Annotated in this window: 38 protein-coding genes and 4 pseudogenes; 26 read left to right on the plus strand and 16 right to left on the minus strand. The window is 67.8% G+C overall.

Annotation, left to right across the window (positions count from 1 at the left end; genetic code table 11):
* Window positions 1–223 (minus strand): annotated as a pseudogene (locus A5659_RS12630) (acyltransferase domain-containing protein); the annotation flags it as partial.
* Between A5659_RS12630 and A5659_RS12635 the strand changes: the two are divergent.
* Together A5659_RS12635 and A5659_RS12640 are read left to right on the plus strand one after the other, a co-directional pair.
* Window positions 202–10938: pseudogene (locus A5659_RS12635) on the plus strand (SDR family NAD(P)-dependent oxidoreductase); the annotation flags it as partial. The pseudogenes A5659_RS12630 and A5659_RS12635 sit on opposite strands and share 22 nt — an antisense overlap.
* A 7-nt stretch (window positions 10939–10945) precedes the next feature.
* Window positions 10946–13543, plus strand: coding sequence for a sugar epimerase family protein (locus tag A5659_RS12640; protein ID WP_067181483.1), 2598 nt, complete (start codon window positions 10946–10948; stop codon window positions 13541–13543).
* On the opposite strand, the gene A5659_RS12645 is transcribed toward A5659_RS12640, so the two are convergent.
* The 9 genes from A5659_RS12645 to A5659_RS12680 all read right to left on the minus strand — a co-directional run bounded on the left by A5659_RS12645 (window position 13540) and on the right by A5659_RS12680 (window position 20846).
* A complete protein-coding gene (locus A5659_RS12645) occupies window positions 13540–14775 on the minus strand; it encodes a cytochrome P450 (RefSeq protein ID WP_067181486.1) in 1236 nt (411 codons plus the stop codon). The two genes, A5659_RS12640 and A5659_RS12645, sit on opposite strands and share 4 nt — an antisense overlap.
* An 85-nt stretch (window positions 14776–14860) precedes the next feature.
* Window positions 14861–15277 carry a hypothetical protein gene (locus A5659_RS12650; RefSeq protein WP_067181489.1) on the minus strand — a complete coding sequence of 139 codons (417 nt, stop codon included), beginning with the start codon at window positions 15275–15277 and terminating at the stop codon, window positions 14861–14863.
* A 9-nt stretch (window positions 15278–15286) separates the two neighbouring features.
* Window positions 15287–16345 carry a dihydrodipicolinate reductase gene (locus A5659_RS12655; protein ID WP_067181492.1) on the minus strand — a complete coding sequence of 353 codons (1059 nt, stop codon included), beginning with the start codon at window positions 16343–16345 and terminating at the stop codon, window positions 15287–15289.
* Between the two features lie 13 nt (window positions 16346–16358).
* A complete protein-coding gene (locus A5659_RS12660; RefSeq protein ID WP_066869672.1) occupies window positions 16359–16781 on the minus strand; it encodes a hypothetical protein in 423 nt (140 codons plus the stop codon).
* A 12-nt stretch (window positions 16782–16793) separates the two neighbouring features.
* Window positions 16794–17489, minus strand: a complete 696-nt coding sequence (locus tag A5659_RS12665; protein ID WP_066869669.1) for a hypothetical protein — start codon at window positions 17487–17489, stop codon at window positions 16794–16796.
* Window positions 17486–17614 carry a hypothetical protein gene (locus A5659_RS28825; RefSeq protein WP_255364641.1) on the minus strand — a complete coding sequence of 43 codons (129 nt, stop codon included), beginning with the start codon at window positions 17612–17614 and terminating at the stop codon, window positions 17486–17488. The genes A5659_RS12665 and A5659_RS28825 overlap by 4 nt, the downstream gene beginning before the upstream one ends.
* A 14-nt stretch (window positions 17615–17628) precedes the next feature.
* The gene (locus tag A5659_RS12670) at window positions 17629–18429 is read right to left on the minus strand and encodes a CbbQ/NirQ/NorQ/GpvN family protein (RefSeq protein WP_066880796.1); all 801 of its coding nucleotides are present in this window, start codon (window positions 18427–18429) and stop codon (window positions 17629–17631) included.
* Between the two features lie 21 nt (window positions 18430–18450).
* Window positions 18451–19992 (minus strand): nitric oxide reductase activation protein NorD, encoded by a 1542-nt coding sequence (locus tag A5659_RS12675; protein WP_067181494.1) that lies wholly within the window; start codon window positions 19990–19992, stop codon window positions 18451–18453.
* A gap of 188 nt (window positions 19993–20180) precedes the next feature.
* Entirely contained in the window at window positions 20181–20846 is a 666-nt protein-coding gene (locus tag A5659_RS12680; RefSeq protein ID WP_197508051.1) for a hypothetical protein, read from the minus strand.
* 425 nt (window positions 20847–21271) lie between these two features.
* Here A5659_RS12680 and A5659_RS12685 point away from each other — a divergent pair, with 425 nt between their 5' ends.
* Complete coding sequence (locus tag A5659_RS12685; RefSeq protein WP_067181497.1) at window positions 21272–22375, plus strand: dihydrodipicolinate reductase; 1104 nt, start codon at window positions 21272–21274, stop codon at window positions 22373–22375.
* 9 nt (window positions 22376–22384) lie between these two features.
* On the opposite strand, the gene A5659_RS12690 is transcribed toward A5659_RS12685, so the two are convergent.
* Complete coding sequence (locus tag A5659_RS12690; RefSeq protein WP_067181500.1) at window positions 22385–22984, minus strand: TetR/AcrR family transcriptional regulator; 600 nt, start codon at window positions 22982–22984, stop codon at window positions 22385–22387.
* 207 nt (window positions 22985–23191) lie between these two features.
* On the opposite strand from A5659_RS12690, the gene A5659_RS12695 reads away from it, so the two are divergent.
* The 4 genes from A5659_RS12695 (at window position 23192) to A5659_RS12710 (ending at window position 26743) form a co-directional block, all read left to right on the plus strand.
* Window positions 23192–23980 (plus strand): SDR family NAD(P)-dependent oxidoreductase, encoded by a 789-nt coding sequence (locus tag A5659_RS12695; RefSeq protein ID WP_067181503.1) that lies wholly within the window; start codon window positions 23192–23194, stop codon window positions 23978–23980.
* 64 nt (window positions 23981–24044) lie between these two features.
* Window positions 24045–25127, plus strand: a complete 1083-nt coding sequence (locus A5659_RS12700) for a dihydrodipicolinate reductase (protein ID WP_067181506.1) — start codon at window positions 24045–24047, stop codon at window positions 25125–25127.
* 1 nt (window position 25128) lies between these two features.
* Window positions 25129–25947: a mycofactocin-coupled SDR family oxidoreductase gene (locus A5659_RS12705; protein WP_066867004.1), complete on the plus strand. Its 819-nt coding sequence runs from the start codon at window positions 25129–25131 to the stop codon at window positions 25945–25947.
* A gap of 160 nt (window positions 25948–26107) precedes the next feature.
* Window positions 26108–26743, plus strand: coding sequence for a hypothetical protein (locus A5659_RS12710; RefSeq protein WP_066867006.1), 636 nt, complete (start codon window positions 26108–26110; stop codon window positions 26741–26743).
* A 12-nt stretch (window positions 26744–26755) separates the two neighbouring features.
* Here the strand turns inward: A5659_RS12710 and A5659_RS12715 are convergent, their stop codons facing one another.
* Window positions 26756–27385 carry a TetR/AcrR family transcriptional regulator gene (locus A5659_RS12715; RefSeq protein WP_067181509.1) on the minus strand — a complete coding sequence of 210 codons (630 nt, stop codon included), beginning with the start codon at window positions 27383–27385 and terminating at the stop codon, window positions 26756–26758.
* A gap of 91 nt (window positions 27386–27476) precedes the next feature.
* Here A5659_RS12715 and A5659_RS12720 point away from each other — a divergent pair, with 91 nt between their 5' ends.
* Together A5659_RS12720 and A5659_RS12725 are read left to right on the plus strand one after the other, a co-directional pair.
* Complete coding sequence (locus tag A5659_RS12720; protein ID WP_067181512.1) at window positions 27477–28700, plus strand: cytochrome P450; 1224 nt, start codon at window positions 27477–27479, stop codon at window positions 28698–28700.
* A complete protein-coding gene (locus A5659_RS12725; RefSeq protein ID WP_231997819.1) occupies window positions 28697–29686 on the plus strand; it encodes an SDR family NAD(P)-dependent oxidoreductase in 990 nt (329 codons plus the stop codon). Before A5659_RS12720 ends, A5659_RS12725 begins: the two co-directional genes overlap by 4 nt.
* On the opposite strand, the gene A5659_RS12730 is transcribed toward A5659_RS12725, so the two are convergent.
* Window positions 29676–30350: a hypothetical protein gene (locus tag A5659_RS12730; RefSeq protein ID WP_197497992.1), complete on the minus strand. Its 675-nt coding sequence runs from the start codon at window positions 30348–30350 to the stop codon at window positions 29676–29678. The genes A5659_RS12725 and A5659_RS12730 overlap by 11 nt on opposite strands.
* A gap of 79 nt (window positions 30351–30429) precedes the next feature.
* On the opposite strand from A5659_RS12730, the gene A5659_RS12735 reads away from it, so the two are divergent.
* The 5 genes from A5659_RS12735 (at window position 30430) to A5659_RS12755 (ending at window position 35537) form a co-directional block, all read left to right on the plus strand.
* Window positions 30430–31947 (plus strand): carboxylesterase/lipase family protein, encoded by a 1518-nt coding sequence (locus A5659_RS12735; RefSeq protein WP_067181515.1) that lies wholly within the window; start codon window positions 30430–30432, stop codon window positions 31945–31947.
* Between the two features lie 18 nt (window positions 31948–31965).
* Entirely contained in the window at window positions 31966–33975 is a 2010-nt protein-coding gene (locus A5659_RS12740) for a phosphotransferase (RefSeq protein WP_067181517.1), read from the plus strand.
* Window positions 33976–34470: a gluconokinase gene (locus tag A5659_RS12745; protein ID WP_066867017.1), complete on the plus strand. Its 495-nt coding sequence runs from the start codon at window positions 33976–33978 to the stop codon at window positions 34468–34470.
* Window positions 34471–34538: 68 nt separating this feature from the next.
* Complete coding sequence (locus A5659_RS12750) at window positions 34539–34916, plus strand: hypothetical protein (RefSeq protein WP_067181520.1); 378 nt, start codon at window positions 34539–34541, stop codon at window positions 34914–34916.
* A gap of 42 nt (window positions 34917–34958) precedes the next feature.
* Complete coding sequence (locus tag A5659_RS12755; RefSeq protein WP_067139528.1) at window positions 34959–35537, plus strand: AAA family ATPase; 579 nt, start codon at window positions 34959–34961, stop codon at window positions 35535–35537.
* 33 nt (window positions 35538–35570) lie between these two features.
* Here the strand turns inward: A5659_RS12755 and A5659_RS12760 are convergent, their stop codons facing one another.
* A complete protein-coding gene (locus A5659_RS12760; RefSeq protein WP_067181522.1) occupies window positions 35571–36638 on the minus strand; it encodes a DoxX family protein in 1068 nt (355 codons plus the stop codon).
* A gap of 95 nt (window positions 36639–36733) precedes the next feature.
* Between A5659_RS12760 and pncA the strand changes: the two genes are divergently transcribed.
* Complete coding sequence (pncA, locus tag A5659_RS12765; RefSeq protein ID WP_082976045.1) at window positions 36734–37288, plus strand: pyrazinamidase PncA; 555 nt, start codon at window positions 36734–36736, stop codon at window positions 37286–37288.
* On the plus strand, window positions 37288–38088 hold the full coding sequence (locus A5659_RS12770) for a ketosteroid isomerase family protein (protein WP_067181525.1): 801 nt from the start codon (window positions 37288–37290) through the stop codon (window positions 38086–38088). Before pncA ends, A5659_RS12770 begins: the two co-directional genes overlap by 1 nt.
* Before the next feature lie 18 nt (window positions 38089–38106).
* Here A5659_RS12770 and A5659_RS12775 read toward each other — a convergent pair whose 3' ends face one another.
* Window positions 38107–38457 (minus strand): DoxX family protein, encoded by a 351-nt coding sequence (locus A5659_RS12775; protein ID WP_066879007.1) that lies wholly within the window; start codon window positions 38455–38457, stop codon window positions 38107–38109.
* Between the two features lie 169 nt (window positions 38458–38626).
* Between A5659_RS12775 and A5659_RS12780 the strand changes: the two genes are divergently transcribed.
* From A5659_RS12780 to A5659_RS12805, 6 genes and pseudogenes are all read left to right on the plus strand, one after another.
* Window positions 38627–39622: a sigma-70 family RNA polymerase sigma factor gene (locus tag A5659_RS12780; protein WP_067021546.1), complete on the plus strand. Its 996-nt coding sequence runs from the start codon at window positions 38627–38629 to the stop codon at window positions 39620–39622.
* On the plus strand, window positions 39612–40937 hold the full coding sequence (locus tag A5659_RS12785) for a sugar ABC transporter substrate-binding protein (RefSeq protein ID WP_067181528.1): 1326 nt from the start codon (window positions 39612–39614) through the stop codon (window positions 40935–40937). The genes A5659_RS12780 and A5659_RS12785 overlap by 11 nt, the downstream gene beginning before the upstream one ends.
* Window positions 40938–40997: 60 nt before the next feature.
* Window positions 40998–41902, plus strand: a pseudogene (locus A5659_RS12790) (carbohydrate ABC transporter permease); the annotation flags it as partial.
* A gap of 22 nt (window positions 41903–41924) precedes the next feature.
* Window positions 41925–42731 (plus strand): carbohydrate ABC transporter permease, encoded by an 807-nt coding sequence (locus tag A5659_RS12795; RefSeq protein WP_369829240.1) that lies wholly within the window; start codon window positions 41925–41927, stop codon window positions 42729–42731.
* Window positions 42732–42733: 2 nt separating this feature from the next.
* Window positions 42734–43804, plus strand: coding sequence for an ABC transporter ATP-binding protein (locus A5659_RS12800; protein WP_066867035.1), 1071 nt, complete (start codon window positions 42734–42736; stop codon window positions 43802–43804).
* On the plus strand, window positions 43785–44792 hold the full coding sequence (locus A5659_RS12805; protein ID WP_082976043.1) for a patatin-like phospholipase family protein: 1008 nt from the start codon (window positions 43785–43787) through the stop codon (window positions 44790–44792). Before A5659_RS12800 ends, A5659_RS12805 begins: the two co-directional genes overlap by 20 nt.
* Window positions 44793–44814: 22 nt before the next feature.
* Here A5659_RS12805 and A5659_RS12810 read toward each other — a convergent pair whose 3' ends face one another.
* Window positions 44815–45102, minus strand: coding sequence for a DUF3349 domain-containing protein (locus A5659_RS12810; protein ID WP_067181531.1), 288 nt, complete (start codon window positions 45100–45102; stop codon window positions 44815–44817).
* 218 nt (window positions 45103–45320) lie between these two features.
* On the opposite strand from A5659_RS12810, the gene A5659_RS12815 reads away from it, so the two are divergent.
* From A5659_RS12815 to A5659_RS12830, 4 genes and pseudogenes are all read left to right on the plus strand, one after another.
* Entirely contained in the window at window positions 45321–46154 is an 834-nt protein-coding gene (locus A5659_RS12815) for a DUF3097 domain-containing protein (protein ID WP_067181534.1), read from the plus strand.
* A 91-nt stretch (window positions 46155–46245) separates the two neighbouring features.
* Window positions 46246–47856, plus strand: a complete 1611-nt coding sequence (gene efeU / locus A5659_RS12820; RefSeq protein WP_067181537.1) for an iron uptake transporter permease EfeU — start codon at window positions 46246–46248, stop codon at window positions 47854–47856.
* The gene (gene efeO, locus A5659_RS12825) at window positions 47816–49069 is read left to right on the plus strand and encodes an iron uptake system protein EfeO (RefSeq protein WP_304441594.1); all 1254 of its coding nucleotides are present in this window, start codon (window positions 47816–47818) and stop codon (window positions 49067–49069) included. The genes efeU and efeO overlap by 41 nt, the downstream gene beginning before the upstream one ends.
* A gap of 2 nt (window positions 49070–49071) precedes the next feature.
* Window positions 49072–49470: pseudogene (locus A5659_RS12830) on the plus strand (deferrochelatase/peroxidase EfeB); the annotation flags it as partial.
* Window positions 49471–49612 lie beyond the last annotated feature (142 nt).

Below are 49612 nucleotides of genomic sequence, written 5' to 3' on the forward strand. Positions count from 1 at the left end.
ACTTCCACAGCTCGGCCAGCGACACCATCACCGCGAAGAGCACCGGCTGCACAACGTCGACGCGGTCCAGGCTCGCAGCGCCGGGCGCGGCGCGAAGCACGTCGGTCAGCGACCAGTCGACGAATTCGGCGAAGGCCTCTTCACACTCCCGGATCTGCTGTGCGAATACCGGTGCGGTGTCCAGCAATTCGATTGCCATGCCCAGCCATTGCGAGCCTGGACCGCGTCGACGTTGTGCAGCCGGTGCTCTTCGCGGTGATGGTGTCGCTGGCCGAGCTGTGGAAGTCGGTCGGGGTGAACCCCGACGCGGTGATCGGCCATTCGCAAGGCGAGATCGCGGCCGCCTACGTCGCCGGCGCGCTGTCGCTGCGCGACGCCGCCCGGGTGGTCACGTTGCGCAGCAAGCTGCTGACGTCGCTGGCCGGCCCCGGCGGCATGCTGTCCATCGCCTGCAGCACCGAACGGGCGCGGGAGCTGTTGGCGCCGTACGGGAACCGAGTCAGCATCGCCGCCGTCAACGGCCGCTCGGCCGTCGTGGTGTCGGGCGAGGTGGCCGCGCTCGACGAGCTCGTCGGCTTCTGCGCCGACCTCGAGCTGCGGACCCGGCGCATCGACGTGGACTACGCCTCGCATTCGGTTGAGGTCGAGGCGATCCGCACCGACCTCGCCGAGGTGCTGTCCGGCATCGAACCGCGCTCCACGCGCATCGCGTTCTTCTCCACCGTGACCGGAAACCGCTTGGACACAGCCGGATTGGACGCCGAGTACTGGTACCGCAACATCCGGCAGACCGTGCAGTTCGACCAGGCGGTCCGCAGCGCCTGCGAACACGGATACCGCACATTCATCGAATCCAGTCCACACCCCGCCTTGGTCGCCGGCATCGAAGACACCGCCAACGACAGCCTGCCGGGTGACACCGAGGCCATCGTCGTCCCCACCCTGGGCCGCGAGGACGGGGGACTCGAGCGATTCCTGACTTCGGCCGCCACCGCATTCGTCGCGGGGGTCAGCGTGCAGTGGCGCGGCGCGCTGGGCGGCGCGGGCTTCGTCGAGCTACCGACGTATGCCTTTGATCGGCGGCGTTTTTGGCTCTCCGGGGAGGGCATCTCGGCGGACGCGTCGGGCTTGGGGCTCGGCACCAGCGGGCACCCCCTGTTGACCGCCGTCGTCGAGCTGCCGGCCTCGGGCGGGGTCGTCCTGACGGGTCGTTTGTCGCCGGGTCTGCAGGGCTGGCTGACCGATCACGCCGTGTCCGGCACGGTCGTGTTCCCCGGATCCGGCTTCGTGGAGCTGGCGATTCGCGCCGGCGACGAAGTCGGCTGCTCGACGGTCGACGAACTCACGCTGCAGGCGCCGTTGATGTTGCCCGCCGAGGATTCCGGGTCGGGCTCGGTCGCCGTGCAGGTGGTGGTGGGTCCCGCCGAAGAGTTCGGTCAGCGCGCGGTGTCGATCTTCTCGCGCCCCGACACCGGCTCGGGCTGGGTGTGCCACGCCGAAGGAACGCTGAGCCCCGGCTCGGTCGAGCCGGGTGCGGACCTGTCGGCCTGGCCGCCGGCGGGAGCCGTCAAGGTCGACGCGGCCGACGGCTACGAGCAGTTGGCGGCGCGCGGCTATGGCTACGGCCCGGCCTTCCAGGGCCTGACGGCGACGTGGGTCCGCGACGACGAGGTGTTCGCCGAGGTGCGTCTGCCCGACGCCGCCGGCGGCGTCAACGGGTTCGGCGTCCACCCGGCCTTGCTGGATGCGGCCATGCACGCACTGGTGGTCAGTCACCCGATAGCCGGCCAGACCGACGAAGTGGTGTTGCCGTTCTCCTGGCAGGGCGTGTCGTTGCATGCGGCGGGGGCGTCCGCGGTGCGCGTGCGCATCGCCCCGGCATCGGCGCCCGAGTCCGCTTCGACCCTGTCCAGGGCGGTCTCGATCGAGCTGGCCGACGGATTGGGCTTGCCGGTGCTGTCGGTGCGCGCGATGGTCGCGCGTCCGGTGAGCGAGCGGCAGCTGCGCGCGGCCGTGTCGGCTTCGGGCCCGGACCGGTTGTTCGAGGCGGTGTGGTCGCCCGCTACGACCACGGCCGCCGGTGACGCCGAGCCGCCGGTGCACGAGGTCTTCGAATCGGTTGCGGCCGGCGAAGATCCGGTTACCGGAACGTATGAGCGCACCCATCGGGCACTGGCGGCCGTGCAGTCGTGGCTCACCGAGCATGACTCCGGGGTGCTGATCGTCGCGACCCATGGCGCGATGGGCTTGGCCGGGGAGGACGTCCCCGATCTGGCCGGCGCGGCCGTGTGGGGGCTGGTGCGTTCGGCGCAGACAGAGCATCCCGGCCGCATCGTGCTGGTGGATTCCGATGCGGCGCTTGACGATAGCGCGATAGCGACCGTTCTGGCCGTCGGCGAGCCGGCGGTGTTGCTGCGTGACGGCAAGGCGTACACCGCTCGGGTGCGCGGCAGCCGCGCGGTCGACGGCGTCATGACGCCCCCGGCTGACGGGCCGTGGCGGCTGGGCATCAGCAGCGCGGGAACCTTCGAAAACCTGCAGCTGGAGCCCGTTCCCAACGCCGGTGCCGCGCTGGAACCGGGCCAGGTTCGGGTGGCGCTGCGTGCCATCGCCACCAACTTCCGCGACGTCATGATCACCCTGGGCATGTTCACCCACGACGCCCTGCTCGGTGGCGAGGGCGCCGGCGTGGTGGTCGAGGTCGGGCCGGGAGTCACCGAGTTCGCGGTCGGCGATTCGGTCTACGGCTTCTTCCCCGACGGCAGCGGCACGTTGGTGCCCGGCGACGTCCGCCTGCTGCAGCACAAGCCCGCCGACTGGTCTTATGCCGAAGCGGCCGGCATCTCAGCGGTTTTCACCACCGCCTACATGGCCTTCATCCACCTGGCCGACGTCAAGCCCGGGCAGCGGGTGTTGGTGCACGCCGCCGCCGGCGGCGTGGGCATGGCCGCGGTTCAGCTGGGCCGGCACTTGGGCCTGGAGGTGTTCGCGACCGCGAGCCGCGGCAAGTGGGACACGTTGCGGGCCATGGGCTTCGACGACGACCACATCGCGGATTCGCGCAGCCTCGAGTTCGAGGAGAAGTTCCGGGCGGTGACCGGCAGGACCGGCATGGCCGGGATGGATGTGGTGCTGGACTCGCTGGCCGGCGAATTCGTCGACGCCTCGCTGCGGCTCGTCGCTCCCGGCGGCGTGTTCCTGGAGATGGGCAAGACCGACATCCGCGACCCGGGTGTGGTGGCCCAGGACTACCCGGGTGTCCGCTACCGCGCCTTCGACCTGTTCGAGCCCGGCCGTCCGCGGATGCATCAGTGGATGGACGAGCTCGCCGGGCTGTTCGACGCTGGGGTGCTGAAACCGTTGCCCGTCACGACCTTTGATGTGCGGCGCGCCCGCACCGCGCTGCGCTACCTGAGCCAGGCCCGGCACATCGGCAAGGTTGTCATGACTCTGCCTTCTGGGCTCGCATCCGGCACCGTGCTCATCACCGGCGGCACCGGCATGGCGGGTTCGACGCTGGCCCGTCACCTGGTGGCCAACCACGGCGTCGAAGACCTGGTGCTGCTGAGCCGGCGCGGTCCGGACGCCCCCGGGTCCGCCGAGTTGATCGCCGAGCTGCAAGCCGCCGGAGCCCGCGCGCGCGTGGTCGCGTGCGACGCCGCCGATCGGGCGGCACTGGCGCGGGTGATCGCCGACATTTCGGCGCAGCGGCCGCTATCTGGCGTGATTCACGCGACCGGCGTGCTGGACGACGCGACGATCACCTCGCTGACACCGGAGCGTGTCGACGCGGTATTGCGGGCCAAGGTCGACGCGGCGTGGAACTTGCACGAGTTGACCCGCGACCTGAATCTGGCCGCCTTCGTGATGTTTTCGTCGATGGCCGGCCTGGTGGGCTCTTCGGGCCAGGGCAACTACGGAGCGGCGAACGCGTTCCTGGACGGGTTGGCCGCACACCGGCGGGCGCACGGGTTGCCCGCGATCTCGCTGGCCTGGGGGCTGTGGGATCAGGCCAGCGCCATGACCGGCGGACTGGACGCCGCCGACCTCGCCCGGCTCGGCCGCGACGGGATCTTGGCGCTGTCCTCGGACGAGGCGATGGAACTGTTCGACACGGCATTGATCGTCGACGAGCCGTTCCTGGCGCCGGCCCGCATCGACCTCGCCGCGCTGCGGGCCCATGCGGTCGCGGTGCCGCCGATGTTCACCGATCTGGTCAACGCCCCGACGCGCCGCCGGGTCGACGACTCGCTGGCCGCCGCTAAATCGAAGTCGGCGCTGGCGCATCGCCTGGACGGGCTGTCCGACGCCGAGCAGCACGCCGTGCTGCTGGACCTGGTGCGATCGCACATCGCCACCGTGCTCGGGAACACCACCGCCGAGGCGATCGATCCCGACAAGGCCTTCCAAGAGTTGGGATTCGACTCCCTGACCGCGGTCGAAATGCGCAACCGACTCAAAACCGCCACCGGCCTTGCGCTTTCGCCCACCTTGATCTTCGACTACCCGACGCCCAACGGACTGGCCGGCTACATCCGCACCCAGCTCGCGGGGCTGCCGCAAGAGGTCAAGCACGCGCCGGTCGCGCGTGCCACCGACGACGACCCGATCGTTATCGTCGGCATGGCCTGCCGCTATCCGGGTGGGGTAACTTCGCCGGACGACTTGTGGGACATGCTGATCGAGGGCCGTGACGTGCTCTCGGACTTCCCGACCGATCGCGGCTGGGACCTGGCCGGCGTGTACAACCCGGATCCCGACGTGCCGGGCACCTGCTACACCCGCACCGGCGGCTTCGTCGATGGCGTCGCGGACTTCGATCCGGGCTTCTTCGGCATTCCGCCCAGTGAGGCGCTGTCGATGGACCCGCAGCAGCGCATGTTCCTGGAGTTGTCCTGGGAAGCGTTGGAGCGAGCCGGAATCGACCCCGGCAAGCTCCGCGGCAGTGCCACCGGAATGTTCGCCGGCGTATACACGCAGGGCTATGGCATGGGCGCCGCACCGACCGCCGAGGGTTTCCGGCTGACCGGGCAGTCGTCGAGCGTGGCGTCCGGCCGGGTGTCCTATGTGCTGGGGCTGGAGGGCCCGGCGGTGTCGGTGGACACGGCGTGTTCTTCGTCGTTGGTGGCGCTGCACATGGCCGTGCAGTCGCTGCGCTCGGGGGAGTGCGACCTGGCCCTGGCCGGCGGCGTCACCGTCAACGCCACCCCCGATATCTTCGTGGAGTTCAGCCGCATGCGCGGGCTGTCCGAGGACGGCCGGTGCAAGGCCTACGCGGGTGCGGCCGACGGCACCGGATTCTCCGAGGGCGGCGGCATGCTGGTGGTGGAGCGCCTGTCGGACGCGCAGCGCCTCGGGCATCCGGTGCTGGCCATGGTGCGGGGCTCCGCCATCAATCAGGACGGTGCCTCCAATGGGCTGACCGCGCCGAACGGTCCCTCGCAGCAGCGGGTGGTGCGCGCGGCGCTGGCCAGTGCGGGCTTGACGGCGGCCGACGTGGACGTCGTCGAGGGCCACGGGACGGGAACCACTTTGGGTGACCCGATCGAGGCCCAGGCGCTGCTGGCGACCTATGGGCAAGAGAGGGCCGAGCCCGGGAAACAGCCACTGTGGCTGGGGTCCATCAAGTCGAACATGGGCCACACGCAGGCCGCCGCCGGGGTGGCCGGCGTCATCAAGATGGTCCTGGCGATGCGCCACGAAATGTTGCCCGCCACACTGCATGTCGATGAGCCGAGTCCGCACGTGGACTGGTCGGCGGGCGCGGTGTCGTTGTTGACGGAGGCGCAACCGTGGCCGGGCGACCGGCCGCGCCGGGCGGGCGTGTCGTCGTTCGGCATCAGCGGCACCAACGCGCATGTCATCGTCGAGGCCGTGCCGATCGAGCCGCCGCGCGCCGCGGACGGACCCAAGGCGCCGGTGGTGGCCTGGCCGGTGTCGGCAAAATCGCTGTCCGCGTTGCACTCTCAGGCCGCCCGGTTGGCGACCCACCTGCGCGCCCACCCGGAGGCGGACATCGCCGATGTGGGGTGGTCGCTGGCCGGCAGGTCGGCCTTCGAACACCGCGCCGTCGTCGTCGGTAGCGATCGCGACCCGTTGCTGGCGGGCCTGGACGAGCTTGCCGCCGACGACCTGGCCGGTTCGGTCATCCGTGGCACCGTGACCGCAGGCAAGACGGTCTTCGTGTTCCCGGGCCAGGGTTCCCAAACGCTGGGCATGGGAATGGGACTGCACGCCGGCTATCCGGTCTTCGCCGAGGCGTTCAACACCGTCGTGGCCGAACTGGACCGGCACCTGCTTCGCCCGCTGCGCGAGGTGATGTGGGGGCACGACGAAAACCTGCTCAACAGCACGGAATTCGCGCAACCCGCGCTGTTCGCGGTCGAAGTCGCGCTGTTCCGGCTGCTCGAATCCTGGGGCGTGCGCCCCGACTTCGTGATGGGCCACTCGATCGGGGAGCTGGCGGCCGCCCACGTCGCCGGCGTGCTCTCGTTGGAGAACGCCGCGGTGCTGGTCGCGGCCCGTGGTCGATTCATGCAGGCGCTGCCCGAAGGCGGCGCGATGGTCGCGGTGCAGGCTACCGAAGACGAAGTGCGGCCGCTGCTGGCGTCCGCCGAAGAAGCCGACGTCGGCATCGCCGCGGTCAACGGGCCGACCTCGGTGGTCATTTCGGGCGCCGAAGGCGCGGTGATCGCGATCGCGGACCGGCTCCGCGTCGACGGCCACCGTGTGCATCGGCTCTCGGTCTCGCACGCGTTCCACTCCCCGTTGATGGATCCCATGATCGACGAATTCGGCACCGTCGCGGCCGGATTGGCCGTCGGTAAGCCGACCATCCCGATCGTGTCCAACGTGACCGGTCAGCTGGCCGGTGACGACTTCGCATCGCCGGCGTACTGGAAGCGGCACGTGCGCGAGGCGGTGCGGTTCGCCGACAGCGTGCGGTTCGTGCGCTCGGCCGGGGCGACCCGTTTCCTCGAGGTCGGACCGAGCAGCGGCCTGACGGCATCCATCGAAGAATCGCTGGCCCTGGACCCTTCGGCGGCCCAGGTGACCACGATGTCCGCGCTGCGCAAGGATCGACCGGAGCCGGTCGCCCTGGTCAACGCCGTTGCGCAGGGATTCGTCGCCGGGATGGACGTGGACTGGCGCGGTGCGCTGGGCGGGCCCGGTTTCGAAGCCAACCTGGTCGAGCTGCCCACGTATACCTTTGACCGGCGCCGCTTTTGGCTTTCCGCCGACGGCGCCCCGGCCGACGCCGCGGGCCTGGGCCTGGCGGCCAGCGAACACGCCCTGCTGGGCGCGGTGGTGGAACTGCCGGCCACCGGCGGAGTGGTGCTGACCGGCCGGTTGGCGCCCGGCACCCAGGGCTGGTTGACCGATCACGCCGTTGGCGGTGTGGTGCTGTTCCCCGGTGCGGGATTCGTCGAGTTGGCGATCCGCGCCGGCGACGAGGTGGGCTGCGGCGTCGTCGATGAGCTCAATCTGGCCGCGCCGCTGGTGCTGCCCGCCGGCGGATCGGTCGCGGTCCAGGTCGTCGTCGGCGGCCCGGACGAATCGGGCGCCCGTGCGGCGTCGGTCTTTTCGCGCGCCGAAGCGGGCTCGGGCTGGTTCTTACATGCCGAGGGCGTGCTGCGGGCGGGTTCGGTGCAGCCGGGCGCGGACCTGTCGGCGTGGCCGCCGGTGGGTGCGGTCGCGGTGGATGTCGGCGACGGATACGAGCAATTGGCCGAGCGGGGTTACGACTACGGGCCGGCGTTCCGCGGCCTGACATCGATGTGGCGCCGCGGTGACGAGGTCTTCGCCGAGGTGGCGCTGCCCGCCGACGCCGGGGTGTCGCCGGCCGGGTTCGGCGTCCATCCGGCGATGCTCGACGCGGCGCTGCACGCGGTGATGCTGGCGTCCGACAGCGACGAACTGCCCGAGGGCTCGATGTTGGTCCCGTTCTCCTGGCAACAGGTGTCGTTGCACGCCGCGGGCGCGGGGGCGGTCCGCGCGCGGATCGTACCGGTGAGTTCGTCGGCGGTGTCGATCGAATTGGCCGACGGGCTGGGGCTTCCGGTGCTCTCGGTGGCGTCGATGGTGGCCCGCCCGGTCACCGACAAGCAGTTGCTGGCCGCCGTGTCGAATTCGGGACCGGACCGGCTCTTCGAGGTCATCTGGTCGGCTCAACCGCATTCGGCGACGCAGCCGGTGTCGGTGTCCGCTTGGGGCGCAGAGGAATTGGGTGACCCTTCGGCCGAGCGCTCGGCGGTGCTGTTCGAATCGGCACCGGTGTCCGGCGACGTGATCACCGAGGTGTACGCGGCGACGCGCGCGGTGCTGCCCGTGCTGCAGTCGTGGTTGTCCCGCGAGGGCGCGGGCACCCTGGTGGTGGCGACCCGGGGCGCGATGACGCTGCCGGGGGAGGACGTCACCGATCTGGCCGGCGCGGCGGTCTGGGGGCTGGTGCGGTCGGCGCAGACCGAGCACCCTGGACGAATCGTGCTCGTCGACACGGACGCCCCGCTGGACTCCGACGCGATAGCAGCGGTGCTGGCGCTCGGCGAGCCGCAGGCGATACTGCGCAACGGCGCGGTCTACACCGCCCGAGTGCTCGGCAGCCGCGCCGTCGGCGGCCTGCTGCTGCCCCCGGACGAGGGACCGTGGCGACTCGGCATGAGCAGCTACGGCACCATCGAAAATCTGCGGATAGAGCGCATTCCCGACGCCGACGCGCCGTTGGGTCCTGGTCAGGTGCGCGTCGCGCTGTCGGCCATCGCGGCCAACTTCCGTGACGTCATGATCGCGCTGGGCCTCTATCCCGACCCCGAGGCCATCATGGGCATCGAGGCGTCCGGTGTGGTGATCGAAACCGCCGCGCCCGACGGGCGTTTCGCCGTCGGCGACCGCGTCATGGGGCTGTTCCCCGACGGAACCGGGACCATCGCCAAGACCGACCAGCGCCTGCTCGTCAAGGTGCCGCCCGGCTGGTCACACACCGCCGCCGCGACGGCGTCGGTGGTGTTCGCCACGGCGAACTACGCGCTGGTGGACCTGGCCGGCGCCAAGCCCGGTCAGCGGGTGTTGGTGCACGCCGCCGCCGGTGGGGTCGGCATGGCCGCGGTGCAACTGGCCCGGCACATCGGCCTGGAAGTGTTCGCGACCGCCAGCCGCGGCAAGTGGGACACGTTGCGCGACATGGGCTTTGACGACGATCACATCGCCGACTCGCGCAGCCTGGAATTCGAGGAGAAGTTCCGCGCGGTCACCTGCATGGCCGGCATGGATATCGTCCTGGACTCGCTGTCCGGTGATTTCGTCGACGCGTCCCTGCGCTTGATGAAGCCCGGCGGGGTCTTCTTGGAGATGGGCAAGACCGACATCCGTGACCCCGAGGTCGTCGCCCGAGACCACCCGGGGGTGCGCTACCGCGCCTTCGACCTGTTCGAGGCGGGGCCGGATCGCATCGCCCAGATGCTCGACGAGCTGGCGGCCATGTTCGGCGAGGATGTGCTACGGCCGTTGCCGGTCACCAGGTTTGACGTGCGACGCGCGCCCGCCGCGCTGCGCTACCTGAGTCAGGCCCGCCATGTCGGCAAGGTCGTGATGACGATGCCGGACGCGTGGACGGCCGGCACGGTGCTGATCACCGGCGCCACCGGCATGGCCGGTTCGGCGGTCGCGCGACACGTGGTGACCCGTCACGGTGCGCGGAATCTGGTGCTGGTCAGCCGCCGCGGCCTGGACGCACCGGGCGCCGCGGAGCTGGTCGCCGAGTTGAGCGCGGCCGGTGCGCACGTGGAGACGGTGGCCTGCGATGCCGCCGATCGCGAGGCCCTGGCCAAGGTGATCGCCGAAATCCCGATGCAGCACCCGCTGACCGGGGTGATCCATGCCGCCGGCGTCCTGCACGACGCGGTCGTGACGTCGCTGACCCCCGACCGGATCGAGTCGGTGTTGCGGTCCAAGGTCGACGCGGCCTGGAACTTGCACGAGTTGACCCGCGACCTGGACGTCGCTGCCTTCGTGATGTTTTCGTCGATCGCGGGGCTCGCGGGCGCGTCGGGGCAGGCCAACTACGCGGCCGGCAACTCGTTCCTGGACGGGTTGGCCGCCCACCGGCGGGCGCACGGGCTGCCGGCGATCTCGCTGGGCTGGGGTCTGTGGGATCAGGCCAGCGCCATGACCGGTGGCCTGGGTGCGGCCGACCGCGCGCGGTTCGGGCGTGACGGGATCGTCGCCATGTCGTCGGACCAGGCGCTGGAGCTGATGGACACCGCGCTCATCGTCGACGAGCCGTTCATGCTGCCCGCCCACATCGACCTCGCGGCGTTGCGGGTGAAGTTCGATGGCGGCACCTTGCCACCGATGTTCGTCGATCTGATCAACGCCCCGACGCGGCGTCAGGTCGATGACTCGTTGGCCGCCGCCAAGTCGAAATCTGCTCTGCTGCAACGCCTTGAAGGTCTTCCCGAGGACGAGCAGCAGGCGATCCTGCTGGATCTGGTGCGGGCCAACATCGCCACCGTGCTGGGCAGCTCCAGCCCGGAGGCAATCCATCCGGACCGGGCGTTCCAGGAACTCGGTTTCGACTCGTTGACCGCCGTGGAGATGCGCAACCGGCTCAAAGCCGCGACCGGGCTGGCGCTTTCACCGACGCTGATCTTCGACTACCCGAACTCCGCCGCGCTGGCCGGCTACATGTACCGCGAATTACTCGGATCGTCGGACCAACCCGCGGCGGCGGCCGCGCCGGGCGAAGCCGAGATTCAACGCGTCGTGGGGTCCATTCCGGTCAAGCGCCTTCGGCAGGCCGGTGTGCTGGAGCTGCTGCTGGCGTTGGCGAGCGAGGCCGAGGGCGCCGCGCAGGCCGCCACGGTGACCACCGAAAAGGACATCGCGGACATGGACCTCGACGCTCTGGTCAACGCGGCATTGCGCGACGACGACGAGTAGGCATGACGTGAGAATCGCGGTCACGGGGGCCAGCGGCGTGCTCGGCCGCGGCCTCGCCACTCGGCTGCTCAGCCAGGGCCACGACGTCGCAGGGATCGCCCGTCACCGCCCCGAAAGCTGGCCGAGCGCAGCGGATTTCGTGGCGGCCGACATCCGCGATGCCGACGCGGTCCGACGCGCCCTGGCCGGCGCGGACGTCGTCGCCCACTTCGCGTGGGCGAGAGGTTCCGGACACGACGACCAGGTCAACATCGGTGGCACCCGCAACGTGCTCGACGCGATGGCCGAGACCGGTTCCAGGCGGATCGTTTTCGCGTCGTCGGCCCATGTGTACGGCGGGGGAGAAGGACCGAAGGCCGAAGACGACGCCACGGCCCCGGTCAGCGCCGAGGGCCGACTCAAGGCCGAAGTGGAACAACTGCTCGCGGAATCGGGCGCGGAATGGGTCGCGATCCGTTCCGCGCTGATCCTGGGGCGAAGCGTCGACAACTGGGTGCGCCGCCTGCTGGCATTACCGGCGTTCCCGCACCGGTCGGCCGATCGCGGTATGCAGGTGGTCCACCTCGACGACGCGCTCCGGCTGTTCAACCGTGCGATCGTCGATGCCGAAACCCCGGGCGGGCCGGTGAATCTCGCCGCATCGGGCGACCTGACCTTCCGGCAACTCGCCGCCGCGCTGCACCGGCCGGTCGTGCGCCTGGGCCTCGAGCCCGCTGAGCTGCGACTGGTGCGGGGGACCCCGCTCATGGACACCTCGCGGCTGACAAGCGAATGGTCATTCCGGCCGGCGTGGAAATCGGGCGAATGCGTCCAGGACTTCGCGCTGGCGGTGCGCGGCCGGGTGACCGTGGGCGCCCGGGTGATTGCGCTGCCGTGGCGGCTGGCCAACATCCAGGACCTCCCGTCGGTGGACGCGCCGAGCGGCGACGGCGTCAAGCCCATTTGGGCGGGCGCAGCGGGGGATAACGGGGAATTCGACACGCCGATCGACCCCCGTTTTCCCACCTTCTTGGCCACGAATTTGTCTGAGGCGCTGCCCGGCCCGTTTTCGCCGGCGTCGGCGTCGGCGACGGTTCGCGGACTGCGGGCCAGCGCCGTGTGCGTCGCCGAGCGGTTGCGGCCCGGCGGGACGATCCAGCGCGAAATCGCGATGCGCATGGTCGCGGTGTTCGCCCACCGGCTCTACGGCGCCATCACGACCGCGCACTTCATGGCCGAGACGGTGCCTTTCGTCAAGCCCACGACGGTGGTCAGCAACAGCGGGTTCTTCGGCCCCAGCATGGCCGCCCTGCCGATCTTCAGTGAGGAGCATCCGCACTCCGACACCGGCCGAATTCGCAGGCAACTCCGGACCATCCGCAACATCGGGGTGTTCGGCGTCAACCTGATCGGCCTGTCCGCCGGCGCGCCGCTGGACACCCGTGAGTTCGTCGCCGACGTCGATCGCCTGGAACGCCTGGCCGGCGGCGACCTCGCCGGGCTCGATGATCGTCGGCTGCTGAGCCTGATTTCACTGGCGCGTGACCAGGTGGTGCACGGCTGGGTGCTGGCGGCAGGCTCGTTCCTGCTGTGCGCGGCGTTCAACGTGCTGCTGCGTGGTTTGTGCGGGCGCGAGATCGCGGCGCCCGGCGGACCGGAATTGGTCAGCGCGCGTTCGGTCGAGGCGATGCAGCGGTTGGTGGTCGCCGCGCAGCGCGATCCGAAAGTCACGGCGCTGCTGGCCGAACCGGGCGACCGGCTGGACAAGCTTGCCGTCGAGGCGCCGGAATTCCATGCCGCCCTGCGCGACGAGCTGGCGCTCATCGGCCACCGTGGTCCGGCCGAGCTCGAGATGCTGTCCACCAGCTACGCCGACGATCCCGAGTTGCTCGTGCGGATGGTGACCAGGGCGATGAGCGCGCCGTCCGCGCCGCAGCCGCAGCGGTCCCGAATCCCGTTGCACGCCAAGCCCGTTGCGGCTCTGGCCACCCAGCAACTGCGCGACCGTGAGGTCCGCCGCGACAAGGTGGTGCGGGCCAACTGGGTGCTACGCACGCTGCTTCGCGAATATGGACGTCGGGCGGTCGAGGCCGGGGTGTTCACCGCCGCCGACGACGTCTTCTATCTGCTCGTCGACGAACTCGACGCGCTCCCCGCGGATGTCGGCGCGCTGGTGGCCCGGCGCCGGGCCGAACAACGTCGGCTGGTCGCGGTGGCGCCGCCGACCGTCTTCAGCGGAAGCTGGCAGCCGACCGCGACCTCATCGGACGCGCTGGCCAGCGGGGACACGTTGCGTGGCGTCGGCGTTTGCGGGGGACGGGTGCGCGGCCGGGTGCGGATCGTGCGGCCCGAGACCATCGACGACCTGCAACCCGGTGAGATCCTTGTCGCAGAGGTCACCGACGTCGGGTACACCGCGGCGTTCTGCTACGCCGCCGCCGTCGTGACCGAACTCGGCGGTCCGATGTCGCACGCCGCGGTGGTGGCCCGCGAATTCGGGTTTCCGTGTGTCGTCGACGTCCAGGGCGCCACCAAGGCACTGCCGCAGGGAGCCATGGTGGAGGTCGACGGAGCCACCGGCGAGATCCGCGTGCTCGAGCTGGCCGCGGACGACGCGCTGAGCTAGTCGAACTCCATCTCCAGCTCCACCGGCCCGCTCAATCCCAGCATCGGTTTCCAGCGTGCCGTTGCCACGCGGCGCGGATTGGTCATGCGCCGGGCGATGACTTTGAGGGCCCCGGCGAGTTCGGTTCGGGCGAGATTGGCGCCCAGGCAATAGTGGGCGCCGCCGCCGAACGTCAAAATGGGCGGCGGCTCCTCGCGGGTGATGTCGAACCGGTCCGGGTGCGGATAGACCTCTGGATCGCAGTTGGCCGCAAAGGTATTCACCGAAATGAAGGTGCCCGCCGGAAACGTGTATTCCGCGAACGTGACGTCGTCCAGGACGGTGCGCAGGGTGGTGCAGACCGCCGGCGAGTGGCGCATGCATTCCTCGACGGCTCGCATCGCGAGGCCGGAATCGTCGCGCAACATCGCCAGTTGATCGGGATGGTCACACAGCGCGTGCATGCACGCGGCCAGCTGATTGCGGGTGGTGTCGGTGCCGGCGCTGAGAATGCTGAACGCCAGCATGCGCATCTCCGCGTTGCTCAGCCGGTCGCCGTCATCCTGGGCGCGGATCAGTTCGGAGATCAAGTCGTCGGTCAACCGGCCCCGCCGCTCGGTGATCATGTCGTCGATGTAGGCGTCGAACTCGTCCCAGGCCCGCATCACGATGTGCTGCTCGTTCGCCAGGTCGGAGTCGAACCTGACGATTTTGAAGATGTCCTCGGCCCACAGCGAGAACTGCTCCCAATCCTCGGGGGGCGCGCCCAACAGCGCGCAGATGATCGGGATCGGGTACGGCCGGGCGATGTCGGTGACGAAGTCGCATCGGCCCGTTCGGCCATCTGAGGCGACCTGGTCGATCAACTCGTTGATCACGGTGTCGATGGTGTCTTCCAGGCGCGCCGACGCCCGCGGCGTGAAGGCCTTGGACACCAGACCGCGCAGCCGTCGGTGTTCCTCGCCTTCCATGCCCAGGATGGTGCCGAGGACCCGTTCATAGAGCGGGCCCGACGTTATCCCGCGAGCGGTCATGTGCATGCCGGGCGGGAAAACGAACCGGGGATCGCGAAGTATCCCGCGGGCGAGTTCGTAGCCGAGCACCTCGGGTCCCAGCGGCCCGATGGCTATCGGCGACCGCGTGCGCACCTCGCGGATGCGCGGGGCGACCTCGTGCACGGTGTCCGTGATGTCGTAGTGCAGCGTCGGGAGGTCGGCGTCGAAGACGCTCGGTGCTGCGGTGTCGACGGTCATCGTGACTCCTTAGGCCGGATCAGCTCGGCCGGTAGCGCTTTGGCAGTACTTCGGTCGGCGCCGAAACCAGCCATGACGTCTCCAATCACGGGATGTTGGTCGCCAGGAACGTCAGTGGCAGTCCCAGGATCGACACGTCGTTTTCGTCGAGGTAGGTGCCCTCGCCCTCCATGTGTTGTCGGAATCGCCTTGTCGCGCCGTAGCGTTCGGCGACGGCGTCGGCGCCAGCGGCTTCCGGAACCCCGATCACCACGGTGAACACGCCGTCGCCGTGGCGCTCCAAGAACTCCGTCACCGAAACGGCAACCTCGTCGGTCGATCCCGGGATCGGGCTGATCAACTCGATGCCCCGACTCCAGTCGAGGTGAATATCGAGGCCGAGCTCGGTTAGCTGCAGGGGCTCGAAGACGAATCCCAGATCGCTGAACATTTGTGCCGCGGCGGCATGTCGTTCCGGTGCCACGGCGAACACGACGTGATGGAGCGAGGGTTCTTCAGGCATCGGCGTTTCCTATCGAGAATCGGCGCGCAGCACCCCACGCGGCAGCAGCAGCGGCAGGTCGTTGTAGGTGACGATCCCGGGAGGGGCGGCGACGACGGCGGGTATCGCGGTGAGCGCTGGCATCGCGGTGATGGTCAGCCCCAACATGATGTAGTCGTCCAGGGTCTGGCCCGCAAAGTCCGGTGGGGGAAGGAAACTCAGCGTGGTCTTGATGGTCGGTTGGCCCTGTACCTCGATCGTGTAACCCATGTCCAGCGGCCAATCCGGGTCCAGCGATTGGCCCTTGCGCCACCGGCCGCGGATTTCGATGATCTCCCGGCCGGCGACGATCCCCTTCCAGCGGACGTCCACACCGGCGACGCACCCCTTGTTGATCGTCCAGTCCCCGGGCAGGTGCAGATCCTCGGTGGTCTGGGCGTAGTCGACCTCGCAGCGCACGTCGTCGAGGTCGGCGCCCAACGCATCGGCGATCAACAGCACGCCATCGGCGAAGATGCCGGAGCCCTGCTCGGTGATGGCCGGCAGGTCCGGTTGATCGATGGGATAGCCGAAGCCCATGGGTATTTCGGTTGCGGGCGAGTTGTAGATCGTGGTGTCGACCGATTCCAGCATGGAGACCTTGTCAACCCGGTCCGAAAGACCCGCCGACACGATGGCGAACAGTTGGATGAAGCCGGGATTGATGCCGCTGCCGAAGATGGTTGATCCGCCGTCTGCGCAGGCCCGTTCGATGCGTTCGCGTCCGGCACCGAGGTAGTGCCCGGTGATGAACCCGGCGGTGCCTACCACGTTGATGCCCGCGCCGAGGATGCGGACCAGCTCGTCGACGTCGGCGAACATCGGGTTGTAGACCACACAGTCCGGCTCGAGCGCGAGCAGCGAATCAATATCGTTGGTGGCCTTGATATTCAGCGGTTCGATCCCGCACAGCTCGCCGACATCACGTCCGGCCTTCTGCGGTGACCAGGCGTAACAGCCGACGAGCTCGAGCGTCGGGTTGGCGACTATGGCCTTGACCGAGCTCTTGCCGACGTTGCCCGTCGTCCACTGAACGACCCGATGGATCAACGGTTCAGTCCGTTCATGGGTGCGGCGCCGCCTGGGCTTGCCGGGCCAGCCTGTCGTTGTGGATCTTGACGAGTTCGCGGAATCCCAGCCGGTGATACTTCGGTATCGGCTGGATGCCCCAGACGTCCTGGGCGGTGGCTTTGCCCTCGGCGCCCTCGGGCGGCCCGAACGGCGGGTAGGGGTACTTGCACTCCAAAGTGTCGTTGGAATACCGGATCTTCAGTAGCTCGCTGCAGATCTGGGTGAGGCTCAGGGTCGGGTATCCGTAGTAGACCGCCATGAACGGCAGCGTGAAGGCGCCTTCGATCACCAGCGCCACCAGGCATACGAGCACGGCGCGCTTGATCCACTTGTGCATGCGGGCGTAGTACGGCGTGGTGCCGGGCTCGAGACCGGCGGCCGGGTCTTTGTCGTCGGTGGTCGACGGTGCGGTCATGGCATGGCTCCTTTAGTCGGAGAAGATTTCTCGATTGACGGTGTGCAGGTACGGAATCGCGAGGAACGGGGTGATGTAGAAGATGTCGTAGAGCCACCAGCCGATGACCGGGAACACGACGCCGGCGTAGCGCACGTCGGCGAACATCGTCATGTTGAACACATAGGCCGACCAGATCACCACGCCCATCCAGCAGGTGACCACCATCCACTGGTGGCCCCAGCGCTTCATCTGCAAGAAGCCGATCGCGGCGGCCACCCGCATGGAGAACACCGTCAGGATCAGGCCCGCCACGTAGGCCTTCTCGCCCGGCCCGGCGGCGCCCCCGATCCACAGCTCGTTGTAATGCCAGAAATAGCCGGCGTCGAACATGTTGCCCCAGCCGACCATCAGCACGCGGTTGATCAACGTGTGGTTGGCGACCAGGTCCAGGGCCCAGCCCAGGCTGTTGAGCATGCCGTCGATCAGGGTGAGATAGCCGATCAGGGTCACGATCATCGGCCGGACCGACAGGCCGTCGCGCAGGGCTTGGCGTTGCAGCCACACCCCACGCATGAAGATGGGGAACCCGATCAGGCCAGGCGCCCACATGCCCATCAGGGCGGCGCCGACGATCATCCACTTGTCGGCACGCCGCTGAGCCCGGCGCGATTCGTCGTGATGATCCTCGAGGCCGACCGAATTCGTCTGCGCGGCATCAAGGCTCACAGGTCCCACCACCCCCGCGCGAACGACATGTACAGCTGGACGCCGAACATGGTCAGCAGGTAGCCGTAGATGAAGATCTGGAAGACGATGAGCGCCCTCTTGCGTTTCTGCTCTTGTCTGTCCATGCCGTTGCTCCTTTCTAAGAACTGCTCGATGCGTCTGCGGCGCCCAGGCTGGCAGCCGCGACTTCGCGAAGGCCGTCGGTGACGGCGCCGTCGGTGCTCAGTGGCGCGAGTATGCACGCGTCGGCCGCATCCAATTCCGTTGCGCCAGCGGCGATCAGGTGGGCAGCGGTGACCAGCACCCTGGTCGAGGGCGGTTCGAAGTGGAAGGCTTGGTCTGCGGTGCGGATCGCGACCGCGCATCCGACCAGCCGCCTCGCCGTAGCCAACGGAATTCCGGATTCGGCGACGATCACCTCGGCTTCCCGGTCGGGCGGCAGGTAGTGCATTGCCAGCGTTGCGAACCGCTGTCGGAACGAAGGTTTGAGCTCCTTGAGCGAGCTGCGATAGGCGGGGTTGTACGAACACACCAGCATGAACTGCGCGGGCGCTTTGACCACCTCGCCGGCGCGATCGAGATACAGCGACCGCCGGTGATCGGTAAGTGAATGCAGGATCGCCAAGGAGTCGTGGCGCGCCTCGACGACCTCGTCCAGGTAGCAGATCGCGCCGGCCTTGACCGCCCGGGTCAGCGGGCCATCGGTCCAGACGACGTCGCCGCCGGTCACCATGAAGCGGCCGACGAGATCGGAGCTGGTGAGGTCGTCGTGGCAGCTGATGGTCACCACGGGCCGCTGCAACAGTGAGCCCATGTGCTCGACGAAGCGGGTCTTGCCGCAGCCCGTTGGGCCGGTGAGCATCACCGGGATGTGGCGAAGGAAGGCCTGCTCGAACAGCTGAACTTCGTTGCCATTGGCGAAATATGTTTCGGTGGTCATCTCTTCCTCAGCGGGTCGCGTTCATGCCGTGACCAGTTCGCGATGGACATGGGCCAGTACCCGGGGCAGCTCCTCGATGCGCCGGATCCGTTGCGACCGGCGGGGTCCGAACACCTCGGGGAGGGGATCGACGCGGGTCGGTCCCACGCCCACGTAGTACATCGACACCCCGGCCTCGTTGGCCTCCTCGACGGCGTGCGCGGCGTCCGCCCAGGCATACCGGCCCTCATAGCCTTCATCGGAGATCAGTCCGTCACCGATGACGATCAGCAGGCGGCGCTCGGAGGCCTGCGCCAGCAGGCGGCTCGTCAGATGGCGAAGTGGCGCACCGAGTCTGGTGTATCCGCGGGTGGACAAACCCAGCCCGCTCGGCGGTACGAATCGGCGGTCGTCGAAGTCCTTCAGGCAGCGGACTTCGACTCGATGACGGGTGTTGCCGGTGAATACGAAGACGCCGTGGCGCTCGCGTGCCAGCGTCATGGCGCGGGAAAGCGCATCGGCACAGGACAACTCCAGCTGGAACACGCGGCCGCCGTGCACCCCCAGCGACGAACTGCCGTCGAGCAGCAAGGCGGTGGTGACGTCGCGGCTGCTGGGCAGCAGATCACGGAACACCTTCGGCTCCTTCGCCTCGCCGGTCGCCAGATCGATGTAGTGATCGACGTATTGGTCGACGTCGAGGTCGGAGCCGTCTTCGAGGCGGTTGGTCATCGCGCGGTGGGTGTGTTCCTCGAACCACTTACGCACGTCGACGACCACCGGCACCGGCCGGCGGGCGTGCCGGCCGTCGGAATGCTCGATGACGGCGACATGGTCACGCATGAATCGCTGTGTCCACATGTTCCATTCGGGGTAGGGAATGCCGGGCCGGTGTTCCGGCGTGACGTCGAGATCGTTGTCTTGCGGCCGGCTCGGCGGCGGCAGGTTGGGGTTGCGGACCCCGCCGTCGCCGCCGACCGGAACGGAGTACGGCCGCGGCAAACGCTTCTGCGTTGTGGTCCAGGGCATCCTGCCGAAGCTGCGCCGCAATTTGTCGGCCAATCCGTGCGGCGCCGTGTACGCCAGCGGCAACGAGCCCAGCAGTGGGTGAATCGTCAATTCCTGGCCTGTGGCCGCCAATGCCATTGCGCGATTGAGCATTTCCACGGCGGCCATGTCACCGGCCTCGGTGCGGACCTCGGGAAGTAGTCGACGCACCTCGGCGACCAGTCCCGGCCATCGTGACGCGATCCAGCCGAGGGCGACGCCGGCCTCGACGAGGGTGAGCGCACGCAGTTCCCGGGCCGAGAGCTCGTTGAGGCGATATTCGGTGAGGCGTTCTTTCGATGGCGAACATTGCAGGGCCACGCCACATGTCAGGGTTCGGCGTGTCCAGTCGGGCCCTGAAAGTTGGGGGGCGGGGTAGGGGACGTGAACGAACTTCAGGGCCGCGTTCAGGCCGAAGCCGCGTCGTTCCCCGGTGACCAGCCGCACGCCCTCGCGCCGTTGGTCGCTGAGCGCGACCGCCGTGACGGAGCAACCCCGTTCCAGCGCCATCGCCTGGCCGTCGGAATGTTCAACCATGAGCCGAATGCCGCGTGTTCCGGCTGCCCGGGCCGCGATTCAGAACGTGCCGATGTTGGAGAACAGCCAGTACCAGAACCAGATGATCAGTCCGGTGCCGCCCCAGGCGGCGACATAGCGAAGGATTTCCCATAGATAGCCCATGATGTGACTTCCTCGGTGGCGTAGTGGGTTTCGGCTCGAGCATGTCAATCGGAGAAGAGTTCGCGGTTGACGGTGTGCAGGTAGGGGATGGCGAGGAACGGGGTGATGTAGAAGATGTCGTAGAGCCACCAGCCGACGACCGGCAGCACGACGCCGGCGAAGCGCACGTCGGCGAACATGGTCATGTTGAAGACGTAGGTGATCCAGATGACCACGCCCATCCAGCAGGTGACGACCATCCACTGATGGCCCCAGCGCTTCATCTGTAGAAATCCGATGGCCGCCGCGATGCGCATGGTGAAGACGGTCAGGATGAGGCCGACCTCCAAAGCCTTTTCGCCCGGTCCGGCCGCGCCGCCGACCCACAGCTCGTTGTAGTGCCAGAAGTAGCCGGCGTCGAACATGTTGCCCCACCCGTTGAGCAACACCCGAGCCAGGATGGTGTGGTTCGCCACCAGGTCAAGGGCCCATCCGACGGTGTTGATGGCGGCGTCGATGATGACGAGATAGCCGAGCAACGTGACCAGCATCGGTCGAACGGAGAGGCCATCGCGCTGGGCCCGGCGCAGCAATCGCACGCCCCACAGAAACAGCGGCAAGCCGAAGACGCCCAGGGCGGCGGTGCCGATCAGCAGACTGCCGGAGATGAGCCATCTGTCGGCCTGGCGTTGCGCGAGTTGCGACCGTTCCAGATGTTCGTCGATGGTCAGACCCGTTGGGGGAGCGCCGTTTGAGCCGGCGGTGGTGGCCTCACTGCCGGCATTGCGCTGATGCAGCCTCGGCAGATTCACGAACCCTCCCCGTCTGCTGATCCAATCGGCTTGTGCAATATAACAGGCTGACTGTAGTCAGCGTAAGATGGGTGGTCGACTTTGTGAATCTCAGAGGGTTCACCAGGTCCCGGCCGTTCTCACGGTGCTATCGCGCGGCGCAACCAGCCAATCCGCCCGTAGCGGGGCGCCCCGGCGTGGGAGGTACACGCCGAAAAACACTGACATAAGTCAGCCCTCAATCGTTGACACGGCTTTCACCGGACGCCTACGCTCAGCGAGCGCTCAGCCGGTGTGGCCTCGTGTGCCGGCGGCGGAAACGGTGCACCCGGTGTAGCGCTGTCGGTGCGTGCAAAGGAGTAGCGATGACACCCAAGCCGCCAGCCGGGAAGAAGTATCGCGTAATCCAGTGGGGCGTAGGGAATGTCGGCACGATTGCGCTCCGTCATTTCGTGCACAACCCTGCCTATGAACTGGTCGGGGTGCTGTGCAATCGTCCGGAGAAGGTGGGTAAGGACGCCGGTGAGCTCTGCGGCAAGGCGCCGACGGGGGTGCGGGCCACCACCGACAAGGCCGCCATCGAGGCACTGGACGCCGATTGCGTGTTCTATGCGCCGCTGTGGTCTGACCCCGATGAGGTGTGCCGCCTACTGCGCGGGGGCAAGAACGTCGTTGCCTCCGGCGGCGCCTGGTGGTATCGAACCGAACACAGCAAGGCGGACATCGACAAGATCGATGCCGCCTGTCACGAGGGTGGCACGTCGTTCCATGCGGGTGGTGTCAACCCCGGCTTCGCCGGAGACCTACTCGTGCTGACGCTGGCCCGAATCGTCAGTCAAATCGACACCATTCACATCTACGAGGTGGTGAACTTCGGTCGAGACACGCTGAAGTACCTGCACGAGATGGGCATGGGCAGCGACCCGGCCGGGTTCGAGGACGGCCCGAACCTGTTGGGACAGGCGTGGCCATTGTTCGCACAGTCCATGGTAATGGTTGTCGAGGGGATGGGGAAGACGGTCGAGAGATACACGACTGAGGTGGAGTTGGGGCACGCCACGCGCGACATTCCCTTCGAAGGGGGAGAGACCAGCGATATGCCGGGCTTCAAGGGCGTGATCAAGAAGGGCACGGTCGCTCGCCAGCATCACAAGTGGACGGCGTGGGTAGAGGGCAAGCCCCTCGTGATCTTTCATGAGATATACACGATGGACACCTTCGATGCTATTGAGCCGCAGGAGGATTGGCCTCAGCATTACCACTACCGCATAGTGATCGAGGGCGACTCGTCCACCGAGCTGATCCTGCAGGGGGCGCAGGATCCGGGTGGGGGCTACGCGCTGCCCGGCTACACCTGGACCGCGATGGGCCCCGCGAACGCCATTCCCGCGGTCTGCGACGCCCCGCCGGGTTTCATGTCCCATCGGGAACTCGGGCTGATGCCGCTGCGTGGCGTCATACGGCCCTGACCCGACGGGTCAGGGTTTCAAGCTTCGCAACGTCCTCTCGACGTAGTCTTCCAGCAGCGTGTGGCCAGTCGGCCAGTGGTTGGTGGTGATCAACAGCGCGTACAGACCCAGCAAGAAGAACACCGCACTGTTCATCGGATTGACCTCGGCATCCGTCTCGCCGCGTTCCTGGGCCTGCGCGATCTCCCGGGCGACCAAGACGATCAGCGGGTGATCCCTGCCGTCTTCGGTCTGCGGGCGGGTTTGGGAGAAGTGCAGCGCGAGAAAGTCATTGAACAGCCGATCGCCCAGGCGGCGTTCCAAGCCGACGACCAATCGGACCGCCTCGTTCAATGCCGCAGCGAGGTCGTGCTTCGACCTCAGGAATTGCGCGAACTGCTTGGCGATTCGGTCCTCTTCGCGGCGCTCCAGCTCCAGCAGCACATGCTCTTTGGTGGGGAAGTGGAAGAAGAAAGTCCCGTGGGCCACGCCGGCCGCGGCCACAATGGCCCCCACGTCGGCCTCGGCCATCCCGGCGCGGGCGAACTCGCCGATTGCGGCGCCCATCAATCGCTCCCGCGTCTGCAGGCGCTTAGCTTCTCGTGCCGACAGCCGGTCCGTCACAGCCATTGCTTCCCTCACGGTTGACCTGACTCATGCCAGGATTTCGAGGCTAACCCCGACCAGTATGCCGTGTGTCGACCAAAAACGCTTGCACAACGTGTCATTGTCGAGCGCCACCCGCCACGGCGGATATCTGCGTCCAAAGTTCGTTGACTTTAGTCAGCAATATTCATAGATTGAACGCGCACCACACCGCACATCGGAGGAGCCGGCATGGCGTTGGAGCAGTTCAGGCTGGACGGACAGGTCGCGATCGTCACCGGAGCCGGCAAGGGTGTGGGTGCGGGCATCGCCCGGGTGCTGGCGGAGGCGGGGGCCACCGTGGTCGGGACCGCGCGGACCGAGGCGGATGTCGTTGGCACGATTGCGGGTATCGAGGCCGCCGGCGGCAAGGGGCTGGCGCTCGTCGCGGACGCGATGAGTCGTCCGGATTCAGAGCGGGTCGTCAGCACGGCCATGGAGCGCCTCGGTCGCATCGACATTCTGGTCAACAATGTCGGCGGGTCGACCTACGCGCGATTCCTCGATATCACCGACGAAGACTTCCGGCACACCTTCGACTGGTGTGTGACGTCGGCCTTCATCATGAGTCAGCTGGTGGCGCCCCACATGCTCAGCGCCGGACACGGTTCCATCATCAACATCTCGTCGGGCTCGGCACGTTTCGGCATCCGGGCGCTGACCGCCTATTGCGTTGCCAAGGGTGGTCTGGAAGCGCTCACCCGCGCCATGGCACAGGAACTCGCCCCGAAGATTCGCGTCAACGCCATCGCCCTGGGGTCCTTCGCCACCGACGGCCTGAAGGGCAGCCTGGATCTGATGCCCGGCTCACTGGAAAAGATGCAGGAGGCCACGCCGCTGCATCGGCTGGGCGACGTCGAGGATCTCGGGCGGCTCGCGGTGTACCTGTCCACCCGCGACTGCTATGCGACCAACGCGACATTCCACGTCGACGGCGGCATCGACTCGAACAATTCGCCACTGCCGATACCCGATTACTGACCTGTGCGGCGATTGAACGCGTCATGATGGGTCATCACCCACCGCCGGAAGGACGAGGGTAGCCATGCGCAGGGTCATTCAATTCTCCACCGGCAACGTGGGTCGGCATTCGTTGCGAGCCATCATCGGCAGACCCGATCTCGAGCTGGTCGGCGTGCACGCCGCCAGCAGCCAGAAGGTCGGCCAGGATGCGGCGCAGCTGTGCGGACTGGACGAACCGACCGGCGTCATCGCCACGGACGACATCGACGCCCTGGTCGCCCTCGGCGCCGACTGCGTCGTTTACACATCCCAAGGGGAGACGCGGCCGATGGAAGCCATCGAACAGATGGCCAAGTTCCTGGCGGCCGGCACCAACGTCGTCGGTACGTCGATGGTCTGGCTGGTCACCCCGCGCCACGCCGACGACTGGTTGCGCGAGCCCCTGGAGCGTGCCTGCGCGGCCGGCAACGCCTCGCTTTACGTCAACGGCATCGATCCGGGCTTCTCCGGCGATACGCTGGTGCACTCCGCGGCCAGCCTGACCACCCGGATCGACTCGATCACCGTGCAGGAGATCTTCGACTATGGGAACTACGACGACGCCGAATTCACCGGCGCAGCAATGGGTTTCGGCTCGACGCCCGATGACGATTCGCCGATGATGTTTCTGCCCGGGGTGATCGTGTCGATGTGGGGAGGTCAGGTCCGCAGCCTGGCGGACAACCTCGACATCAAGCTCGATGACGTGCGCCAGCGCTGCGAACCCTGGTACACGCGAGAACGAATCGACTGCACGATGATGACGGTCGAACCGGGGCAGATGGCCGCGGTGCGGTTCGCCACCGAGGGGGTGCGCGCCGGGCGGCCGGTCATCACGCTCGAGCACGTCACCAGGCTCACCCAGGCCGCGGCGCCCGACTGGGAGTTCCCGCCCGACGGCCACACCGGGGTTCATCGGGTTGTCGTGGACGGGGAGCCGCGGGTCGAAATCAACACCCACGTGTCCCACCCGCTATTCGATTCCACTGATGCCGGCTGCATCTCGACGGCCGGCCGGGCCGTCAACGCGATCGATTGGGTATGCCGGGCGCCCCAGGGGTTGATCGGGGTGGAGGATATTCCGCTGTCGGCAACGATGCGTGGCCTGATGTGGAACGAGCACTGACCTGACGACCTCGGCCCCCGGACGCGTTGCCGGCAAACGCATCCTGATCACCGGCGCCGCGCGCGGCATGGGACGCAGCCACGCCCTGCGGCTAGCGCAGGAGGGCGCCGACCTCATCCTGCTCGACATATGCCAATCTCTGCCCGAGATCGAATATCCCTTGGCGACGAAGGACGAGTTGGCCGAAACAGTCGAACTGGTAAGGGGTTTCGGTCGCCGCTGCGTGAGCCGCATCGTCGATGTCCGAAACGAGGCGCAACTGCGGTCTGCGGTCGACGACGGCGTCGGCGAGCTCGGCGGCCTCGACGGCGCGGTGGCCAATGCCGGCGTGCTCACGGTGGCGTCCTGGGACCAGACCACCGCCGACCAGTGGCGTACGGTGGTCGACGTCAATCTCATCGGGGTGTGGAACACCTGCGCGGCCGCTATACCCCACCTGCTCGACCAGGGCGGCGGCAGCCTGGTCAACGTCAGTTCCGCGGGCGCTATCAAGGGATTTCCACTGCAGACGCCCTACACGGCGGCCAAGCACGGCGTCGTCGGCCTGACGCTGGCGTTGGCCAACGAACTGGCGGCGCAGAACGTGCGCGTCAACACCGTGCTTCCCACCGGTGTTCCCACCGGGATGGTTCCACCGTCGTTCGGACCGCTCTTGGGCGAGCGACGGTCCGACCTGATCCCCATCTTCGTCAATGCGATGCCCACGCCGGCCGTCGAGCCCGTCGACGTCAGCAACGCGGTGGTGTTCCTTTTGTCGGATGAGTCCAGGTATGTGACGGGGCTGGAATTCAAGGTCGATGCGGGAGTGACCATCAACTGACGCCGCGCCGCTGCACAGCGTGTGCCCTTACCGATCCCGTCGCCAGCCCATAGGCTGGGCTGACAGATGAATAGTCGTCCGGCGGCCGGAGTTTGCGTGTTCTCGCTGCCCACGCGCGCGGTAAGGGATACAAATAGCTGAGTTCACCAAGGAGAGCCTCATGAATACGGTGCGGACGTCCGTGCTCGGGCTGACAGCTGCCGCCCTATTGGTCGGCGCGACGGTGGCCGGTTGCGGTGGCGGCAAAAGCTCTACGGGATCATCGGGTTCGGCCTCGTCGTCCGGCCCGGCCGCTTCGTCGAGCCCTTCGGCCGGCGCGGCCCCGGGCGCACCGGGAGCCCCGGTGGACTACAGCAACCTGCTGATCAAGCCCGGCGACGTGGGCCCCAACGCCACCGCCGACGGCCCGCCGAGCCAGAATCCCAGCGGCATCACCGGCGTGGGGCAGGTTTTCAAGAACCCCGACGGCAAGCGCACCATCATCGACACGATCGCGGTCTTCCCCGATGCGGCCACCGCCACCCAGACCGCGGCGAACATGCGCGACGTCGTCGGAAAGAAGGTCAACGGCCAGCAGCAGCCCATCGACGTCGGCACCAACGGGTTCATGGTGATCGGTCAGGGAACCGACCCGGCCAACCCGATGGAGATCTCCGAGGCGGTGTTCGTCGAGGGCAGGGCCATGGTCGACCTGGAGTCCGACTGTGTCGTCGGCAATCCCACGCCGGCCGATGTCATGCTCGATCTCGCCCAAAAGCAAGACGCCGCCGTCAAAGCGGGACTGCCGGCCGGCTGAGCCGCCGCTCGTTCACAGGGGCCAGCTGTCCGGCTGCAGCTCATAGCGCAGTGCGGCGGCCGGCGGCAGCGGCTGTCGTTCGTTGACCGATATCGCGTCGATGACGAGGGTGACATAGCGCCGCCAGCCGTCGCTGCCGGCATCCATGGTGGACAGCACGCTGAAGAGCATCGCGATCAGGCGAGGAAGGTCGTCGGCGACCAGGTCGGTGCGGATGCTGCCGGCTCGCTGGCCTGCGCGGGCGAGCTCGCCGAGCGCCGCGTTGAGCGACACCGAGATGTCGGAGGTTAGCGATCCGGCGCGGCGTGCGGCCGTCAGCAGGCTGTGTTCGCGCGCCCCCAGCGATATCGCCGCTTCGATCAGCTGGGTGAGGCCGCGCAGCGGATCCTTCTCGAGGCGGGCGCTGTCGATCACCGGCGTGAGGTCCTCGGCGATGCTTTGATCCAGGGCGGCGCGTACCAGGTCCGCCTTTGCCGGAAATCTGCGGTACAGGGTTCGTTCACCGACGCCGGCGCGGCGCGCGACCGCTTCCACCGGGGCGTCGGGTCCCAATTCGCCGTAGACCTCGCGCGCCGCGCGCAGGATGCGCTCGACGTTGCGCGCCGCGTCGGCCCGCAACGGCCGGTCTTCAACCGCGGTCATCGTCACAGCGTAACTGACAGTTGACTGTCGGTAGCCGCCGCTTTAGGCTCGTACAACTGGCAGCCAACTGACACTTAGTGGAAAACTGGTTATGGCAATACCTTTGGAGACCGCCGAATCCCGGCCTGACGCAAGCCTTCCCGTGTTACCCGTCCCGCGGCCGTCGCACTGCCCGCTCGCGGCCCCGCCCGAGTTTGCGCAGTGGCGCGAACAGGCCGGGCTGCGACGGGCGATGTTCGGCGGCAACCCGGTCTGGGTGGTCAGCCGCTACCAGGACATCAGGGCGGCGTTGGTCGATCCGCGCTTGTCCGCGAAGACCATTCCGGACTCGATCCTGCCGACCGACGCCGACAACAAGGTCGCCGTGATGTTCGCCCGGACCGACGATCCCGAGCATCATCGGTTGCGGCGCATGATGACAAGCAGCTTCACCTTCAGGCGTTGTGAATCAATGCGGCCGCACATTCAGGACATGGTCGACCACTATCTCGGCCAGATGATCGACAACGGTGCGCCGGCCGATCTGGTGCGTGAATTCGCCTTGCCCGTGCCGTCGATGGTGATCGCCCTGCTGCTCGGGGTGCCGCCCGAAGACTTGGCCATCTTCCAGCACAACACCACCAAGGGGCTTGACCAGAAGTCCACCGACGAGGAAAAGGGCCAGGCGTTCGGGTCGATGTATACCTACATCGAGGAGCTGGTGGAACGCAAAGCGCGCGAACCCGGCGACGACTTGATCAGCCGCCTGCTCACCGAATACGTGGCCACGGGCCAGCTCGACCACACCACCACGGCCATGAACAGCGTGATCATGATGCAGGCCGGCCACGAAACCACGGCCAACATGATCGCACTGGGAACCGTTGCGCTGCTGGAACATCCCGAGGTGTTCGAGCGACTCGGACAAACCGACGATCCGGCCGTCATCGCGAACGTCGTCGAAGAACTGATGCGCTATCTGTCCATCGTGCACAGCCAGGTCGACCGCGTCGCGACCGAAGATCTGGTGATCGGTGGCCAACCGATTCGCGCCGGGGAGTTCGTCCTCATGAGCCTGCTCGCCGGCAATTGGGACGCAGAATTCGTCGACCACCCCGAAGCCTTCGACCCGGACCGAAACGCTCGCGGGCACTTGGGCTTCGGATATGGCGTGCATCAATGCATCGGAGCGAATTTGGCCCGCGTCGAGATGCAGGTCGCCTTCGCCACCCTGGCGCGGCGCCTGCCCGGGTTGCGACTGGCGGTGCCGCCGGAGCAGCTGAGGTTCAAAGACGCCAATATCTATGGCATGAAAGAACTTCCGGTGCGCTGGTGACGGTGTCTAACGGCGAGCTGCGCTTCGACGGCCAAGTGGCCGTGATCACCGGCGCCGCCGGCGGGCTGGGCAGGGAGTACGCCCAGCTTCTGGCCGCGCGCGGAGCCCGCGTCGTGGTCAACGACAAGGGCGGCTCGGTGACCGGGGACGGCGCGGACGACAAGGCGGCCGAGGCCGTCGCGGATGCCATTCGCGAGCAGGGCGGCGAGGCCGTCGCAGACAGCCACAGCGTGACGAGTCCGCAAGGCGCACAAGCGATCATCGACACTGCCCTGCGGGTCTGGGGGCGCCTGGACATCGTGATCAACAATGCGGGCATCGTCGGCGACGCGCCGTTCGAGGACATGACCGCCGATCGGCTCGACCCCCTGGTGGATGTCCACCTCAAGGGGGCGTTCTACGTGACGAGGCCAGCGTGGCAGGTGATGCGCGAACAGCGCTACGGCCGGGTGCTCAACACCTGCTCGGCCGCGGGAATCCTTGGCGCCGAACGGATGAGCAACTACGGCGCGGCCAAGGCGGGTTTGCTGGGCTTGACGCGTGTGCTGGCCGCCGAAGGAGCCGCATACGGCATCAAGGTCAATGCCATCGCTCCCATCGCGTACACCCGGATGCTGACGCATTCGCTCGACGAGGCGACCGGCCGGCAAGCCGTCGAACACGATGCGGCATCGCAGGCGGTATTGGATGACCTTGTGGGCCAATACCTTCAGAAACTGGACCCCGCGCAGGTCGCTCCGGTGGCCGCCTTCCTTTCCCACCGGGATTGCCCGGTGTCCGGTGAAATCTACACGGTGGGCGCGGGACACGTCGCGCGGTTCTTCATCGGCAGGACAAGGGGTTGCTACCGACCCGGGCTGTCGATCGAGGACGTCCGCGACCACCTGGACGAGATTCGCGACGAAGCCGGCTACACCGTGCCGGGCGGGCCCGGTGACGAAATGAGCGAGCTTTTCGCGACCATCATCGGCAGCCTCAGCAGCTGAAGGCCGCGCCGACACCGTCCGGCGGCGGGGCCGATTTCAGGCAGCCGTACGGCACGATGCCGGCGGGGCTGAACTTGGCCGCCGACTGGTGCGCATAGTTCACGCAGTACAGGCCGGTCTGCTCGGCGCGGCACCGGTAGTCACCGAACGACAGCGAATCCCCGTTCGCCAGTTCCGGCCCGTTGCCGTTCAGGAATGGGCCGGGATCGGCACGGGCGGATCCGACCTGCAGGTTCACCCCGTCGAAGCTGATCCAACCGCCTTGCCACTGGCCATAGGCCGTCGCGGGAGCCGGCGGTGGATTGGTCAGATTCACCAGGCAGGCCAGTGCGCCGCCGGTGTGCTTGGCATCCGTCATGCAGGAGACCTTGCCGGCCACCGCAGCCAGCGCGATGTCGTCGCCCAGGGGCGTGGTGGCCCCGTCGCGGCTGGCGGTGTGAAAGCGGCCGGGATCGGCGGGATGGCCGGCCTCTATCCAGGCGATGACGTCGGAGATCGCGGTGCCGGCGCCGGGCGCCCCGGTGGGTCCGGGCGCTTTGCTTCCCGGTGCGCCGGCGCCGGTGGATGTCTGGGCGGTGCTCGGGGTCGGCGCTGATTGGCCGCCCGTGGTGTGGGAGCACCCGGCGACCAGTAGTGCCGCGGCGATCATCGCAGCTTTCCGCATTCAGTCAGGCTAACCGCCGCGCCGGGCAATTAAGGCGCTGCGCGCGCGTTACGGCCGTCATGTCGGTTACCGTCGGGTTATGCATGACCGGACTGTCCGCGCACGCACGGCCATCGGCACCGTCGAAGGCTTCACCCGCGACGGGGTCAATCGGTGGCGGTCGATCCCGTATGCCCGCCCACCGGTGGGCCGCCTGCGCTTCCGGGCGCCGCAGCCGGCCCAGCCGTGGTCTGGTGTTCGACACTGTCACGGCTTCGGCAATTGCGCGCCCCAGCAGCGCCGTTACACCCTGCTCGGCATGTCGGGTCTGGGCGGCCGCTATCAGCCGATGAGCGAGGACTGCCTCACCCTCAACGTCGTGGCGCCCGAGGGTGACGCCGAGGGGCCGCTGCCCGTCATGGTGTTCATCCACGGCGGCGGCTACTTCCTGGGCAGCTCGGCGACACCGCTGTACGACGGCGCGGCCCTGGCCCGCCGGGGATGCGTCTACGTGTCGGTGAACTACCGCCTGGGCGCGCTGGGGTGCGTGGACTTTTCGTCGTTGTCGACGCCCGAGATCACCATCGACAGCAACCTGTATCTGCGCGACCTGGTGCTGGCGCTGCAGTGGGTTCGTGACAACATCGCGGGATTCGGCGGTGATCCCGACAATGTCACCATCTTCGGCGAGAGCGCGGGAGCGTGCATCACCGCATCGCTGCTGGCGGTGCCCGCCGCCGAAGGCCTGTTCGCCCGGGCCATATCGGAGAGCCCGGCGTCGGGTCTGGTGCGGTCGAAAGAGGTCGCCGCGGAGTTCGCGAACCGCTTCGCCAACCTGCTGGGGGTGCGCAAGCAGGATGCCGCCAACGCGCTGATGCAGGCGTCCGCCGCGCAGCTGGTGGAAACCCAACACCGGTTGATCGACGAAGGCATGCAGAACAGGCTGGGCGCCTTCCCAATTGGCCCGGTCTTCGGTGACGACATGCTGCCATTGGATCCGGTCGAGGCGATGCGGCGCGGTGAGGCCCACCGGGTACCGCTGATCGTGGGCACGAATGCCGAAGAGGGCCGGTTGTTCACCCGCTTCCTGGCGATGTTGCCGACCAACGAGACGATGGTCGAAGAGCTGCTGGCCGAGGCGGAACCCGCTATCCGCGAACGCATTACCGCCGCATATCCCAATTATCCCGAGCGGGCGGCCTGCATCCAGCTCGGTGGTGACTTCGCCTTCGCCTCGGCGGCCTGGCAGATCGCGGAGGCCCACGGCGCGCACGCGCCGACCTACCTCTACCGGTACGACTACGCGCCGCGCACGCTGCGCTGGTCGGGCTTCGGGGCCACCCACGCCACCGAGTTGCTCGCCGTTTTCGACGTGTACCGCACCAGATTCGGCGCGTTGCTGACCGCGGCGGCGGACCGGCGGGCCGCGTTGCGGGTCAGCAATCAAGTGCAACGGCGCTGGCGCGCCTTCAGCCGGACCGGCGTGCCGGGGGAGGACTGGCCCCTCTATACCGCCGAGGATCGTGCCGTGATGGTCTTCGACCGCAAGTCCCGCGTCGAGTTCGATCCACACCCGCATCGCCGAATGGCATGGGACGGCTTCTCACTGGCGCGTTGACCTGGCACGCTAACCCTCATGCATGCCGAGACCGAGCAAGTCATCGAACGACCCAGTGACCTCTCCGCCACCTGGCTGGCCGCGGTCATCGGCACCGGACCCATCGCCAACTTCGCGGTGGAGCGCATCGGCACCGGCCAGATGAGCGAGTGCTACCGGGTCCGGCTCAGCTATGCCGAGGCCGGGGGCGGGCCCGAGTCGGTGGTGCTGAAGGTCGCGGCCACCGATCCGGTGAGCCGCCAAACCGGGCTGGCGCTGGGGCTTTACGAGCGGGAGGTGCGTTTCTACGGCGACATCGCGCCGCGTCTGGGCGGGCCCATCGCGCCCTGCTACCACGCGGCGGTCGACACCTCCACGGGTGTTTTCGATCTGCTGCTGGGTGACGCGGGGCCGGCCGTCGTCGGTGACGAAATCGCCGGAGCCACAGTCGAACAGGTTCGCCTCGGCGCCGTCGAGCTGGGACGCCTGCACGGCCCGCTGCTCGGCGACGTTTCGCTGGCCGAGGCGCCGTGGCTCAACCGCGACGCGCCGCTGAACCAGGCCATGATCACCCCGCTGTACGCGGGTTTCGTCGACCGCTACGGCGACCAGATCGCACCGGAGCACCGCGTGGTGTGCGAACGCCTGGTCGCCGCGTTCGACGGCTACCTTGCCCAGGAAGCGGAGGCGTCCGAGCGGGGCCGCGTCCAGGGCCTGGTGCATGGCGACTATCGCCTGGACAACATGCTGTTCGGTACCGAGGGCGCCGATCGCGCGCTGACGGTGGTCGATTGGCAAACCGTGTCGTGGGGTCCGGCGCTGACCGATCTGGCCTACTTCCTCGGTTGCGCGTTGTCCACCGAGGATCGCCGGCAGCACTACGACGCGCTGCTGCGCGCCTATCACGAGGCGCTGGGACCTGCGGCACCACTGACTCTGGTCGACGTCGCCGACGGTGTGCGCAGGCAGAGCTTTTTCGGGGTGATGATGGCGATCGTTTCCTCGATGCTGGTCGAGCGCACCGACCGCGGCGATCAGATGTTCATGACGATGCTGCGGCGGCACTGCGACCACGTCCTGGACACGGACGCGCTGTCGACGCTGCCCGTCGCGGCGACCCCCGAGCCGTTGCAGCCGGCCGTCGAGGACGAACTGGCCCACGAGCCCACCGCCGAACCGCTGTGGAGTGAGAGTTGGTACGCCGACTTCGCCGACGCGGCACAGGGATTGGGTGGCTGGTTCCGGCTCGGGCGGGTGGCCAACGAACAGACCGCGTGGGTGCACGTGTTGCTGTGCGGGCCCGACATGCCGACCGTCGCCGTCGACACGCAAGTGCCGCTGCCGTCGGATCCGTGGTCGGTGCGGACCGACGACTTAGAGCTCGGGCATTCCGCCGACGCGCCTCTGCAAAGCTATCGCGTCGACGTGCGGGCGCGGGCCCGGTCCTACTCCGATCCGTCGGCGTTGCTGCGCGGCGAGCCCGGCGAACCCGTCGAGATGAGCGTGAACCTGGTGTGGGCCACCGACGGCACCCCGTACAAGTACGCCGTGACGACGCGTTATGAGATCCCGTGCACCGTCTCGGGCAGCGTCAGCGTCGGTGACACCAGCTACCGTGTGAAGTCCGTTGCGGGCCAACGGGATCACTCGTGGGGTGTGCGCGATTGGTGGGGCATGGATTGGATCTGGAGCGCGCTGCACCTGGACGACGGCACCCATTTGCACGGCGTGAACATCCGGATCCCCGGGGCGCCCGCGTTCAGCATCGGCTATGCGCAGGGCGCCGACGGCAAGGTGACCGAGTTGCAGACCGTCGACTCGCGAGAGTCCTTCGCCGACAACGGGTTACCGCTTGAGGCGACGCTGGCGTTGGAGCCGGCGCAGATCACCGCGAACGCGCGCGTGCGCGGCCAGGCGCCGGTCCGGCTCATGGCACGCGACGGGCGGGTCAGCCAGTTCCCCCGCGTGTGGGCCACGATCAGCACGGCCGACGGGCGCAGCGGTGTCGGTTGGCTGGAATGGAACCGCAACCTCGGCGAACAGACTTAGGTGAGCGGATCGGCCCCCGTTGTCGTGATGGGCGTCTCGGGATCGGGCAAATCGACGGTGGGGGCGGCGCTCGCGCGGCGCCTGCGGGTCCCGTTCGTCGACGCCGACACCCTGCACCCGCCCGCCAACATCGCCAAGATGGCCGCCGGTGAACCGCTCGACGACGACGACCGCTATCCCTGGCTGGAGCAGGTCGGCGAATGGTTGGCCGCCCATCGCGAGGGCGCGGTCGTGAGTTGTTCGGCGCTGAAAAGGGCCTACCGTGACCAGTTGCGCGCCCACTGTCCGGGCGTGCGGTTCCTGCACTTGTCGGGCTCGGCGGAGCTGATCGGGGCCCGGCTGGCAACGCGGACCGATCACTTCATGCCTGCCGCGCTGCTGCGCTCGCAACTGGACGCACTGGAGCCGCTCGGTCCCGATGAGGTCGGCATGACCGTCGACGTCGGGCCCGACGTCGACGCGATCGTGGACACCGTCGTGCGGGCCCGCCCATAGCCGCGGCCGCACGGCGCGGTGTAGCATTGTGCTACACGTCGTAACGTAGTGCTGCATGGGAGGAAGCCGTGGCTGAGGCCGTCGATCGTGTCACCCGCGTCGCGTCCGACCTGATGGACAGCGCGGCGGCTGAGGGCGCCCGGCAGAGTCGCTCGGCCAAGCAGCAACTCGACCACTGGGCACGGGTGGGGCGGGCGGTATCCAGTCAGCACACCGCCTCGCGGCGGCGGGTGGAAGCCGCGCTCGCCGGCCAGCTGCCGACCGGCGAACTCACCGTCGAGGAGGGCGTGGTATTCAACGCCGAGATCTGCGCGGCCATCGAGGAAAGCCTGGCGCGCACCAACTACGGGGCCGCGCTGGCCGGGCAGGGGGTCACCACCGTGGCCCTCAACGACGACGGCGAAATCGTCGAGCATCGCCCCGACGGCGCCGCGGTGGTGCTCTGAGGCACCCGCTGATCCGGCACTCATCAGCGTTTCGGCGGTCCGATGGATCGACTTGACCTGGTGGTCGGGCCGAACGGTGCCGGTAAGTCGACCTTCATCGCGCTCACCCTGGCGCCGCTGCTGCCGGGCAGTCTCGTGGTCAATGCCGACGAAATCGCACGGCAGCGGTGGCCGGAGGATCCGGCATCGCACTCGTACGACGCCGCGCGCATCGCCGCCGACACCCGCGCCAAGCTGATCGAGCTGGGCCGGTCGTTCGTCGCCGAGACCGTGTTCTCCCACCCCTCCAAGCTCGACCTCGTCAAGGCGGCCCGCAGCGCGGGCTTCACCGTCGTCCTGCACGTGCTGATCATCCCGGAAGACCTTGCGGTCCAACGTGTTCGATACCGGGTGCAAGCCGGCGGCCATGACGTTCCGGAAGCCAAGATCCGGCAGCGCCATCGCCGGCTGTGGGTGCCGGTCGCCGAGGCGATCGCCTTGTCCGACCTTGCGACGGTCTACGACAACAGCCGCCTGCGCGGCCCGCGCATCGTCGCGCGACTCAGCGGCGGCCTGACCGTCGGCGCACCCGACTGGCCCACCTGGGCACCGGAAATCCTGCGGGCTCGCTGGACCCACTGACTTGCGGCGTTACGCGGACAGCGGCGCGCCCGGTTACCAGGGCAGCTTGCGGCGGCCGGTGTCGACCTGACCGCCGACCCGCTCGCGGGCGGTGTCGGCCAAGTCGGCGCCGCGCTGCCGCGCGGTTTCGGCGAACTCCTCGCCGCGCGCCCGCGCCGTGCTGGCCAGCTTCTCGCTGCGCTTGCGTGCCTTCTTGGCCAGCTTCTCGCTGCGCTTGCGCGCCTTCTTGGCCAGCGGCGCGGCCCGGTCGGCCGCCTCGTCGGCGAGTTCCTCGCTGCGCTTGCGTGCCTTCTCCGCCAGGTACGCGGCGCGGTCGGCGGCCTCGTCGGCCCATTCCTCGCTGCGCTTGCGGGCCTTCTTGGCCAGCGGTTTACTGCGCTCGGCCGCGGTGCTGGCCAATTCGCGGCCGCGTTCGAGCGCGGCTTCGGCGTAGGGCGCGCCGCGCTCGGCCGCGGTGCTGGCCAATTCGCGGCCGCGTTCGAGTGCCGCTTCGGCGTAGGGCGCGCCGCGCTCGGCTGCCGTGCTGGCCAGCTCGCGGCCCCGTTCGGCGCCGATCTGCAGGCCGTGCGCGATGCGATCACCCAGTTCGGAGAAATCGGCATCGAAGCCCGAATCGTCCGATCCGGGCCACGCCGAGGACACCCGCTCGGAGAGCCGTTCCGCCGCCCGACGGCCACGCCACCCGAGGGAGGGCTTGCCGGCGGTGTCGGCCGACGCGATCAACAATCCGCCCAGCAGGCTGAGGTCGGTGAGGAATTGCTGGCGTTTCTGGGCTTTGGCCACCGGGTCGCTTTCGTTCCAGAACGAGTGTGTCCCAAGGTTGGCCGGTAACACCGTCACCGCGAGAGCGGCCGATGCGATCCGGGGGAGTTTGCCGGTGGCGAGCAGCAGGCCGCCGCCGATCTGAACGGCCGCGGTGATCTGCGCGACCGTCTCGGGGTCGCTGGGGATGCTGCTACTCACCGATTCCGGCAATGCCTGCAGCCCGTCCACCGTCGGCGCCGCGGCCTCCGCCGCGGATTTGGGGTTCAGCAGTGAATTGACTCCTTGCCCGATGAATGCCACTGATAACAGGGGTCGCGCGATTCTCCTGAGCACCATGGCCCGTGTATTACCCGGCTGCTTGTCGAGCAAACCGCCACCCCGATAACCCCAGCTAGAGCCGCGTAGCGTCGCACACCGATAGGGTGGAGCGCGTGCGAGCGTTGATCGTCGTCGACGTGCAAAACGACTTCTGCGAGGGCGGCTCGGTGCCCACCGCCGACGGCGCCGCCGTGGCGTCCGCGATCAACGCCTATCTGTCCGGTGAGCCGGGCTACCGGTACGTCGTCGCGACGCAGGATTTCCACATCGACCCGGGTGACCATTTTTCCGACCACCCGGATTTTTCATCGTCCTGGCCGGTGCACTGCGTCGCCGGAAGCGCCGGCGCGAATCTTCGCTCGGAGCTGGACATCCGGCGCGTCGACGCCGTCTTCCGCAAGGGCGCGTACGCCGCGGCGTACAGCGGTTTCGAGGGCGTCGACGACGACGGCACCCCGCTACTGCAGTGGCTGCGCCGGCGGGGGGTCGACGAGGTCGACGTGGTCGGCATCGCCACCGACTTCTGCGTCCGGCGGACCGCCGAGGACGCCGCGGCGGCGGGCCTGACCACCAGGGTGCTGGTCGACCTGACCGCGGCCGTCGATTCGGCGGCCGAAGCGCTGGCCGAAATGCGGTCCGCCGGCATCGAGTTGGTTGGGGAACCGTAATGGTGGTGCCACTGGATCGACAGCAGCTGCTCGCCGCCGTGGAGCGCTCGCCGCAGGCGGCCGCCGCGCACGACCGCACCGGGTGGGTGGGGCTGTTCACCGGTGACGGCCGCGTCGAGGATCCGGTCGGCTCCCGACCGCACGTGGGGCACGAGCAAATCGGGCGCTTCTATGACACCTTCATCGGCCCCCGTGACATCAAGTTCCATCGCGACCTCGACCTCGTGGTCGGCACGACGGTGCTGCGTGACCTCGAGCTCGAGGTGACGATGGGCTCGGCCGTGACGATGTTCATTCCGGCGTTTCTGCGTTATGACCTCCGAGAAGCCAACGGCGAGTGGAAGATTGGCCATCTGCGGGCCTATTGGGAGCTGCCCGCCATGATGCTGCAGTTCCTGCGCACCGGCCCTGGCGCCCTGCGGCCCGCGTTGAACCTGTCCACGGCGCTGGTGCGCAACCAAGGCTGGGGCGGGGCCGCCGGCTTCATGACCGGATTCCGCCGAGTCGGGGCACGCCACCAGCGGCTGGTGACGACGTTCCTGGAGGCCGCGGGGCGCCACGACACGTCCGCCGCCGCGCGGATGCTGTCGTCAGATGCCGCAATAACTTTGGGTGATCACGACCCGCTCGACCTGGCCGAGCTGGCCGAGCAGCTGGACGGTGCCGGCACAACCAGGACGAGCAGCGCGGGCCGCACCGTCGCGGTGTCACTCAACTCGGGTCACGGGCGCGCCATTGTGTTCGCCGATGTGGATTGGCGTGGCGCCGCGATCAGCCGGATCCGCTACTTTCCCGCCTGACCTCGTCAGGCCTGTGTCTCAGCGGAGCACCATCAGCACCAGCGATGCCCCGGCCAGGCACAGGTACGCACCGGGAAACGCGATGTTGTACAAAACGTGGGCCCTCAGATGCGTCGCCACGGCGCCGACGAAAAACAGCACCAGGCCCGCGGCGGCCGCGATACCCAATTCGCGCAGGCCCAGCAGTCCGAGGACGATCCCGGCGGCCCCGGCCAGCTTCAGCGCGCCAAGCGCCGGCAACCATGACCGCGGCACCCCGACCTCGGCAGAATTCGCCAGAACGAATCGCGCCGGAACGAAGTCGGCGATGGCGATCGCCGCGGTGATGACGGCGGTGGTCAGCGTGACGGCGACAAGTGCGGTGTTCATCTCCGATCAATCCCTTGTCGCGCAGCGATTTCCGCAGCGGCGGGTCGAATGCGGGCAGTGCGCACCGTGGCGCACAATCGGTAGGGTCATGGTGCTTGTCTCCTTCGCCAGTGGAAGTCCGTCGGACGCGGTCAACTTCTTGACGGCTTTCGCGCGGAAAAGGTGACCCATGGGCGCAACAAAGGATTTGGCGGATCTGGCGCGGCGTTTCGACGCCGATCGGCGTCACCTGAGGTCGGTCGCGTTCCAGCTGCTGGGTTCGGTGCCCGACGCCGACGACGCGGTCCAGTCGGCGTGGCTCAAGGCCAGCCGCGCCGACTTCGGCGGTGTCGACAACCTCACCGGCTGGTTCACGACGATCACCGCGCGCGAGGCGTTCGACCAACTTCGGCTGCGCAAGCGCCGCGCCGAGCAACCGCTGGCCGAAACCGACGAATTGGACCGGCTGGTGCGGGCGGCGTCGGCGCCGGCCGACGAGGACGCGCTGCTCGCGGAGTCGGTGAGCGGCGCGCTGCTCGTCGTGCTCGACCGGCTTTCCCCGGCGCAGCGGGTGGCGTTCGTGCTGCACGACGTCTTCGCCATGCCTTTTGAGCAGATCGCCGCGGTGATGAATCGCTCGCCGGACGCCACGAAGAAGCTGGCTAGCAGGGCCCGCGGGCGACTGCACGCCGATCCGGCCGACCGCCCCCGCCGCACGGGCGACCACCTGAAGGTGGTCGAGGCGTTTCTGGCGGCCTCGCGCGGTGGTGACATCGCCGGCCTGCTCGAGCTGCTGGCTCCAGACGTGGTGCGCACGGTCGATCCGGCCCTGGTCCCGGCCGACGTGCCCACTACGGTCCGCGGTGCCGACGAGGTCGCCGGGGAGACTCGGCGGTTCGCTGCGCGGGCGCGCGCCGGTGCTGTCATGCTCATCGACGGGGCGCCGGGCATCGTGTTAGCCGCTCGCGGTCGCGCTCAGGTCCTGCTGGTGATCGGCATCGGCGCCGACGGTCGCATCCATACGATCGACATCACCGGCGATGCCGAGCGAATCCGCCGGGCGACGCTGACGCTGCCCCGGTGGCCGATCCAGGAACCTCACAACCACATCGGGTACCAAGGACGTCAGACACACTCGGCCGCAAAGCCGGCCGCGGGGCAAGACCGGGAGGGCCATGCTCGATAAGCCGTTCGGACGGCGTGACCTGCTGCGGGGCGCCGGCGCGCTTTCCGCGGCGGCGCTGGCGCCGTGGTCGGCGGGGTGCGCTCCGGAGGACGACGCGCTCACCTTCTTCTTCGCGGCCAACCCGGACGAGCGTGACGCCAGGATGCGCATCGTCGACGAGTTCGCGCGCCGCCACCCCGATATCAAGGTGCGGCCCGTGCTGTCCGGACCCGGTGTCATGCAACAGCTTTCGACATTCTGTGTCGGCGGCAAATGCCCCGATGTGCTGATGACCTGGGAACTGTCTTACGCCGAACTCGCCGACCGCGGTGTGCTGCTGGACATGAACACGCTGCTGGCGCGCGACAAATCCTTTGCCGACCAGCTCAAGGCGGACAGCATCCCGGAGTTGTACGAAACCTTCACATTCAACGGAAAACAGTACGCACTTCCCGAACAGTGGTCGGGCAACTACCTGTTCTACAACAAACGGCTCTTCGCCGAAGCCGGCGTGCCGGAGCCCCCCAAGACATGGGAACAGCCCTGGGATTTCACCGAATTCCTGGACACCACGCGCGCCCTGACCAAGCGCGATGCATCCGGCCGGGCCGCGCAGTACGGCTTCGTCAACACCTGGGGTGCCTACCACTCGGCCGGGCTGTTCGCGATGAACAACGGTGTGGCGTGGTCAGACCCGCGGTCGAATCCGACCCACTTCAACTTCGACAATGCGGCGTTTCACGAAGCGGTGCAGTTCTACGCCGATCTGGCCAACAAATACCGGGTGGCGCCCAACGCATCGGAGACGCAGTCGATGTCGACGCCCAATTTGTTCGCCGTGGGCCGGGCGGCGATCGCGCTCGGTGGCCACTGGCGCTACCAGACCTACATCCGCGCCGAGGGCCTGGATTTCGACGTCGCCCCGTTGCCGGTCGGCCCGGTGCTGCGAAAGGGGCATGCCGCATGTTCAGATATCGGCGCCACCGGATTGGCCATCTCGGCCAGCAGCCCGCGCAAGGAGCAGGCATGGGAGTTCGTGAAGTTCGCGACGGGGCCCGTTGGCCAGGCGCTGATCGGTGAATCGTGTCTGTTTGTTCCCGTGCTGCGCTCAGCGCTGCGATCGCAGGGATTCGCCAAGGCCCATCGACGGTTGGGCAATCTGAGTGTGCTCACCGAAGGCCCGGCTTTTTCGCAGGGGCTGCCCATCACGCCGGCTTGGGAGAAGGTCAATGCCTTGATGGACCGCAACTTTGGTCCAGTGCTGCGAGGCCGCCAGCCGGCGACGTCATTGAGCGGATTGTCCCGCTCCGTCGACGAGGTGTTGCGCAGCCCATGACCGCGATGGACGCGACCGGCGCGGCCGCCCCGGCGGGCAAGGCGAGGCCGAAGCCACCGCAGAACCCGAGCCCGTGGCGCCGACACGCATGGGCGGGCCGGTTGTTCGTCGCACCCAACATGGTGGCGGTCGCGGTGTTCATGCTGTTCCCGCTGGGTTTCTCGCTCTACATGAGCTTCCAGCGATGGGACGTGTTCACCCCGCCACAATTCGTGGGTCTGAAGAACTTCGGCGACTTATTCACCGCGGATCCGCTCTTCTTGATCGCGATCCGCAACACCGTGATCTTCACCGTCGGAACGGTCGTGCCGACGGTCCTGATCAGCCTGGCCGTCGCCGGGGTGCTGAACCGGAAGGTCAGGGGCATCGGCGTCTTCCGGACGATCGTCTTTCTGCCGTTGGCGATCTCATCGGTCGTGATGGCGGTGGTGTGGCAGTTCGTGTTCAACACCGACAACGGCTTGCTCAACATCATGCTCGGCTGGATCGGACTCGGGCCGGTCCCATGGTTGGTCGAGCCGCGCTGGGCGATGGCCTCACTGTGCATCGTCAGCGTCTGGCGCAGCGTGCCCTTCGCCGCCGTCGTGCTGCTGGCCGCGATGCAAGGCGTTCCGGGTACGGTCTATGAGGCCGCCAAGATCGACGGTGCCAGTGAGATAAGGCAATTCGTCTCCATCACCGTGCCGTTGATCCGGGGGTCGATATCGTTTGTCGTCATCATCTCGGTCATCCACGCATTCCAGGCGTTCGACATGGTCTACGTGCTCACCGGCCCCACTGGCGGGCCGGAATCGGCGACCTACGTCCTGGGCATCATGCTGTTCCAGCACGCGTTCTCGTTCCTCGAATTCGGATATGCCTCCGCGCTGGCGTGGGTGATGTTCGCGGTCTTGCTGGTGCTGACCGTCGTGCAGTTGCGAGTCAGCCATCGACGATCTTTGGAGAATTCGCGTGGGCTTAAGTGAGGGTGTCCTCAAGCGCACCGTCTTGCGCGGCGCCGTCGTCTATGGCGCGCTGCTCGCCGTCGCCTGGTGCGCCCTGTTTCCGATCGCGTGGGCGGTGTCGGGTTCGCTGAAAACCGAAGGCGAGGTCAGCGAACCCACGCTGTTGCCCGCACACCCGCGGTGGTCGAACTACACCGAGGTGTTCGCGCTGATGCCGTTCGGGCGAATGTTTTTCAACACCGTGCTGTACGCGGGCTGCGTCACCGCCGGCCATGTTTTCTTCTGCTCGCTGGCCGGATATGCCTTCGCGCGACTGGATTTCCGTGGCCGCGACGCGCTGTTCGTCGTGTATCTCGGCACCTTGATGGTGCCCCTGACGGTCACGGTGATCCCGCAATTCCTGGTGATGCGAACCCTGGGCTGGGTCGACACCCCCTGGGCGATGATCGTGCCGGGGTTCTTCGGCAGCGCATTCGGTACGTACCTGATGCGGCAGTTCTTCCGCACCCTGCCCACCGATCTCGAGGAGGCCGCGATACTCGACGGTTGTTCACCGTGGCAGGTGTATTGGCGAATCCTGCTGCCCCACGCGAGGCCGGCCGTGATGGTGCTCGCGGTGCTCACCTGGGTCAATGTCTGGAATGATTTCTTGTGGCCGCTGCTGATGATCCAGCGCAACAGCCTGGCCACCCTGACACTGGGCCTGGTCCGGATGAAGGGCGAATATGTTGCCCGATGGCCGGTTTTGATGGCAACCTCGATGCTCATCATGCTGCCTCTGGTCATCATCTACGCGATCGCGCAACGCTCGTTCGTCCGCGGGATCGCCGTCACCGGGATGGGCGGTTGACCATGGCCTCGGTGACTTTCGAGCAGGCAACCCGTCGCTACCCCGGAGCGGATCGCCCCGCCCTGGACAACCTGGACTTAACTGTCGCCGACGGCGAGTTCGTCGTTCTGGTGGGGCCGTCGGGATGCGGCAAGACCACCTCGCTGCGGATGGTGGCCGGCCTGGAAGCCGTCGACTCCGGTCACATCCGGATCGGCGACCGCGACGTCACCAACGTCGATCCCAAGGATCGCGACGTTGCGATGGTCTTTCAGAACTATGCGCTCTACCCGCACATGACGGTGGCCCAGAACATGGGATTCGCCATGAAGATCGCCAGGACGCCGAAGGCCCAGATCCGCGAGCGGGTGCTGGACGCGGCGAAACTGCTTGACCTGCAACCCTATCTCGACCGAAAGCCGAAAGACCTGTCCGGCGGACAACGCCAACGCGTGGCGATGGGACGGGCGATCGTGCGCCGGCCGCACGTGTTCCTGATGGACGAGCCGCTGTCGAACCTCGACGCCAAACTAAGGGTGCAGACCCGTAACCAGATCGCCGCGCTGCAACGGCGGCTGGGCACCACCACCGTCTACGTCACCCACGACCAGGTCGAGGCCATGACGATGGGCGACCGCGTCGCCGTCCTGCGCGACGGCGTGCTGCAGCAGTTCGCACCGCCTCGCGAGCTCTACCGAAACCCGGACAACGTCTTCGTGGCGGGTTTCATCGGATCCCCGGCGATGAACCTGTTTACCCTCCCTGTCGTGGATTCGGCTGTGTCGCTGGGTGATTGGCCGATAGCATTGCCCCGCGAGGTCACCGGCGGTGCAGGTGAGGTAGTCGTGGGGGTCCGTCCCGAACATTTCGAGCTGGGTGGTCTCGGCGTCGAGATGGAGGTGGACGTGGTGGAGGAGCTTGGGGCGGACGCCTACCTGTATGGGCGAATCACCGGTTCGGGCAAGGTGATCGACGCGCCCATCGTCGCGCGGGCCGACGGGCGAAACCCTCCGCAGAAGGGCAGCCGGGTGCGCCTGCACCCGGTACCCGGGCACCTGCACTTCTTCGGCGTCGATGGCCGCCGAATTTGCTGAACGATCCGGACAGGGGGCTGCGGTGACCACAAACCGTGCCGACTTGGTGTGCGAGGGCGGTGGCGTCCGGGGTATCGGACTGGTCGGCGCGGTGGACGCGCTCGCCCAGGCCGGCTATCGATTCCCGCGCGTCGCGGGAAGCAGCGCCGGTGCGATCGTCGCCTCGCTGGTCGCCGCCCTGCAGGTGGCCGGCGAGCCGTTGAGCCGGCTGGCCGAGGTGATGCGCACCATCGACTACCGGAAGTTCCTCGACCGCAACTGGATCGGGCGGATACCGCTGATCGGCGGGGGACTGTCGTTGTTGACCTCCGACGGTGTCTATCGCGGGGCATATCTCGAACAGTTGCTCGCCAGCCTGCTCCGCGATCTGGGCGTGCGGACGTTCGGCGATCTGCGCACGGGCGAAGAGCCCACCCAGTTCGCCTGGTCGCTCGTCGTCACCGCCAGCGACCTGTCGCGGCGCCGCCTGGTTCGAATCCCTTGGGACCTCGGCTCCTATGGCATCGACCCCGACGCCTTCCCGGTGGCGCGCGCGGTGCACGCGTCGTCGGCCATTCCCTATGTGTTCGAGCCCGTTCGGGTCGGCGGCGCGACGTGGGTGGATGGTGGGTTGTTGTCGGACTTTCCGGTCGAGCTGTTCGACCGGCCCGATGCACAACCGCGATGGCCCACGTTCGGGATTCGGTTGTCGGCGCGTCCCGGCATCCCGCCCACCCATCCCGTGCATGGCCCGGTGTCGTTGGGACTTGCGGCGATAGAGACCCTGGTGAGCAATCAAGACAACGCCTACATCGATGACCCGTGCACCGTGCGGCGCACCATCTTTGTGCCCGCCGACGAGGTCAGCCCGATCGACTTCAACATCACCACCGCGCAACGTGAAGCGCTCTATGCCCGAGGATTGCAAGCGGGCCAACAGTTTCTGCAAACCTGGAACTACGCCGACTATTTGAAGGCCTGCGGCGCCCCGGTGCACAAATCACCGTGACGGCGTCGACCGTTCGTGCCGCTTATCCGCGCGGGCAGCGGAGCGCATGAACGCGACGCTGCACCCGCGAGACGTCGTCGGGGGAGGGCAGCTGGTTGGTGATCCGGGTGACCTCCACACCGATATCGATGGAACTGATCGGCCAGAGGCGACGCGCGATGAGATCCCTTGCGATGACGGTGATGTCGTCGTCGCAGAGCCGGCGGCGCGTCAACGCCACCAGCGGCACGTACCCGGTGACCGGCATGCCGGAGGGGTAGCCGGCGCGCACGAAAGCCACAATGCTTGTCACCCAGTGCGACAGGTCCATGCGTCCACCTCGCTAACCGCCGCGGCTTGCGTAAGCGGCAGTGCTTGCCATAGCTAGCAACGTACCACCGGTGACGTCATCTGCTGAGTAACGCCACACAGTTAAACGCATTTTTTACGGCCGGCGATGCGGCGCACGGGGAGTGGTCCCGGTGACGATTCGCCGGCCATGGCGCGCCGTAACGACGTTTGGCCGCAAGGCTTTCTAGTATTGCCGGCGTGGTGGATCGCTATGGAACCGATGTACTGGCCGCAGGACGACGCAAGCCCCGCTCGACGGAACATCCGGCCGAACTTGGCCTGGTGGTCGAGGACGTGCAAACCGGATATGTCGGCGCGGTGGTGCGCGTCGAATATGGTCGGGTGGACCTGGAAGACCGACGCGGTCACGTGCGCGGATTTCCTTTGGGCCCAGGCTATTTGCTGGAGGGTCGTCCCGTCATCCTCACCGCGCCGCGCCGGCCCGCGCCGACCGCCGTGAACAGGACCGCATCCGGTTCGGTCGCCGTGTCGGGTGTTCGCGCCCGGGTCGCCCGTGCCAGCCGGATCTACGTCGAGGGTCGGCACGACGCCGAGCTGATCGCCCAGGTATGGGGCGAGGACCTGCGGATCGAAGGTGTCGTCGTAGAGCAACTGGGCGGCGTCGACGACCTGGTGGACATCGTCGCCGAGTTCGCCCCGGGCCCCGGGCGCCGGCTCGGGGTGCTCATCGACCACCTCGTCACGGGTTCGAAGGAGGCGCGGATCGCCGATGCCGTGCGGCGCGGCCCGGGTGGTGCCGACACGCTGGTCGTCGGCCATCCCTACGTCGACATCTGGCAGGCCGTCAAGCCGCAGCGGCTGGGCCTGGAGGCCTGGCCGAAGGTGCCACGAAATGTCGAATGGAAACACGGGGTATGCGCGGCCCTGGATCTGCCGCACCGCGATCAGGCGGACATCGCCAGGGCTTGGCGCCACATCCGCTCACGGGTGCGCGACTGGAACGATCTGGAACCGGCGTTGATCAGTCGGGTCGAAGAACTCATCGACTTCGTGACCGCGCCGGCTTCCTGACCCCGCGGGCGGCGGACCAGGGCGAATAGCCAGCGCTTAGTTAGGCTACGCTAAGCCGAAAGTCCCGATCGGCGGGACAGAAATTGGGCGTATGCAGGGCGTATTCGGCGTATTCATCGGCACGTTTCTCATCGGTCTTCGCGAAGGCCTAGAGGCGTCGCTCATCGTGAGCATCGTCGGTGCGTTCCTCAAGCGGAATGGCCAGACGGTCCGCCCGATGTTTGTCGGCGTCGGCCTGGCCGTGCTGCTCAGCGTCGGCGTCGGGGTGGGCCTCGACCTGTTCGCCGCCAGCCTGCCGCAGGTACAGCAGGAGATGATGGAGACCGTCATCAACGCCATCGCGGTGGTGTTCGTGACGTCGATGATCATCTGGATGAACGGCAACGCCGCGCAGCTCAAGGGGGAACTCGAGCGCGAGGCCCGTCAGGCGGTCAACCGCGGCGGCGCGTTCGCGCTGGCGGCCATGGCGTTCCTCGCCGTCCTCAAGGAGGGCTTCGAGACCTCGGTGTTCTTGCTGGCGGCCGCCGAGACGTCACACGGCAACCGGTGGTTCGCCGTGCTGGGCGGCGCGGTCGGCATCGCGACCTCGGTCGGGCTCGGGGTGGCCCTGTACTACGGCGGCCTGCGGATCAACCTCGGCCGGTTCTTCCGGGTCACCGGGGTGTTCCTGGTGCTGATCGCCGCCGGGCTGGTGCTGGGTGCGCTGCGCACCGCGCACGAGGCGGGGTGGGTGAGCATCGGCCAGCAGCAGGTGCTCGATCTGTCCGGCTGGATACCCGCCAACTCGGTGCTGGGCGCCGTGACGACCGGGGTGTTCGGCATCCCCGCCGACCCTCGGCTGGTCGAGGTGGTGGGCTGGCTGCTCTACGCCGTGCCGGTGCTTGTCATCTTCCTGTGGCCCGCCCGGCTCGCCGCCGCGCCGCGAACCCGCAGCCGGCTGCTGGCGGCGACGTCGGCGGCGCTGATCTTCGTCGGGGCGGGGCTGGCGATCATGACGCCCGCCGCCGGCCCGTCCGCGGGCCTGCGGGCGCGCACCGTCACCGACCGCGCGGGCCACACCGCCGTGGTGTCGATGGCGACCGGGCCGCACGGGCGCGAGCTGACCGTCGTCCCCCAGGGCAGCTCGACCGCCCACAGCATCGTGCTGATCCCGGGCGACGATCAAACGGTGGACGGCTTGCCCGTGCAGGTGTGGCAGGCTTCCGAGGCGGCCGGGGCCGACGGTGCGCCGGAGGTCTCGCTGAACCAGTTGCTGAGCATGACGGGGGGCCGGCTGCCGGTCGGTCTCGCGGCCGGCCGCACTCCGGGGCCGTTTCAGGGTCAATGGTCGACGACCACCGAGTACACCGTGCTCGCGCGGGGTGATTGCGTGGTGAGCGCGCACGCGACGAGCAACCGCACCGCGATCTTGACCGGCGGTGGGCTGACCGGGGCCAAGACCGTTAGTCTCGGCGGGCTGACGACGGACTGGTCCACCTCCGCTGCCGATGACCACTCGACGGCGGCCGAGATCGTCGCCAGCAACCGCAATCGCGGGGAGCGGCAGCTGTGGAATGTCTGGTTGCCGTTGGTAATAGCGGGTTTTGCGTTAGCTTGCGCGCTGTCAGCGATAGCCTCGGTGCGCGCGGACCGCAGGGAAACCGATGAGAGGAAATCCATTGATGGTGAGTCGCATCGCCCTGGCGGCGTGCCGGTCTCGTGAATTCTTTTTAGCTGCAACGGTTCTCGCCGCGACGACGGCGTTGTCCGCGACCGCATGCAGCCACTCGGGTGACACCGCGACCCATGCCCAGCCGCCGAAACCGGGCGGTACCAACGCGGTGAAGGTCACCATGGCCAACGACGGCGGCAAGGACGGCTGCGCCCTGGACACCACCAGCGTGCCCGCCGGGCCGGTGACCTTCACGGTCGCCAACACCAATGCGCCCGGCATCAACGAGGTCGAATTGCTCAGGGACCAGCGGATTGTCGGCGAGAAGGAGAACCTCGCGCCGGGCCTGGACCCGGTGTCGTTCACGGTGTCGCTGGACGGGGGCGCCTACCAGCTCTACTGTCCGGGCGCCAGCACCGAATACCAGACCCTGACGGTCACCGGTAATGCGCCCGCGACACCTACGGGCACCGTGGCGAGCATCCTCGGCCAGGGCACCAAGGACTACGCCACCTACATCGTCAACCAGATCGGACAGCTCAACGACGGCGTGAAGGCACTCGATGCCGCCGTGCAGTCGGGCAACGTCGAGGCCGCGAAGGCGGCCTACGCCAAAGCCCGCTTGTTCTGGGAGCGTTCGGAGTCCACCGTGGAGGGCTTCGTCCTGCCGGGGTTCGCCGTCGGCGACAATGCCGGCAGCCTGGACTACCTGATCGACATGCGTGAGTCGACACCGGTCGATGCCAAGGTTGGCTGGAAGGGCTTCCACGCCATCGAGCGCGATCTGTGGCAGGGCGGCGCGATCACCCCCGGGACCAAGGCGCTCAGCACCGAATTGGTGGGCAATGTCGGCAAATTGAACGGCATCGTCGCGACCCTGCAGTACAAGCCCGAGGACCTGGCCAACGGCGCCAGCGACCTGATCGAAGAGATCCAGAACACCAAGATCACCGGCGAGGAAGAAGCTTTCAGTCACATTGACCTGGTGGACTTTTCGGGCAACGTCGAAGGCGCGCAGCAGGCCTACGCCTCACTACGCCCGGGCCTGGAAAAGATCGATGCCAACCTGGTTCGCCAGATCGATCAGCAGTTCCAAAGCGTGCTGACCACCTTGGACGGGTATCGCGACTCGACCGCGCTCGGCGGCTACAAGACCTACACGGCGGCGCTGAAGGCCAGCGACGCGCCGAAGCTGACCGCGGTGATCCAGCCGCTGCACCAGAGCCTGTCGACCGTCGCCCAAAAAGTCGTTACGGCCGGTTGATCGTGACCGACGACATCACCCCACCTTCCGACGGCGCCACGAACGACGCTGGGGCACCGGCGGACTCCGCCACGGTATCGCGCCGGCGCGCGCTCGGCGGCGCCATGCTGGCCGGGCTCGGCGGTGCCGCCATCGGTGCCATGGGTGGCGGCTTCGCCGGTCACGCCATGGCGGCGGGACAGCGTGGTGACGACGACGACACCGTCGATCTGCGCCGCAGCTACCCCTTCTACGGTCAGCCGCACCAGGGTGGAATCGACACGCCCCCACAGCGTTACGCCATGTTCATGTCGTTCTCGCTGGCCGAGGGCGCGGGCCGGACCGACCTGCAGACCCTCTTGGCGCGCTGGTCGGCCGCCGCCGCGATCCTGCAGCAGGGCAAGCCGGTCGGGACGGTGAGGCTGGCCGGGCTCAGCCCGTAGGCCTCCCCGGTGTCGACGGGAGGCTGCACGTCGACACCGGGCTGCACCGTCCCGACCGGCTTGCCCTGCTGCAGGATCGCGGCGGCGGCCGACCAGCGCGCCAAGAGGGTCTGCAGGTCGG

Source organism: Mycobacterium sp. 1165196.3 (assembly GCF_001673415.1).
GTDB lineage: Bacteria > Actinomycetota > Actinomycetes > Mycobacteriales > Mycobacteriaceae > Mycobacterium > Mycobacterium europaeum_A.

Excerpts from the sequence above, each read along its gene's own strand:
- A5659_RS12645 (WP_067181486.1), bottom strand. The coding sequence starts at position 14,775 with ATGACCGTCGACACCGCAGCACCGAGCGTCTTCGACGCCGACCTCCCG.
- A5659_RS12650 (WP_067181489.1), bottom strand. The coding sequence starts at position 15,277 with ATGCCTGAAGAACCCTCGCTCCATCACGTCGTGTTCGCCGTGGCACCG.
- A5659_RS12660 (WP_066869672.1), bottom strand. The coding sequence starts at position 16,781 with ATGACCGCACCGTCGACCACCGACGACAAAGACCCGGCCGCCGGTCTC.
- A5659_RS28825 (WP_255364641.1), bottom strand. The coding sequence starts at position 17,614 with ATGGACAGACAAGAGCAGAAACGCAAGAGGGCGCTCATCGTCTTCCAG.
- A5659_RS12670 (WP_066880796.1), bottom strand. The coding sequence starts at position 18,429 with ATGACCACCGAAACATATTTCGCCAATGGCAACGAAGTTCAGCTGTTC.
- A5659_RS12675 (WP_067181494.1), bottom strand. The coding sequence starts at position 19,992 with ATGGTTGAACATTCCGACGGCCAGGCGATGGCGCTGGAACGGGGTTGC.
- A5659_RS12685 (WP_067181497.1), top strand. The coding sequence starts at position 21,272 with ATGACACCCAAGCCGCCAGCCGGGAAGAAGTATCGCGTAATCCAGTGG.
- A5659_RS12690 (WP_067181500.1), bottom strand. The coding sequence starts at position 22,984 with ATGGCTGTGACGGACCGGCTGTCGGCACGAGAAGCTAAGCGCCTGCAG.
- A5659_RS12695 (WP_067181503.1), top strand. The coding sequence starts at position 23,192 with ATGGCGTTGGAGCAGTTCAGGCTGGACGGACAGGTCGCGATCGTCACC.
- A5659_RS12700 (WP_067181506.1), top strand. The coding sequence starts at position 24,045 with ATGCGCAGGGTCATTCAATTCTCCACCGGCAACGTGGGTCGGCATTCG.
- A5659_RS12710 (WP_066867006.1), top strand. The coding sequence starts at position 26,108 with ATGAATACGGTGCGGACGTCCGTGCTCGGGCTGACAGCTGCCGCCCTA.
- A5659_RS12715 (WP_067181509.1), bottom strand. The coding sequence starts at position 27,385 with ATGACCGCGGTTGAAGACCGGCCGTTGCGGGCCGACGCGGCGCGCAAC.
- A5659_RS12720 (WP_067181512.1), top strand. The coding sequence starts at position 27,477 with ATGGCAATACCTTTGGAGACCGCCGAATCCCGGCCTGACGCAAGCCTT.
- A5659_RS12730 (WP_197497992.1), bottom strand. The coding sequence starts at position 30,350 with ATGCGGAAAGCTGCGATGATCGCCGCGGCACTACTGGTCGCCGGGTGC.
- A5659_RS12735 (WP_067181515.1), top strand. The coding sequence starts at position 30,430 with ATGCATGACCGGACTGTCCGCGCACGCACGGCCATCGGCACCGTCGAA.
- A5659_RS12740 (WP_067181517.1), top strand. The coding sequence starts at position 31,966 with ATGCATGCCGAGACCGAGCAAGTCATCGAACGACCCAGTGACCTCTCC.
- A5659_RS12755 (WP_067139528.1), top strand. The coding sequence starts at position 34,959 with ATGGATCGACTTGACCTGGTGGTCGGGCCGAACGGTGCCGGTAAGTCG.
- A5659_RS12760 (WP_067181522.1), bottom strand. The coding sequence starts at position 36,638 with ATGGTGCTCAGGAGAATCGCGCGACCCCTGTTATCAGTGGCATTCATC.
- A5659_RS12770 (WP_067181525.1), top strand. The coding sequence starts at position 37,288 with ATGGTGGTGCCACTGGATCGACAGCAGCTGCTCGCCGCCGTGGAGCGC.
- A5659_RS12775 (WP_066879007.1), bottom strand. The coding sequence starts at position 38,457 with ATGAACACCGCACTTGTCGCCGTCACGCTGACCACCGCCGTCATCACC.
- A5659_RS12780 (WP_067021546.1), top strand. The coding sequence starts at position 38,627 with ATGGGCGCAACAAAGGATTTGGCGGATCTGGCGCGGCGTTTCGACGCC.
- A5659_RS12785 (WP_067181528.1), top strand. The coding sequence starts at position 39,612 with ATGCTCGATAAGCCGTTCGGACGGCGTGACCTGCTGCGGGGCGCCGGC.
- A5659_RS12800 (WP_066867035.1), top strand. The coding sequence starts at position 42,734 with ATGGCCTCGGTGACTTTCGAGCAGGCAACCCGTCGCTACCCCGGAGCG.
- A5659_RS12805 (WP_082976043.1), top strand. The coding sequence starts at position 43,785 with ATGGCCGCCGAATTTGCTGAACGATCCGGACAGGGGGCTGCGGTGACC.
- A5659_RS12810 (WP_067181531.1), bottom strand. The coding sequence starts at position 45,102 with ATGGACCTGTCGCACTGGGTGACAAGCATTGTGGCTTTCGTGCGCGCC.
- efeU (WP_067181537.1), top strand. The coding sequence starts at position 46,246 with ATGCAGGGCGTATTCGGCGTATTCATCGGCACGTTTCTCATCGGTCTT.
- efeO (WP_304441594.1), top strand. The coding sequence starts at position 47,816 with ATGGTGAGTCGCATCGCCCTGGCGGCGTGCCGGTCTCGTGAATTCTTT.